The organism is Rossellomorea sp. DUT-2 (assembly GCF_052665285.1).
In genome coordinates this window covers 1-56,365 of sequence record NZ_JBQPEO010000011.1, presented here as the reverse complement: position 1 = coordinate 56,365, position 56,365 = coordinate 1, and the positions used below count along the sequence as shown (strand labels likewise).

Here is a 56,365-nt window from a genome sequence, read left to right as displayed (position 1 = left end):
TTTCCTCATGCGAGGAAATGAGTTATCCGGTATTAGCCCCGGTTTCCCGGAGTTATCCCAGTCTTACAGGCAGGTTACCCACGTGTTACTCACCCGTCCGCCGCTGACTGATGGGAGCAAGCTCCCATCAGTCCGCTCGACTTGCATGTATTAGGCACGCCGCCAGCGTTCGTCCTGAGCCAGGATCAAACTCTCCGATAAAAGTTTGAATAGCTCTTTAAAAATAAATCTAGAATTAACGTTGACGTATTGTCTTGTTTTGTTCAGTTTTCAAGGTTCAATGTGTAATGCTTCTGTTTGAAGCGACCTTTTAAATATTACATTATCGACTCATTCAAGTCAATAACTTTATTAAAAAGTTTTTATTAAGTTTGTCGCCTTTTTGCGGCAACAGATAATACTATACCACCTTCCAAATATGGGCGCAAGAGTTTTTTTAAATCTTTTTTACCACATAATAATTATAAGACAAAAGACATCCTTTTCATTCTTTTTACCGTAATCCTATAGTTTATATAAGATGACTATAGACCTAAACTGAGTTTTTGCATCATTATATTCTCTAAATTATTATCTACCCATCATTCATAAAACTAAAAAGAACAGCAGGGGCGTGAAGCCCCTGCTGTTCTTTGACACACGATTAATCACGATGACGCATTAATGGGAAAAGTAAAACGTCTCGAATAGATGGAGAGTTGGTTAACAGCATAACAAGTCTGTCGATACCGATACCAAGACCACCTGTTGGCGGCATACCGTATTCAAGAGCCTCGATGAAATCATTATCCATCATGTGGGCTTCGTCGTTTCCTTCTTCTCTTTCTTTCAATTGCGCCTCAAAACGTTCTCTTTGATCGATTGGGTCATTAAGCTCCGTGAAGGCATTCGCATGTTCACGGCCTACGATGAATAACTCAAAGCGATCTGTGAATCGCGGATCTTCATCATTTTTCTTGGCAAGTGGAGAAATTTCCACCGGGTGACCATAGATGAATGTAGGCTGGATAAGTTTGTCTTCCACTTTTTGTTCGAAGAATTCATTTAACACATGGCCATATTGCATATTGTCTTTGATTTCGATGCCGTGTTCTTTCGCAAGGGCACGTGCTTCTTCATCGGACATTTCTTTCCAGAAATCCACACCAGTCTGTTCTTTAACCGCGTCCACCATATGAAGACGAGTCCACTGTGGCTCCAGATTTATTTCATAGTCTGCATACTGAACCGTAGTAGAGCCGAATACTTCTTTCGCAATATGAGCTACAAGATTTTCAGTAAGTGCCATGATATCTCGGTAATCTGCGTATGCTTCATAAAGCTCGATCATCGTGAATTCCGGGTTATGTCTTGTAGACACACCTTCGTTACGGAATACACGGCCGATTTCGTATACTTTCTCAAGTCCACCGACAATCAGGCGCTTTAAGTGTAGCTCGATTGCAATACGCATGAATAACGGCATATCGAGAGCGTTATGATGTGTATTGAATGGACGGGCAGATGCTCCCCCTGCGATGGCATGCATCATCGGTGTTTCTACTTCTAAGTAACCGTTGTTGTCCAGGTATCTTCTCATCGATTGGATGATACGACTGCGGGCGATGAACGTCTCTTTGCTCTCCTGGCTCGAAATCAGATCCAAGTAACGCTGACGGTAGCGCTGTTCAACGTCTTTTAAACCATGGAACTTTTCAGGAAGCGGGCGCAGCGCTTTCGTTAGAAGGTGGAATTCTTTCGCTTTTACTGAAAGCTCTCCTACCTTTGTTTTGAATATTGTACCTGTAACCCCTACGATATCTCCAAGGTCTGCTGTATTGAATAGTTCGTATGCTTCTTCACCAATGGCATCTTTACGCACATAGATTTGGACTTGTCCGGCTAAGTCCTGCAGGTGGGCGAATCCCGCTTTCCCTTTTCCACGCTTTGTCATGATACGACCTGCGATGGTTACTGCAATGTCTTTCTCTTCTAGTTCTTCTTTAGAAAATTCATCGAATTGAGATTTGATCTCGGATGAATTGTGGGTACGATCATAGCGTTTACCGAATGGATCCATTCCTTTATCACGGATCGATTCCATTTTTTCGCGTCTGACTCGAAGCTGGTCATTGATTTCTTCGTGACTCATGTGTTTCACTCCTATTCTATCTACTTGCTTTACTAGACTAATACGATTATATACCATACTATTTTACACAATATCTATGTTTGTAACACCCCTAAAGTATGAGTTATTTCAGAAACGTACTTTAGTGCGTGAAAACATATTGAAAAAAATCTAAAAAAGGCCGCTCCAACTTTGTGACAATGTCACGGATTGGTTCCAGCCTTTTCTAGGATAACATAAAAGGATATACAGGTGAATCAACCGGCATTCTCTTGGCCATACTGCCTCAAGTAAAGCCCTTACCCCTTAATTCGTTTCCTATCTATATATTACTCGACTATATTGACATTCACTCACTACGTTCATAATCATCCTGCGGCATCAGATCGTGCAGCGGGATGTTCAGCACTTCTGCAACGTTCACTAAGAAATCTTCTTTTGGTATTCGACTGCCTCTTTCAACTTCTCCAAGGACGGAAACGGAGATGGCTAATTCCTTAGCTAACCCTTCCTGTGTATATCCTTTTAGTTTTCTGAATGCACGAATGCGTCTTCCCCATTTATCTGTTTCCATAACCGAACTCCTTCTTTGTCAGGTATTTCGTCCAGAAATTCAACGAACGGGGCATTAAAAGATGGATGCTCTAAACGTGGAGCAACCTCTAATAATGGGATTAACACAAATGCTCTTTCTTGCATCCTTGGGTGAGGAATGAGAAGGTTCTCTGACTCAATCGTTTCGTGATTATAGAGTAAAATATCAAGGTCTATTATTCGCGGACCCCATCTGAACTCCCTTTCTCTTCCAAGGTCGATTTCCACCTGCAAGCACTGATGTAATAGAGTTTCTGGACTTAAACTGGTACGAATTTCGATGACCATATTCAAAAATTTACCTTGTTCTGTAAATCCTACCGGGTCTGTTTCATACATAGAGGATCGTTTCGTTACCTCTATCTTACCATGACTACCTAAGATGTTTATGGCTTTTTCTAAATAACCCGCCCTGTCTCCCATATTGGAACCAAGGGAAATATATGCAGTATTCATCCTATCGACTCCTATTAATCTCCACCGCCACCGATTGGTAATGTCCAGGAATAGGTGGGTCAGGCTTGATTAGTGTAATTTTACAGCTCTCTACGACTTGGAATGTTTCTAAGATCCGGGAAGAGATGTCTTCAGCGACCGCTTCCACTAAATTCTTCGGTTCTCCCTCAACTACAGTTTTCGTGATGGAATAGATCTCCGCATAGTTAACGGAGTCCTCAAGCTGATCACTTTGACCGGACTTCCTTAAATCTAAATGCAACTCTACACTAACACGAAAACGTTGTCCAAGTTTGTTCTCTTCCTGAAATACACCGTGATAGCCGTAAAACTCCATTTCATTCAATAGAATCTTATCCATACATTTTCTCCTTTCCAACGAGGGCATCCATCATTTTAGCCATGCGGGCCATTTCCTTTACGTCATGAACACGTACGATGTGACACCCTTTTTGAATCCCGTAGCAAACCGTCGCTCCCGTGCCTTCCATCCGTTCCTCTACGGGTAGATCCAGGACATGTCCGATTATAGACTTTCGAGACGTCCCCAGGAGCACAGGATATCCTAGTGAAACAAGAACATCCAAATGTCTCATCATCTCTATGTTTAATTGTACTGTTTTGGCAAACCCGATTCCAGGATCCAGGATGATTTGGTCGTCTTTCACCCCTGCCTCTTTTACTAGGAAGATGCTTTCCTGCAGATCTTGTATCGCATCCCGAACGAAGTGGCTGTACTCCCGGTTATCCCGGTTATGCATGAGAATGATCGGGGCACCCGTTTCCGCTGCTACTTGTGCCATTTCAGGATCTTTTTTCGCACCCCATACATCATTAATGATGCTTGCTCCCGCTTCCAAAGCTGTACGGGCCGTCTCTGCCTTATACGTGTCGATGGAGATCGGTACGTTCACTTCCTGGGAGATTGCCTCTATAATCGGCACGACTCGTGAAATTTCTTCTTCAGCAGCTACGATTTGGTGCCCTGGCCGAGTGGACTCTCCACCTATATCTATAATGTCTGCCCCCATCTCAACCATTCCTTTCGCACGCTCTACAGCCCGGTCCAATTCATTGAACGAACCACCGTCCGAGAATGAATCAGGTGTGATATTTAAAATCCCCATAATAAGAGTTTTCTCTGAAAAATTAAGTTCGTATTTTCCGCACTTCATTGCACGACTCCCCCTGCTATAATTCCTCTATTGAATTCAAGTGGCCTGTGTATTCGCTGTATCGTTCATGTAACAGCCTGGTATACATTCCGTTGCGACCCGGAAAACTCATAGAGGCAATTCTGTTTACCGGTATGATTTCTTGCACAGAGTTTGTGAAAAAAACTTCATCCGCTCCCAGTAATCGCTCTTGCTCGAACAACCCTACCCGAACCCCCATTTGCGTTCGATCTGCCAGGTCAAGGATGAACTGACGTGTTATCCCGTTTAAGAGCCCGGTCTCTACAGATGGTGTATACAATTCTGCGTCTTTTACCCAGAAAAGATTGGACGTTATTCCTTCACAGAGATGGCCTTCCTTTGTAAGAAATATCCCTTCCCGTTGAGGAGATGGTCCAATTTCCCGTTTAGCCGCCATATTGTTGAGGTAATGATGGGATTTCAAACGTTCACCGGTCTCAGGTGTATTTCTTTTTAACTGAAGCAACACACCTTCTTTTTCCGTTAATGGCATAGAAGGAGGCAATTCTTTTTGAAAAAGGATCACCGTCGCATCCTCATACGGAGCCGTTTGTAAACCTATCTCACCTTCCCCACCGGAAACATTGAACCGGCAATAGGCATCTTTCAAGCCATTTTTATCTAGAAGTGTTGTTATTGCGTTCCGGATCTTTTCTTCATCCAGGTCCGTTGCAATATTCAATTCCTTCAATCCATGAGAAAGCCTCTTTAAGTGATCCTTTAGCAAAAACGGATGACCATCATACGTCCGAAAGGTTTCAAACACGCCCAATCCATATAAATATCCGTGATCGAATGGGGAAATGACAGCCTCTGATGCATGAACGATTTCACCGTTAAGATATAGGTACATTTATAAAACCATCTCGATTTTTTTATAAGTCGTTAGAAAGTTGAGGAGAAGCTGTTTCCCTTGTTCCGTCATGATCGATTCAGGATGGAACTGCACCCCTTCGATTGGCAGCTGTTTATGACGGATCGCCATGATTTCCCCTTCTTTCGTTTCGGCTGAAATGTCAAAGCAACCAGGAAGGGTTTCTCTTTTGACAATCAGGGAATGGTATCTTGTTGCCTCGAAAGGATTGGGCATGTCTTTAAAAATGGTTTTCCCATCATGGAGCATGGGTGAGACCTTTCCGTGCATTAACCGTTCCGCACGAACCACATCGCCTCCGAACACCTGGGCAATCGATTGGTGACCCAGGCAAACGCCGAAAATCGGAATCTTTCCCGCAAAGGTTCTGATCGCCTCCAGACTCACACCCGCTTCGTCCGGACTGCACGGTCCCGGAGAGATCATCAGGTAATCCGGAGACAATGCCTCAATCTCATCTATTGTAATCTCGTCATTTCGTTTCACGATCAGCTCTTCCCCCAGCTCTCCTAAAAATTGCACGAGATTATAGGTGAATGAATCGTAGTTATCAATCATGAGAATCATAGGGTTTCTCCTTCCGCCCTGGCTTTCGCTACCCAAAGGGCTTTCGCTTTCTTCAAGGATTCTTTGTATTCGTACTTAGGATTGGAATCAATCACGACTCCCGCTCCCGCTTGAATATGGGCTTTTCCTTCTTTCACAAGCATCGTCCGGATGACGATATTCAATTCCATATCTCCATTGACGCCAATCCAGCCAATGGACCCTGTGTAAATCCCTCTTCTAACCGGCTCGAGTTCTTCAATGATTTCCATCGTTCTCACCTTAGGGGCTCCCGTAATGGTTCCACCAGGAAAAACAGATCGGATTAGATCCGCTCCCGTTTTAGTTTCATCTAGTGTTCCTCTTACATTTGAAACAATGTGCATGACGTGGGAGTATTTTTCAATGACCATAAACTCATTCACTTCAACTGTCCCGTATTGGCAAACCCTGCCCAGGTCATTTCGTTCCAGGTCCACAAGCATCACGTGCTCTGCTCTTTCTTTTTCATTATTGATCAGCTCAAGAGCAAGTTTCTCATCCTCTTCAGCATCTTTTCCCCGGGAGCGTGTGCCTGCAATCGGCCTTGTACTTACTTCGGTCCCTTTCTTCTTTACCAGCAGTTCCGGTGACCCGGAGACAATTTGAAAGTCCGGGCTTTGAATATAACTCATATAAGGGGAGGGATTTAATTCCCTAAGCTTTTTATAAACCGTGTAAGGCTCAGCCTTTAATTCTTGAGATTGTCGGACAGATAAATTCACCTGAAAGACATCACCCTGGGAGATATAAGTTTGGATCTTCTTCACAGCCTCTGAGAATTCCTCTTCATCCATCGATACTTCGATGCCTGCTGTCTCGTGTTTCACAGGATCCTTCTCATATTCTTTTATTGAAGACAAGGCATTTGTCCAAGAAGAAGTCCATCTTGATAGCTTATTCTCGGCTGATTCCGTTTCCTCATCAGAAAGTATCATCGTCCACAAACTATTTTCCTGATGATCGTAGACCACCCATTCCTTCAGGTAATAGAAATAAAGGTCCGGAAGCTCCAGATCATCTCGCCCCAGAGCGGGAAGTCTTTCAATCTTCCTTGCATAATCATAACTAAGAAACCCGATTACCCCCCCTTGGAAATCAGGGAGATCCTCTCTTCTTTTCGTCCGAAGGGGATTCATCCATTTTTCCATTTGAATCAATGGGTCTCCATTTATCGTTTTAACCCCCGAAGAGTCTTGTATGCGCAACCCTTCCGGAACACTTTGTAAAATGACGTCAGGTTGTAGTCCAGCAACGCTATATCGTCCACCCCGTCCACTTTCTAACAATATATGATGTGATTGATGTTGACTAAGTTGTTCGTATGCTGCAAAAAATTGTTCTTTGGTTGAATGGTTTTTATGAAAATATAGGTGCTGCACTGACCCTTCACACTCCTATTTTTTATCTACTTTCATGATACATGAACTTCGGGAAGGTTTCATCGTTAAAAACTTGAAATTTATGTGGGTGGGGATGGTGGAGAATGGATAGATTTAGATGGGGACTTTTACTTCGAAATGTCCAATAGACCACACAAAAAAACGGACCCTGAAGAGTTAAACCTTCAGGATCCGGCACTTTTAATCATTCTTCATCAAATTGGTAAAGAGGAGTACTTAAATAGCGTTCTCCGTTACTTGGGATGATGGCAAGAACTTTCTTACCTTTCCCTAACTTCTTCGCTACTTCAATAGCTGCATAGATGGCCGCTCCTGAAGAAATCCCACCCAGGATCCCTTCTTCTTTAGCCGCTCTTCTTGCATAGTCGAAGGCCGAATCCTTGTCAACTTGAATGACATGGTTATATACCTCTGTATCTAAAATATCAGGGATGAATCCGGCACCGATTCCCTGGATTTTATGAGGACCAGGCTTTCCTCCTGATAATACCGGTGAATCTGACGGTTCCACGGCGTATAGCTCGATTGATGGGTAATGCTTCTTAAGCACTTCCCCAGCGCCAGTTATCGTACCACCTGTTCCAATCCCTGAAATGAAGGCATCCAGTTGATCGCCCATTTGCTCGACGATCTCAGGTCCGGTTGTTTCTCGATGAACTTTAGGGTTGGCTTCATTCTTAAATTGCTGAGGCATGAAGTGGCCTTTTTCTTTCGCTAACTCTTCAGCTTTGCGAATGGCCCCTCCCATTCCTTCTGCTCCTGGTGTTAATACTAATTCTGCGCCGTACGCACGTAATAGGTTGCGTCTTTCCATACTCATTGTGTCAGGCATGACCAGTAACGCACGGTATCCTTTTGCGGCAGCTACCATCGCTAAACCAATACCGGTATTTCCACTCGTGGGCTCAACAATCGTATCCCCGGGTTTAATCGTACCTTCTTTTTCCCCTGCTTCAATCATCGCTAATGCGATACGATCCTTTACAGAGCTTCCGGGATTCATATATTCTAATTTCAAGTAAACATCTGCACTATTTTCATCTACTAATCGATTCAGTTTTACCACTGGAGTCTGACCTATTAATTCCGAAATTGAATTGGCTACTCTCACCATTCATTCATCACTCCTAATTCCAAGTAAATTTGTTGGTTTTATAAAAATGTAACAATATTCAATAAATTTGTCAATTAAAAAGCCTACACACTGTTCACACCAAAGATTTCTGGTTCGAGGTGTATCATCCATCCATCATGCTCTTTATTCTGGTCTGATGTGACCAATTGCTTCTACCCTAGGTTATATGTATGCATATTTCATTTATCCTATGTTTCGTTAAAAAGTGTCTCTCTATGTAAAAGAAGCTGACCTTTTAAAAGGCCAGCCCCTTCTAATTCTGTTTTCCGTAAAACCAGTCCACTTCAACCTCTTCCCAAAAGGACTCGGGCTGCAGAGGCGTCTCTACTTGCTCTAAAGCAATTTGTCTTCGAATTTGAGATTTTACATCTTTGAACGAAAAATGTCTTTCTTTCAAAACATCGTCTACATAATAAATAACGTACTCTGAATCCTGCTGAATCGGTTTTGTCCATTCGCCTGGTGAGAGAGACTCTATTTCTTCTGACGCTTCTGACGATAGGAAATCCCCATCCAGAGGAACATACCCAATGTCTCCTCCTAAATGAGCACTTTGCTCATCGCTTGAACGCTCCATGGCCAAAGCTTCAAAGTCCGAGCCAGCCTCTAATTCTTCCAGTGCTTGAGCGGCTTCTGATTGATCAGCTACCTTCAACTGCTTCAGCTTATACATTTTAGAAATAGAGTACAGATGCTCGTTTTGATTATAGAAACTCTTCAACTCTTTTTCAGGCACTTGGACATCCTTCGTGAGGAGCTCCTCTAATAACAATTCAGATTTGATTTGAGTCTTTAGTGAATCTTCATCTTCAAGATTTTCTTCATCGTACGCATTATAAACAGATTGTATGAAATAATATTCCTGTTCTACTTCTTTATCTGAAACAGAGATATCATATTTCTTCGCTAAATGGTCGATCACTTGTTGATTGATCAGGGCCTTCAGCTCTTCCTTGCCATGCTTTTGCTCAAGGGAATACAACCAGTCCTCCCGGGTAATTGACTCTCCGCCAACCGTCGCCACGACTTCGGGAGTACCACTTACCCCCGAAGAGCGATTCCACACGAGTGTAATGATATTGGTAACAAGTAGCAGCCCAACCATAACGATGAGTACAGATCGTTTAATTCTCATTTCTCCCATTCTCCCTGAATCTGATTTACTGCTTCGTGTTTGCTTTCAGTTCTTCTAATTCTTCTTTAGAAAATACATACGTTTCATTACAGAAGTGACAGCTTGCTTCTGCACTTCCATCTTCATCGATCATTTCTTGTATTTCCTGCTCCCCTAGGCTGATGATGGCATTTGAAAACCGTTCTTTATTACACTGACACTTAAATGCCACTGGAAGCGTTTCAAGTACTTTGACTTCCCCTTTTCCAAGTACTTCTTCTAATACCTCTTCAGGTGTGAGTCCCTTTTCGATCAATTTAGAGATCGGAGGGATTTTAGCTAAACGTTCCTCAATCTTCGTAATCGTTTCGTCATCCGTTCCCGGCATTAGCTGCAGGATAAATCCGCCTGCTGCAAGAATGGAATTGTCGGGGTTCACTAACACACCTACACCTACAGAAGAAGGTACCTGTTCTGAAGTGACGAAATAATACGTGAAGTCTTCTCCAAGTTCTCCTGAAACAATCGGAACCTGACCGGAGAAATGATCCCTCATTCCGATATCTTTTACAATGGATAACGTTCCGGTTGTACCAACTGCACGACGGACATCAAGCTTTCCTTGTTCGTTTAAATCGAAGTGTACATGCGGGTTGGTCACATATCCCCTGACCTCCCCTTTTGCATTGCTATCTACAAGAATGGCGCCGATCGGGCCTCCACCCTCTACTTTGATCGTTAATTTATTTTCCCCTTTTAACATAGCCCCCATCATCACTCCGGCACTAATGCTTCTACCTAGTGCTGCTGACGCAGTTGGCCATGTTCCATGTCTTCTTTGTGCTTCTCCTACTGTATCCGTGCTTTTTACTGCATAAGCACGTACTTGGCCATTATAGGCTAACGCTTTTACTAAATAGTCGCTCATGGTTGAAGCTCCTTTCACTTTAGTTCATGTTTCTCTTGTAGATTAATTTTAATCCTTTTAATGTCAGGAAAGGATCTACGACGTCAATGCTGTTGGATTCTTTCGAAATCAATGTAGCTAATCCTCCCGTTGCAATGACGGTTGGTTCCTTCTTACTTTGTGCTTTCATTCTTTGAACGATACCTTCTACTTGTCCAACATAACCATAGAGAATACCTGCTTGCATAGCCGTTACGGTATTCTTTCCAATGATATGTTCAGGACGGGCAATTTCAATTCTTGGCAATTTTGCCGCCTTCGAGTACAGGGCTTCTGTTGAAATCCCTATACCAGGGGCGATCGCTCCACCCATATATTGTCTTTCCTCATTGATATAGCAATACGTCGTCGCTGTACCGAAATCGACAATAATGAGAGGACCACCGTATTCGTGAATACCAGCGACAGCATTTACGATTCGATCCGCCCCGACTTCCCTTGGATTTTCATACTTGATATTTAAACCGGTTTTAATACCAGGTCCAACGACGAGCGGAGTAATATTAAAATACTTCTCACACATACGTTCCAAACTAAACATAATTGGAGGGACAACGGAGGAAATGATGATTCCGTCAATCTCGTCAAACGTCAGCTTCACATGCTCGAACAGATTCTTCACAAGCATCCCAAACTCATCTTCCGTTTTATGTCGATTCGTTTCAGCTCTCCAATGATATTTTAAATGGTCATTTTCATACACACCAAACACAATATTGGTATTCCCTACATCCATTACAAAAATCAATATCCTCACCTACTAAGCCAATTGTTTTCACACTGCCAACATCATACCATAATTTATTTAGAATAGGTACAAAAGCGGAACCGGCTTGGTCAGACCCGACAAGCATAAGATGAATGGGCCTGGAAGGCGTTCTTTGCCTTCTTGGTCCATTTAGCTTATGACCTCGAGGGGCTAGCCGGTGGAGCTGGATGAGTATAAAAGCGCAAGGGCTTTGAACAGAGGCGACAAGCATATGACAAAGCTGCCGGAAAGGCGCTCTTTGCCTTTTTGGCAGCTTTGACTTATGACCTCGAGCCTCTAAGCCCTGGAGCTGGATGAAACAAAAGCGGAACCGGCTTGGTCAGACCTGACAAGCAAGCAAAACACGTATTTTGAAGTTGTAAATCGCATTTTTTTGCTGAAACCCATGAAGGACTCAACCGTAGGGTGGTGTTTTGGAATACTTGTTGAGAAAATCCGGCCGTTTCACGCCATAATCCGGCCGAAATACTATTTTATCTGGCCGAAATTGGTAATAATCCAGCCATTTTAATCGAAAATCCGGCCGAAATCGAAAAAAATCCGGCCATTTTACAATCCTTACCAATCGAGAATCGTCCGACAATAGAAGCCAAGGTCCCCACAACAAAAAAGGATGCACCCATCACTGGATGCATCCTCTCTCTATTTACGTGCGATCTGATTTAGAATCGTCTTCTTTTGAAGCCGTGTCTTCTTCGATCACAGTTTCTTCATTTTTCTTTTGGATATTTACTTTCACGTCGCTATTTTCCTGGTCGGATTCATAGATACGCTCCGGTAGTTTACCGTGATCCATTAAATGCTTGATTTGTGCCGCATCTAATGTTTCGATGTCTAATAATGTTTTCGCAATAAGTTCAAGCTTGTCACGATTCTCAGTAAGAATTCGCTTCGCTCTCTCATAGCTCTCTTTAATTAGACGCTGCATTTCCAAGTCAATTTCATATGCGATGGCATCTGAATAGTTTTGCTCACTATTGATGTCGCGTCCCAAGAACACTTGACCACCTTGAGATTGACCGAACTGAAGTGGTCCAAGCTTTTCACTCATACCGTATTCAGTGACCATTTTACGGGCGATTCCAGTAGCACGTTGGAAGTCATTGTGAGCACCGGTTGATACATCACCGAAGATGATTTCCTCCGCTACACGACCACCAAGTAAACCGGTAATCTTATCAAGAAGCTCAGGCTTCGTCATAAAGTAACGATCTTCTTTCGGAAGCATAACAGCATAACCGCCTGCTTGCCCACGAGGAACGATGGTCACCTTATGTACCATGTCTGCTTCATCAAGGACTAATCCGATAACGGTGTGACCCGCTTCGTGGAAAGCCACGATTTTACGTTCTTTTTCAGATATGACTTTGCTCTTCTTAGCAGGACCTGCAATGACACGGTCTGTTGCTTCATCAATATCGCGCATATCGATTTTCTTCTTATCCTCACGGGCTGCTACAAGAGCTGCTTCGTTCAGAAGGTTTTCTAAGTCGGCTCCAGAGAAGCCTGGTGTTCTCATCGCAATCGCTTTTAGATCCACTGAATCATCTAGCGGTTTATTATGAGAATGTACTTTAAGAACCGCTTCACGTCCTCTAAGGTCGGGACGATCTACTGTAATTTGACGGTCGAAACGTCCTGGACGTAACAATGCAGGATCCAGAATGTCTGGTCGGTTTGTTGCAGCAACGATGATAATACCTTCGTTAGCGCCAAAGCCGTCCATTTCGACTAGTAACTGGTTAAGGGTTTGTTCACGCTCATCGTGACCTCCACCTAAACCTGCTCCACGTTGACGACCGACTGCATCAATCTCATCAATGAAAATGATACAAGGTGCATTCTTCTTCGCATTTTCGAATAAATCACGTACACGAGATGCACCGACACCGACAAACATTTCAACGAAGTCGGAACCACTGATTGAGAAGAAAGGCACTCCTGCTTCTCCAGCCACCGCTCGTGCAAGTAAGGTTTTACCTGTACCTGGAGGTCCTACTAGAAGGACACCTTTTGGAATACGGGCACCTACTTCAGAGAATTTGCGTGGATCCTTTAAGAATTCCACTACCTCTACAAGTTCTTGCTTCTCTTCATCTGCTCCCGCTACATCTTTAAAGCGAACTTTCTTCTTCTCTTCGCTGTATAGCTTTGCTTTACTTTTCCCAAAGTTCATGACACGGCTTCCGCCGCCTTGAGCTTGGTTAAGTAAGAAGAAGAACAGAATAAAGATAATGACGAATGGAATGATCGTTGTAAAGAAAGATACCCAGCCGCTTGTTTCTTTGGCTTGCAATACTTCCACATCAATTCCTTGCTCTGATGCTGCCGCATTGATCTTCTCCATTAACTTTCCATCTGTAGTAAGGACATAGGTTAAGAAGTACTCTCCTTCTTTAGCCCCTTCCATCTGTCCTTTTACTTCATAAACGCCCCTGCCAGGCTGAATTGAAAAAGAAGAAACGTCTCCGTCTTCAAGGTTATTAATAAACGTACTGTACTCGATATTTTTGGTTGGCTCGTTGTTGTTACTGAAATAACTCACCACACCTATAATCACTAAAAAGACCAGTAAATAGAATATGGTGTTTCGAAAGATCCGGTTCATCCCTTACCTCCTCCCACGGTAAACAAACTAAGTAAAATAGTATCATAGAAAATCATGGCATTACAACAAATTGCACTTACAAGATTCCTCTTTAGATTATACTTATTCTCCTGTTGTATACACTCTTGGTTTTAAAACTCCGATATACGGCAGATTACGGTATCTTTCAGCATAATCCAGACCATATCCGACCACGAACTCGTCAGGAACAATGAAGCCCACGTAGTCCGCTTTGATATCAGCTTTACGTCCAGTCGGCTTGTCAAGCAAAGTGACAATGCTGATGGTTTTCGCTTTACGATAACGGAACAGCTCGACCAGGTAGCTTAATGTTAGACCACTGTCGATGATATCTTCAATGATCAGGATATCCCGACCTTCCACTTTCGTATCTAAATCTTTCACAATCTTTACTTCTCCTGAAGAGACAGTAGAGTTCCCGTAGCTGGATACATCCATGAAATCCATCTCCATATGCGTATCCATACGTTTACAAAGGTCAGCCATGAATGGCATTGCACCTTTTAAAACTCCAATTGCCAAAGGAAAACGATCTTGATATTCCTCTGTTAATTGTGCACCTAATGCTTTAATCTTTTCTTGAAGTTCTTCTTCTGAAATTAACACTTTTTCAATATCTTGGTTTAACAATGTTCAACTGCCTCCTAGAAGATGATTGCTCTTAAATTGTAGTACCAAACTATTTTCTTGCTCTTCTCCCAAATCGTAAGTAGACTTTTTCATTCCCGGAACCCAAAGTATGTGGTTATTTGCGTCCACTACAATCGGCCACTCGTCACGGAGGTGAACAGGAACTTTTTCGTCAATAAAGAGTGTCTTCAGCTTCTTTGAGCCTTCCAACCCCTTCACTTTCATTCGATCTCCGTTCTTTCTCGTACGCACATATAAAGGCAGGGTAACCTTGTCCGGATCAATGTAGATCCTATCACCGGTACGATCCTCTGCTAACGAGGAAGAAAAATAAAGAAGGAACTGATATCCACCTTGAAGTTCAAGCGTTTCATTAACCTGTATCTCGTGACAATAAGGAGCTTCGGTTAACGCCATTTCTCCAAAATGAAAATAACATGTATGATACGCCCTTGTTACTTTAAGCCCTTTTGGTAAATCCAAGCTCGCATTAGGCGTTTTTCCTTTTAATATACCCAATACATCGTAAATATGTATAGACGATAAGGAAGATGGTCTAAGTTTGTAAAGATAGTTTAATATTAGATTAATCCCTCTTCTTTGTAAAGGCTGAGGCATTGCAAGAAAACCATCGATATGTAAAGATGAGAAATCGCCAGTGTCATTCCATACCTTATTCAACTTATCCCTTGTTAATTCCTCTAAATATGCCTCATCTTCTGCCAATTCTTCACTAAATCGTTGAAATTGGAGATGAACATGAGGATTCTCATTTTTCAAAAAAGGAAGAACCTTTTTTCTGAACCGGTTCCTGGTATAATATTCCTTCGTGTTACTAGGGTCTCTCCTCGGGTTTAGATCGTGCCTTTCACAATACGCCTCTATTTCCTCTTTTGTAACAGGGAGAAATGGCCGTATGATCAAACCTGCAGCAATGGATCGTTTGAAGGGAATCCCGGCTCTGCTAGCCCCGGCTGCCCCTCTTGTCAACTTCATCAGGATGGTCTCTACTTGATCATCCCCATGATGGCCAAGAGCTAATGTCGCAGCAGATGCCTCTTCCATGGCCTCCATTAAAAATTCATAACGAATTTGACGGGCAGTTTCTTGCAAACTTCCATTCGTCCGCTCGATCTCCATTGATACATCCACTCTGTCACCGTAAAAAGGGATGTTTCGCTTTTTGCAGTATTCTTTGACGAACAAAAGTTCCTGATAAGATTCGTCTCCTCTGAACATATGATCAAGATGAGCCGCCATGACTTCTACTTCCCACTCAGCTTTGTTCGAATCAAGAAAATGGAGCAGCGCTAAGGAATCAGGGCCTCCCGACACTGCCACCATAATACGATCTCCTTTATTAATCAACCTATGGTCTTGAATAAACCTTTTAATCGTTTTCTCTAACATAACGCTTCCTCTTCCTGAAACCATTTCCCTCATTGTATCAATACCTGCTGAATTCTTACACTCTTACGCTACATCAATTCTCCATAGATATACAAAACATATAATAACGAAACAATCATCACCACGAGCACAGTCTCCAAAAAGTGACTGGATTTTTTATTTCGTTGATTTTGATATCTGCTATGCGTAACGGATGAACTTGCATGAGCGCTCGTTGAAACAGGTTTACTGACTTTAGGCTTCAATTTGGGCTGCTGCTGTACTGGCTGAGAGTGAGAAAGTCCATTCAGGAGGCTGACCCTCATATCACTGGCAGATTGAAAATTCCCTTCCAGGGCATCAAGGATCGATCCTTCAAACTTCTTCAATTGGTCTTTGGAACCGATGGCCTGCCTTAATTGTTGCATATTCCCGTTTCCTGCCTTAGTGAAACGCCCTGGATAGGCTAAATTAATGAGGATCATCCCCACAGAGAAAAGGTCATAAGAAGGTTCGGCTCTTCGCGACCCTCCCACCCAGTATCCTCTATCAAAAAACTCCGTAAACTCTTTAATTGCCCGCCCATTGATGGTCGTTCCCCCAACATCAATACAGCGAATTCGGTAAGGAGGTCCGGTGACGATCAAGTTTTCAGGTTTTAAATCCCCAAATACCCATCCTTCCTTATGAATTCGCTCCAGGTCTGTCAGGAGCTGAGCAATGAGTACACCTGTCCACGAAAATCCTTTTGATTGAACAAATGACAGCAAGTCAGCACCTTGAATATATTCCATCACATAAAAATGTATTTTCTGTCCCCGATACTCCCAATCATCCACATCAAGAAGCTTTGGCCCCAGGGGAGCACCTTGGACCTTGGAGAAAGATTTTAATACATTCACTTCCGAGGTAATGGATACATTGCTTTCACTCATCTTTAACGCCTGGTATCCAGACGAACCTTGCACCAGATAGACGATCCCGTTCGCACCATACCCTAACTCTTTCACAATGGTGTAGATCTGCTTATACCATTTTCCTCTTATAACTGTTCCAGGTGGGAAATTAAATGGTTTCTTCGAAGTATTGTTCATCATCGCCACGAGAGAGCAATCCCCTTAATGAACGCTTTTTCTTAAAGTGGGTGATAGCTTCTGAGATCGCTGGACCTGTTGGAGTAATTCCACCTGGAGACAATTTAGAGAATATACTCGTCAATGTTTCGAGTTTTGGTGTCCAATCCAGCAATTTTTCGACATCTTGTCGTTTCCCGGGAAATACAAAGACGGAAAATTTATTATCACCCATTCTTGCATTCAGGCTCAATGACAGGTCTAATAAGGCTTCCTTAACCGTGGGAAGCTTATGCTTCATACTCGCAGACGTATCGACAAGAATCAACACTTCCATATCAACGGATTCTCCCAGTTCATCGACAACCTCCATGACCTCCCCGCGTTGTTCGGGAGGAAGTTCCTCCATGGATGCGGATTTCCCTAGAATTTGCTTCAGCTCTTTATTTACAACCCCCTGCAAGGTTTGTGTCATCGCTTTGCGCGTGACCATTTGTACGGTTTGAGAAAGCTGTTGTGCATATACAATCTGGCTTACTCCACCCCCCGATAGAGCAATTCCTTCAATTTCCTGCATTCCATTATCGTCTATCACATCATTATCCATGACCCCAATGACGTTCACTGAGATCCCCTGCTCCTTCGCAAGAGCCGCCATCGCAATCGGGTCTTCACCTTGATTTGAGCAACCATCTGTAATTAATAGAATTTGACGAAGTGTACCTGGCTTCATCAGACTCCCCTCCTCATTCTAAAGTTGTTACCATCTTCGCCGAATAAGGAGGGATTTATACTCTAGTTAACTATTTTTACAGGGTAAATATACGTCCTAGGAAATTCTCTTTTTATCCTTTGGTTTCGGTTTTTGCACAGGGATAGAGGACCATTTCGGTATATTATGTTTGATTTTTGAAACCACAATCGTCATATCATCTTCTATTAAGCCGGAACTCGACCTGATCACTTCCTCCATTAGAATATCGGCCACTTCTTGTGGTTCCTCCGTTTCCAGCTCCTTTATCTTCCTCTTCATCCAGAGATCATAATTTTCCACATGTTTCGGGCCTTCAAAGGCACCATCACTCATCATGATGAGAAGATCTCCTGCTTTTAACTGCTCAGACACGACATCCACATCGAAATCCTGCTGAAGCATCCCCATGGGTAAATTACTTGCCTCTACCTTGATGATTTTATCCCCCCGCTTAATGAAGCTCGGGGTTGAACCAATTTTCAAGAACCTCGATGACGCATTCTGCAGGTCGATCATGGCTAAATCCAATGTGGAGAAAATTTCATCATTCGTTCTGAGAGATAGAATCGAGTTGATGGATTTGATCGCTACCTGTTCTTCAATCCCGGATTCAAGTATTTTTTTCAAAAGCCTCAGCGTTTCATTGCTTTCATAGTGAGCCCGTTCTCCGTTCCCCATCCCGTCACTAATCGCAACTGCATATTTTCCCCTTCCTAATTCAATCATCGAGTAGCTGTCTCCTGATACCAGTCCTCCCCCTTTCGCTGCATGAGAAGCCCCGGTATCCACTATAAATTTCTTGGCAGATTGGAAAGTCACATGACATTGACCGTTCGGGAATTGAGCGCACTCCTCCTTTTGAACAATGATATTTTCACCTAATATATCCGATAGCATCGGGGCAATCAGTTTTTCACCCTGTCCATGTCCCCCGCAATAAGGCATGGTCATGTCTATATCGACATTTCCTTGTTCCAGGTTATAGATTTCAATGTTTTCAATCTCGATTCCAAACTCTCCGATACTCGATAAGATTTGTTCTTCCTGAATATGATGATTCTCCCTTTCTCTTTGAATTTCTTTCGCGAAGTTCCCCATCACCTCTGATACCCCAAGTAATTGGTCGGCGACCAGCTTCCTGCTTTCCTGGACCTGTTTCTTTAATTTCAGATTCGCTTGATAGAAGGTCAGCTCCTGATATATGGTTTCTTTCAGTTTTTTCTCTCTCGTACAATGCTTCTCTACTTCTCTAGCAAGTTTTGAAGACAGGGGGACACGGCCCTGATCATACTCGGTCATCACATCTTTCATGAGATTATAGGTTTTATCAAAATTCCGGGCCCAGCACTGATCTTTCTTAAAACAGGTTTGACACGTTTTCTCAGTCACATTGCTTAAGAAATAATCGAACTCCTTATCTTCCTCCTCTTCAAATCGGTCTTCTATTTGTTGAAAACTATTGGACAAAGCTTGAAACACCGAGGAAAACTGCGTGACCCTATTAGCGGTAACATCTCTCACCCTTCGCATGTATCCCTGTTGTTCCTGCTGATATTCTGCTGTTCCCGGAATATGCTTGGCGATTTTAGACGTTAAACTTTGAGGGGTTAAAAATAAGAGTAAAATCGCTACCCCCGATTCATATAAGGTTTTCGTTATGACCGTATCTGTCTCTCCGTACATTCCCATTAATAAAGTAGCGATTAACAAACCGATTGCTGCTCCGAATTTCTTTCCTTCTTTCATAAGTCCGCCCAGAAGCCCCGAGAAAGCAAGCAAGCTCATTTGATAAAAGCTGGATACGTTGGCTAAACTGAAAACAAGCCCAGTGACAACCCCCACTGTGGAGCCCACTGTAGCCCCTGCTATAAAGGAAAACAGCAGCACTAAGTATCTTGATAACACATGTTCCACAGATAGATTGTATACAGACCATCCGATTGTACCTGTCATGATAGATGCCAATAGAATGATCAGACTGACCACTTCTTCTGTTTTCAGCGATTTCCTTCTACGCTGAACGGTTACAAGGGGCACACTTTGAATGAAAATATACGTTAAGAGAAAGGCAAGACTCGCTTCTATTAACGCCATTACTCCGTTGTACACCGTCAGTGCTTGTCCTTGCTGGATAAAATCGAATGAAAGCTTTGCTACCATGACTGTGAAGAAGACATAAAAAGCGACGACTCTCAAATTATTCTTGTGATATTTCTGAGACAATCGAAACGCTAATAGGAATATTACCGCACTGACAAACGTATAACTGATACTAGGAAGAGATAAGGTGAGAGCTCCTGCAAGCAATCCGATTAGGGCAATGGGAGACTTCTCTCTTCGAATAATGTAGACAGAGGCAAAGAACGGCAGTGCAAACGGCGTTAAATGTGAAAGGATCAACGCTCTTCCCAATAAAAATCCGATAACGAATAAGGCAATCCCCTTTTCTACGAACAGCCACTCCAGTTTCGAATAAATAGACTTGATTCTTTTGGATAGTTCCACCCTAGTGTGTTCAATGTCCACGTTCTGAACAGGTTCTATGATCGACTGATCGGCTTTCCCCATGTATGAAACACTCCCCATTTCTTTTTTGTTAAGTATAAATGGTACAAGCTTAAAACTTTGTCAAAATGAGGGAATGCATACCAAGAAAGTTTCGACGACTTTCTATAGATTCCGGTAAAATATTCAGAATATTCTCTTGTCATTCATTCTTCTTTTCTACTTTTTTCGTCCTAAACGCTTATGCGAGTATGCTTGAAGGAATTTTGACAAATTCTTTACTAGATTATATTGACAAGATAATTCTTTCTATGTATCATAGATTTTGTGCCTAAAATGTGCATAAATTTGGCGGTGTAGCTCAGCTGGCTAGAGCGTACGGTTCATACCCGTGAGGTCGGGGGTTCGATCCCCTCCGCCGCTACCATATTTCATGGCCCGTTGGTCAAGCGGTTAAGACACCGCCCTTTCACGGCGGTAACACGGGTTCGAATCCCGTACGGGTCATAGTAAAAAAAGACTATCATTTATGATAGTCTTTTTTTGTTCAGCTCTTTTCGTATGAAGAGGCACATCAGGTTTTTTCTGCAGAAACCACTGCTTCAATTTGCTCCTGGTGATGTTTATCATGACCGATAAAGTCTTCAAAAAACTCTTCAAGTGTAAAGCTTTGATCTCCTACTGAGAACGAATGTTGAAGATCATCATCAGATAAGCAATTTACATATGCTATAATCGATTCGCGTGTTTTGATACCCTCTTCAATCAAAGCTTCCTTAGTTACCACGTCATGCGCATACCTTTTAGCTTCTCCATTAAAACGTTGAAAATCCGGAAAAGGAGGCAGCTGCACTCCTTCTGAAACCCTTGGGAGAATCTCTTCTAATGAATATTGGTCCCATTTGATCATGTGAGAAACATTTGCAGCAATCGACCATCTGCTTTCCTCCATGGGCTGAAACCACTCTTTGTCATTGATCCTTTTCAATTCATTAAGCCACAGCTTAAACGATTCATGATGATCGATTATCTGTTCTTTTTTCATAATGGCTGCCTCCATAAAATTAGTTAAGACTATTTTATTCGATGAGGGCAGGTCGTTTTCCTTTCTACACATAATAAAAAAACAGGCACACTCATCCTTATGAGTATGCCTGTTTTCCGTTCACAACCTGCTATATGAGTTAATAGACAGCAAGTTAACCTTTTTTCGCCCCTTTTCCACCACGACGAGACTCAGTATTTTTCTTTAAAGATGATAAACGATCCTCACTGTCTTTCAAGAAACGTGCCATCTTTTGTTCGAAACTCTCTTTAGTACGTGTGTCGTTCTGTTTGTTATTGTTACTACGCGGGCGTTGAGGACGCTGAGGGCGCTGCGGGCGTTGTGGTTGCTCTTTCGCTTTTCGGATGGACAAACCGATCTTTCCATCTTTCTCAACATTAATAACCTTAACTGTTACTTCGTCGCCAACTTTAAGGTGTTCGTTAATATCCTTAACATAGTTGTCTGCAACCTCACTAATGTGAACTAATCCTGTTGAACCTTCCGATAATTCCACGAACGCTCCGAAATTTGTAATACCTGTTACCTTACCCTGTAACTTGCTGCCTACTTCGATTGACATAAAAGAAATGCTCCTCCTTAAAATGATAAAAGATAAACCTTACTATATATTATAGCCAATTTAAAAAAAGAGTGTCAATAAGACACCTCTTCTTCTTTCTCTTTATCTGGTTCAGGTATGTTGAAAATAATTTCACCTTCATCTGATAAAAAGTAATCCCGGCGCGCCAGTTTGGCTATATATTCATCGTCGTTAAGCTTCACAATCTCTTCTTCCAACGCGGTTTGCTTATCTTTTAGATGTTCTAACTTTTTTTCTAATTGTGCTTTTTCAGTACGTTTATCTTCTAAAACCTGGGCTCTGGAAATGAGAGTCGAAATTAAAAATCCACTAATTGCCAATACTAAAATTAAAAAGACTGCTAATCGACGGACCAAACGCTTTTTTCTCTTAGAAGACGAATGATGCATATGCTCTTGATGACGAACATATTCATTTTCCATTGGTGTCACGTTTTTTCTCATTCCCAAACCTCCTTTACAATATGGAGTGGCAAAGCCTTAAGCCCTATTCTTTGTCTTTAGGTTTCTTTTTGAACTTTTCTACCACTCTATATACTTTTTTGATATATGCTTTAAAAATTCCTGCCATTTTATTATATAACTTCTCGACTCTTTTTGTAAGATTTTTCGGCAATAAATTCCAAATACCCTTCAATATCCACCATATTGGAGCCGTTACGAGCTTAATCGCCCATTGTAACACCTTCCAGATCACCTTTAACACGAATATTATGACGGATAAGAGCCCTTTTCCTATAGATAAAACCATGGTAATGAGAAGCACAATGATCCATTTTATCGGTGAATATATTAATTTTTTTACCATTTTCACACCAAAATTATAAAGGGAGATAAAAAATAAGATCACCCGTTCCAAAAAGGCGAGATAAAGCTGCTTGATGAGGGCCTGATAACCAGCGAATCCACACAGTAAAGCAATGAAAATATAAAAACGGATTTCACCAAAATTGACGACAAATAAAATATAAAAAATCGATAGGGCTTGTAATACCCAAAACATAATATCGTTTATGAATACAAGCCACCGTTTTCTTTCAGACCGGTTTAAGAACCGATTGTACGTGTCTAATGTCGCACCAAATAAAGCTCCCATTCCGATCATGGAGAGCATGGTGTAGAACTGGGTTGAGAGTGTCATCGAAACAGCTTGCTAAAGAAGCCTTTAGCCTTCTCCCCATTTTGTTCATCCAGGTAAACGAGATCAAACACCTTTCCTTTGATGGAGACGATTCCTTTGTCCACGTCCAGATTTTTCATTTGTAGATTTTGACCTCTGACAGACAAAAATCCCATTACGGTTTCGAGGAGAAACTCTTCATTATCGAAGCTTTCCACCTGTTTGACACCCGTGATATCAAGAAGCTTGCGGCCCCTCATCATGACGTCATGTTCTTGAAAAGTCGTTTTATCTTTGTTTCCATCATAATATTGATTCATATCCATCCCTCACATTCCCATAGTACAAGCTTTGTAACTATGTTTATGATTTCAGGAGAAAAATAGAACCAAAATAGAGTCTCTTACTATGTAATCCTTATTCGGTTTCTTCTCGAACTCTTTCTTCTGAAAGGACGGAATATAGTCCGCTCGCTTCTTCTTTTTTGGTTGTTTCAAGAAGCCTTTCTATCTTTACCCTCATAATCTTTTGACCAAACCTCACGCTTAATTCGTCTCCAACCTTCACGTTAGAGCTCGCTTTTGCTTGGAGCCCATTCACTGTTATACGGCCCTGGTCGGCAATTTCTTTAGCCATCGTTCTTCTTTTAATCAGCCTTGATACCTTTAAAAATTTATCTAATCTCATGGATACCATTATTCATTTCCCCTTATTCGATATTCATCTTTTTGGCTTCGTTCCAAAATTGGTCTAATTCTTCTAGAGTGAAATCCTCAAAGCTCTTCCCCGTTTTCAAAACCTGTTCCTCCACATAAGAAAAGCGGCGGTAAAATTTTGTATTGGTCATAGACAGGGCTTCCTCTGGAAAGATCTTATAGAATCTGGCCACATTGATAAGTGCGAATAAAATATCTCCAAATTCTTTTTTGATATCTTTTTCACTATTATTCTCGACCTCGTTTTCAAATTCCTTTAATTCTTCCCATACTTTTTCCCAGGCACCTACTGGGTCTGGCCAATCAAAGCCTACTTTTGCGGCTTTCTTCTGGTATTCGTATGCCTTCATAAGAGCCGGCATCCCTTTGGCAACGTTCTTTAGCATCGGTTCATGTTCATCCTGCTTTTCCTGCTTCTTGATTTCATCCCAGTTCGCTTTCACTTGTTCCGTATTTTCTACTTGAACCGAACCGAATACATGAGGATGTCTCCGGACCATTTTGGAAGCAAGGCTTTCAATCACTTCCTCCATGGTGAACATTCCTTCATCCTCACCTATTTGGGCATGAAGCATGACCTGGAGCAGGACATCCCCCAGCTCTTCAATCATATGATCAATATCATCTTCCTCGATGGCTTCCAGTAACTCGTACGTTTCCTCGAGTAAGTATTTCTTGAGGGAATGATGCGTTTGCTCTTTATCCCAAGGACACCCATTCGGACCCCTTAGTGTCGAGATGATCTCTCTTAATGTTGCATATTGTTTATACGTGGATGCCCTTTCTTTCACAGCCGGAACGTACAGGCTTGTTAAATTACTGAGGTGGGCCACACGATCAAGTTCAACCAGCGGGATTCTATCCACCTTCTCTTCCTTGCTGCCAGCCGCTGTGACAAGCATGACTTCATAATCATATGGATAGAGCTCCATCAGAGTAATCTTCACCTCAGAAGCGATAAAGGCATCATACACCTGTCCGATGATGAGCTGTTGATTCATATGAATATCGTGAAGCTTTAAATTCGTACCATCCAATAGCTGAAAGCCATCGATCGGATCCGCTCCGACAGAAGCGAAAAGAGCATCAATGAAGCTTTGCCCCCCGCCGATGGACACTTGAATCTTTCCTTCCTTCTGAAGGTCCAGAAGCATTTGAACAGCCTTTTCAGCCACTAATGGATGACCTGGAACCGCATAGACGATTGAATGTTTTTCAGATTTCGAAACCAGCTCACATACAATTTCTTCATACACGTGGTCGAACTGATCATGCTTTTCATATACAGCATCGAAGGATTGAAACTCGACTCCTTCAGACATTAAATCCTTTACGACTGGATGCTCCTTCGTACGTAAGTATAGATGTGAGCTATTCTTTAGTAATCGGTACACTCCTAATGGGAGCTGTTCGATGTCCCCTGCACCTAAACCTACAATTGTTATTGTATGCATATTGATCTCCTCGCTACTTTTTATACTTTGGTTGCATCATATTCATCAGTCTTACCCATTTACTACCAAACGGCAAGAAGCCCATTTCTTCTCTCGAGAGGACATTTCCTCTTAAAAAAACAATCAGAAAGATGATGGCACCGAGGCATGCCCCTCCTAAAGAAAAAAGGACAGAAAGCTCTCGTTCAGGCATTCCTTTATCTAAAAGTGTATCATAAATCTGCAGGAAAACCTGTAACACGATCGTCATGGCTGCACCGCTCAGCAATAAGGTTTTATAGAAAGAAAAGGGGAAAAACCGAATAGGGAATAATCTCCTTAGCTGCAAGATCATCATACCGGTAATAACGGTTAAAGACACGACGGTCGCCACGGACGCTCCCATAATACCCATGACAGGAATGAGATAGGCATTGCCGAAATATTTTAAGAGAATGCCTATCAAAATACATAATGCCGGGTAATAAATCTTACCGATTCCTTGGAAAATGCCTGCAAACGTAAGAATCAGACAGCTGAAGAAAATGGAAAGACAGAAAACGGCGATCACCTTTGAGCCCGATGCATTTTCGAATAACATCGTATTGGTAGGAACCATAATATTGATGATTCCCAATGTAGCTGCAAATCCGATGGTAATACTGATTTTAAGGGATAACTGACTGTACTCCCTTATCAAATTTTCTTTCTTTTTCAAGTAGGCACTTGTCACCAATGGTACGATGGTGAGGGAAATGGAGGTGGCCACTACTGTCCCGAGCTGGACAAAGGGCTGACCCCGGTCATATATTCCTTTCCACGTTTTCCCTGACTCCGTATCCATACCTGAAGAGGTCAGGAGAGAATATACATTCAAGGAATCCACAAACTGAAGAAGGACCAGCAGCATGGCACTTACACAAATGGCTGTTCCGTTCATTAATAACCTTGACCAAATGTGTAGATACTCAGGGGACAATCTCAGGGACTTGCGTGAAAACAGTCTTTCCCTTCGTGCAGTCACTATGAAAAGTAAAACTAACAAGCCTCCCAGTCCACCGGTTATAGAACCGAATAGCGCTCCGTTCCCCGCCATATACAGGGAATATCCTTGAGAAACCAAAATGGTTGAAAATACAAGAATCGTCGCCACTCTTATCGTTTGCTCTGTCACCTGTGAAACAGCGGTGGGCACCATATCTTCCTTTCCTTGATAGTAACCTCTCAGAACAGAAAGGGGAGCTAACAACAGGAAGGATAAAGAAATGACTTGAATCAACGGTTTCAGGAGTGGATCCCCCATCCAGCGGGCAATCACCTCTGCTCCAAAGTACACGATTAGAAACCAGCTTAATCCAACTATACATAGAAACATGAAGGAGGTAACGGCTACTTTCTTCGCTCCTTCTTCATCATCATTTTCTAATTTCTCGGCTACTAACTTCGAGATGATCACAGGGAATCCATAGGTGGATAATGCAATGGCAATTCCGTAAAAAGGATATACCTGCTGATAGATATAAAAACCAATATCCCCAACAATATTTTGAAACGGCACCCGATATACTGCACTTAATATCTTCGTCACTAGTGCGGCAACCGTTAATACCATTGCCCCTTTCAAAAATTGGTTGGAAGAGTACTTCTTACTCAACCAGTTTTCCTGCCTTTCTGTACCACTTTTTTCAATGCTTTTTGAGTCTGATCAGGCAGAGAAAAAATTCGTTTATGTATGGTCATTTTACCATAAATAGCTGCCTGTTTTCGTTGAACAGCTTCGTTTATCAGACCAAAAACAAAAAAGAAGAGCGGCTAAGTGCCGCTCCTTTAGGTTATGACTCCATTTGTCTTGCTAAAAAACCAGCTGCCGTTTCTACTGCCTTTTGTTCCACTTCGCCTACTGTACGTTCCTTCGAGAAGATCGCAACGGCACCAATCGGGTCACCATTTGCGACTATCGGGGCTACCGTATAGGAAGCCAGATCTTCACCGTGTCCATCGACAAGCTCAGCTTGTCCTTGTTGAGTGTGTAATAGAGACGTACGGTCATCCATTACTTTCTCAAGCAGTTCACTGATGTTCTTATTTAAATATTCTTTCTTTGAAGCGCCGGAGATGGCGATTACAGCATCTCGATCACAAATTAACACAGCGCTTCCCAGGCTGTCGTATAATGCTTCGCCGTATTCCTTAGCAAAGTCACCAAGTTCACTTATTGGGGAGTATTTCTTTAAGATGACTTCCCCGTCACGATCGACGAAGATTTCCAGGGGATCTCCCTCGCGAATCCTCAATGTTCTACGAATTTCCTTCGGAATGACGACACGCCCTAAATCATCAATACGACGAACAATACCAGTTGCTTTCATCTATAGTTGCCTCACTTTCATCAGATGATTTTTATTTGGCAATGTACCAACTTGTTATTGAATACTTTACCATTGTTGAGTTTAGTATCTTACAACTTAGAAGTTCTATACACATTCAGTTATTTTTTCTGTAATTTCACTAAAATTCTAATGCAGGTATCTTTTTCCATTGTTGGCAGCTGCATAAATACTAATACCCTTATCATAGTAAAGTAAAACAATCAGCGCGTTTACATTTTGGTTACATTATTATAACGAAGGTAAGAATTTCCGTATTTCATGCCGGAATGATCGGCAGTATTCACAGTCTTTTTCATTTTTGAAAAAGCGAGTGCTGGTTGATTTCCACTCCAGGTGCTCGCTTTTTGCAGGGCGTGAGTTGAGCCTCCTCACACACAAGATTATCGAGACAGAAAGCAATGATAAAAATAACAATGTTTCCAAAAGAACCTAAAGATTGTTTACGCGTTTTCTTCTACTTTTAACGCTTCATCTAAGTGCTTGATGATGTCATAAGCCATATTAAACCACTTGGATGCTTCCAAGCGTGAGGTATTGATGGATATTTTAAGCTTAGAGCCTTCCATTCCAAGGCCCACAGCCCGGCCGTGTTTGTTGCATAAGTTAAAGACCTTGGATCCATCGATCTGTGCCGTTCCTTCCGGCGACATGAATATGTTCACTGATTTCTTATCCTGCTTTATGGACTCAAGCTTTGTATTTTTGGCGTATATTTTCATTTCAGAGATTAAGAATAGATAGCCGACTTCCTCTGGATACTCTCCAAAACGGTCAAGGATCTCTTCTTCCAGCTCTTCGGTTTCAGGAAGCGATGAGAGGGAGCGGAATCGTTTATACATTTCGATCTTTTGATGTCCATCTTTAATATACTCATCAGGAATATAGGCATCGATTTGGATATCCACTTCAAAGCTCGACTCCGGCTGCTTAGGCAGATCTCCTTTCCGCTCTTCGATGGCCTCTTTCAGCATTTGAGAGTACAAGTCAAATCCGACAGAATCAATAAAGCCGTGCTGCTGTGCTCCTAGGAGATTCCCTGCTCCACGGATCGTCAGGTCACGCATGGCAATCTTGAATCCTGAACCGAGCTCGGTAAATTCTTTTATCGCTTGCAATCGTTTTTCTGCGACTTCCGTCAGCACCTTATCTTTACGGTAGGTGAAATAGGCATAGGCCACCCTGTTAGAACGTCCTACCCTTCCTCTTAATTGATAGAGCTGAGATAAGCCCATCCGATCGGCATCAAAGACAATCAATGTGTTCACATTCGGGATATCCACACCTGTTTCAATGATCGTGGTAGTGACCAGTACATCATACTCACCAGCAAGGAAGCTTAAGATTACAGCTTCCAGCTCGTTTTCACTCATTTGGCCGTGGGCGTAGGCTATTCTCGCATCTGGCACAAGCATGGAAATTTCATCCGCTTTTCTTTCAATATCCTCCACTCGGTTATAAAGGAAATACACCTGGCCGTTCCTGGCCATTTCTCTTTCAATGGCCTCTTTGATCAGAGCACCGTTGTATTCCATTACATATGTCTGAACCGGGAATCGATTCTCCGGCGGTGTTTCAATGACAGATAGATCCCGAACACCAAGCATCGACATATGAAGAGTTCGTGGAATCGGAGTAGCCGTTAGGGTCAACACATCAATATTGGTTTTTAATTGTTTGATTTTTTCTTTGTGAGTGACTCCAAATCGCTGTTCTTCATCTATGATCAATAATCCTATGTCCCTGTATTGAATGTCTTTAGATAGTAGGCGATGAGTCCCCACTACGATATCAACGGTTCCGCTCTTAAGACCCTTCATCGTTTCCTGCTGCTGCTTTCGTGTTCTGAAACGACTTAATAATCCGATTTCAACCGGGAAGTCTTGAAAACGTTCCTTGATCGTTTCATAATGCTGCTGAGCAAGGATCGTGGTGGGTACGAGAATAGCGACCTGCTTTCCATCGGCAATGGCTTTGAAGGCTGCCCGTATGGCCACTTCTGTTTTTCCATAACCTACGTCTCCACATAATAAACGGTCCATCGGCCGTTCTCTTTCCATATCGTGCTTAATTTCACTTACAGAACGCAGCTGGTCATCTGTTTCTTCGTATGGAAACACCATTTCAAACTCTCTTTGCATGTCACCATCGGGAGAAAATGCATAGCCTTTTGCCGCTTCCCGTTCTGCATAGAGCTTAATGAGATCATCTGCAATATCCTGAACAGAAGACTGAACCTTCGACTTGACCTTCTTCCATTCACTTCCGCCTAACTTATAAAGCTTTGGATCCTTGTTCTCTGAGGCGACATATTTTTGGACAAGTTCAATTTGATCAACCGGAACATAGAGCTTGTCATTTCCCTGGTATTTCACATGGAGATAATCTTTGTGGACCCCATTTATCTCCAATGTTTCAATCCCAAGGAATTTACCGATCCCGTGATTCACATGAACCACATGGTCCCCTACCTTCAGCTCAGAATAGCTTTTGATTCTCTCAGCATTTGAAAGCTTTTGTCTTCTGGGCTTCTTTTGGGTTTTCTTATTGAAAAGTTCCTCTTCTGTAATGACGGCCAGTTTCTGAAGGGGAAGTTCAAATCCGTTCGCCAGGCTGCCGTTGATCATTTGGATCGTGCCCGGCAGCAGCTTATCTCCATCTTTCACAAAGGCAATTTCAATTTCATAATCGTCCAATACCCTTTGAAGTTTCTTAACCCGTTCTTCATCCGGTCCCAATAAGACAACTGTATATTTCCCTTTTTTCCAGCGGTCCAGTTCAGCCTTTAATACATTCATCTGCCCATGGAAATTCTGCATGGGCTTTGTAGAAACATTAAAGATATTCTGAGGGCTTGTATTTGGAATGTGTCGCAGGAAAAGAGAGAAATACACCTTTGGCAGCTTCGTGTTACTAATCAACTCGGAAAACGCATGGGATACCGGTACTTCGTGGATAATCTGTCCTTCTTGCAACAACGAGGTATACCACTCTGCTTCCTCTTTCTCAAGGGACTCACTCATTTCCTGTACACGACTGAATTCGTCAAAGAAAAGGACCCCGTCTTCAGGTAAATAATCTAGCAAACTACTAGGGTGATCATACGCCAGGGATAAGTACTTAAAAATTTGCTCAGGAACTTGTCCGTTTTCAAGCTGATCCACTTCATGCCCTATGTACTCTGTCATCTTTTCCTTTACAGCTGCCGCTTTCACCTTCTTTAAGCTGGCGGAAAGTCCAGCATTAATTTCTCGGATGAGCCTTTCGATATTCTCATAATTCAATAAGACCTCTGTGGCAGGACCTATTTCCATAGAGTCAAGTTTATCAATCGAACGCTGGTCCTCAACAGAGAAGATACGAATCGAATCAATTTCAGTATCAAATAATTCAATTCGGACAGGATTCTGCGACGTTAACGGGAATACATCAACGATTCCCCCTCGAAGGCTGAATTCACCAGGGGTGCTGACCATTCCCGTCCTCTGATAGCCCATTTGAACCAATTGACTTAATACTTCATCCAAATCGATATCTTCGCCCGTTTTAAAACGGATTTGATTCATTTCCCACATGGATTTCGGAGGAAGGATCTTTCTTAATCCTGCGACAGGAACAATATATACACCCGAGTGATTGTGAGAAAGCTTATTCATCACTTCGATACGTTGAGCTCTCAGTTCCGGACTCGCCACACTTAATTCCGCTGCGATTAACTCATTAGCAGAATATAAATATACTTCATCCTCCGATAGAAACTGAATGAGATCGTCATAGACTTTCTGGGCTTGAAACAAATTATGCGTAACCACTATGGTGGATTTATTCGTTTGTAAATATACATCTGCTATATAAGCTGTTCGGGATGAGCCAGACAATCCTGAGACAAGTTGTTCTGATAATTGCTCCTCCACTCCAGCGATGATGGACTGAATTTCTTCACTTTGGTGAACCTGTTTTAAAATACCTTTCAAGTGTACGCTCCTCCCCTTTGGATCTTTCTATATATCTCAACAGTAAACAGAAAAATGCTTTGGTTCTCCACCAAAGCGTTCTTACTGAATGATATGATCTAATTGATGATAGTCAGGGTATCTCTCCAGACTCTCCTGACAATCTTCACAGATGGTCTTCACCTGAATATCTCCGTTGTCCTGATACTGAACCATGTGTAACCGTTCTTCATCTGACAGCGTATGAATCCCTAGCTGCTCTGAATGGACAGATACGTTTGAAAGTGTTCCAACATTTGTACCGCAATGTCGACACTGATAATTGATCGCCATACCATTTCCCTCCATACACATTTATACATTTAGTATGAACCTGATAGAGGGGAGTTATTCAACTCTCCACAGGAATGATGGAAGGTCGCCGGGATTTTTCAGCCCCTGAAAATGTAGTATATGAATTCGTTAGTTAAATTTATTCATCACTTCGAGGAAAGGTTTATCAAACCATGTTTCACATGCTTCCACACTGGCAGAGATGACTTTATCCAACTCTCCTTGATCTTCCTTACTAAACCTTCCAAGAACATAGTCCGGGACACTCATACCGTTTACAGGTCGATCAATTCCTATTCTAAGGCGATTGAAGTTCTGAGATCCCAAATGAGCGATGGTTGATTTTATGCCATTATGCCCGCCGGCACTTCCCTTTTGCCTCAACCTTATCTTTCCTACAGGTAAATCCAAATCATCATAAATGACCAGCAGATCTTCATCTTCAATATTAAAATAATCCATTAGTGGAACAATGCTTTCCCCAGACAAATTCATATAGGTAAGCGGCTTTAATAAAACGATTTTTTCCCCTTTATAATGGTAGGTCCCGTATACCCCTTTGAACTTTGACTGATTCAATGAAACCCCCAGTCGATCTGCTAAAGCATCTATAATAACAAACCCGATATTATGACGTGTTTTTTCATACTGTGATCCCGGGTTTCCTAATCCAACGATTAACTTCATGTCTAACACCTCTTCTGACCTTATACCTCTAGAATAACGTAAAAAGCGCAACCTGCAAAAGGTTACGCCAAAAAAATTGATTTTTATTCTTCCTTTGATTCACTTTCTTCACTGGCCTCTGATTCTCTTCCTTCTTCATTATCAGGAGTACCAGCTTCCTGCTCTTCACCGCTGTCAATTTCTTCTTCTTGTCGAGGAGCCAGGATGGAAGCAATTGTACGGTCGTCCTCTTCATTAAGAGTGACACTGTATTTATCGCGGATATCACCGATCGTTACCGTTTCTCCAACTTGAAGATCTGCAATATCGACTTCAATTGATTCCGGTATATTATTAGGTTTAGCTGTAACAGAAACCTCATGCAACGGCTGCTGTAGTACGCCACCGTCCTTCACCCCAGCCGCTTCTCCTACAAGGTCGATACGAACATCCGCATCAATTTCCTCCGACATATTCACAGCAAGGAAATCAACGTGGGTAACGGCATCCTTCAAGTGATCCTGCTGATAGTCACTTAAAATGACATTTTGTTTATTGCCATCCACATTTAAGGAAATAATACCGTTTCTTCCTACTTCACGAATCGTTTTGATAAATGTAATAGCATCTACCATAATCGATGTATTATCTGCTTTGTAGCCGTACACGACTCCAGGAATATTCCCCTCGTGTCTCAGCTTTGTTAATGAAGAGCGTTTAAAATCTTTTCTCTTATTTGCTTTTAATTCAGTTGCCATGTCTAATCCAACACCTTCCCTAATCTTTTATGTTAGTTAAAGTTCTATATATAGTAATTACCCTAATGTGATTTGAAATAAACATAGAATAATCATTTTATGACGGGAAGAGTACATATGGAAGGTTGTCAGATAGGCGTTTCCAAGATGAACAAACAGAAGAGCCTGTCCTATATAAGGGACAGGCTCTACTCCATATGCACAAACTACAAATATTAATTCTTAATCAAAAAGCGTGCTGACGGATTTTTGTTCATAGACACGGATGATGGCTTCGCTGATCAGTGGAGCCACTGACAGCGACTTCACTTTACCGATCATTTTCTCTTCACCTAATGGAATAGAGTTCGTCACAACCAGCTCTTTAATATTCGAATTCTCGATTCGCTCAATCGCAGGACCAGAAAGAACAGGATGCGTACAGCACGCGAATACTTCTTTCGCACCGTTTTCTACCAACGCATTGGCAGCCAGCGTGATCGTACCTGCAGTGTCAATGATATCATCGATTAAGATGGCGATTTTACCATCAATATTACCAACGATGTTCATGACCTCTGCAACGTTCGGTTTCGGACGGCGTTTATCAATGATGGCAATCGGTGCTTTCAAGCGTTCCGCAAGCTTACGGGCTCTTGTCACTCCTCCGTGGTCCGGGGATACGATGACAAGGTCCTCGTTATTGAATCCTCTTTCTTCAAAGTAATCCGCTAAGATGGGAACACCCATAAGGTGATCGATCAGGATATCAAAGAAACCTTGAATTTGAGGAGCATGCAGGTCCAGTGTGATTACGCGGGTAGCACCGGCTGTTTCCAACAGGTTTGCCACTAATTTAGCCGTGATAGGCTCACGCGCTCTCGCTTTACGGTCCTGACGGGCATAACCATAGTAAGGCATGACAATGTTAATCGTTTTTGCAGATGCACGTTTCAACGCATCTACCATAATAAGAAGCTCCATCAGGTTTTCGTTTACAGGCTGACAAGTAGACTGAATGACGAATACATCACAACCACGGATACTTTCTTCAATGTTAATCTGGATTTCCCCGTCACTAAAACGCTTAACAGAAGATTTCCCTAATTCAACTCCTACTTCATCCGCGATTTCCTTTGCAAGATGGTAGTTTGAATTAAGGGAGAAAATTTTTAATTTGGAATTAATATAAGAGTTTGGCATTGTGGACCTCCAATTATTTCTTATGATTTAGATTTTGAACGTAGTTTTCTTTATTTACCTGACGAGCTCTTGCAATCGAAAGAGACTCTCCTGGAACATCCTCAGTAATCGTAGAACCAGCAGCAATGTAGGCACCTTTTCCAACTTTAACAGGCGCGACCAGATTTGAATTACAGCCTACAAATACACCATCTTCAATCTTTGTCAGGTGCTTATTCTTTCCATCATAGTTCACCGTGATCGATCCACATCCAATGTTGACGTCACTTCCAACCTCTGCATCTCCAATGTAGCTTAAGTGGGATGCTTTACTCGCTTTACCGAACGAAGCCTTCTTAATTTCAACGAAGTTACCAATCTTCACTTCATCTTCAATAGTAGAAGCCGGACGAATGTGAGCAAATGGACCAATATGAACATCCGAACCGATCGAGCTGTCATGAGTTACTGATTGCTTCACAACTGTTCGGTCACCGATCTGACAATCCTTCACCTCAGAATTTGGTCCGATCATAGCATCTTCACCGATTATAGTGTTACCAGTAAGAACCGTACCCGGAAGGATAACCGTATCTCTGCCAATCGTCACATCGGCATCAATATACGTATTGTTTGGATCCTTTATCGTTACACCATTGCGCATATGGTATTCATTGATGCGCTTTTTCATCGTGATCTCTGCTTGAGAAAGCGCGACACGGTCGTTCACACCCAATGTCTCATCAAAGTCACTTGTTTGGTACGCACCCACGATTTCACCTTCAGACTGAAGAATCTCAATTACATCCGGTAAATAATACTCGCCTTGTACGTTATCATTCGAAACCTTTTTCAGGGCATCGAATAACGCTTTATTATCAAAACAATATGTTCCGGTATTGATTTCTTTCACGCTTAGCTCTTCATCAGTTGCATCCTTATGTTCAACAATGCGTTCCACCAAGCCTTCTTGGTTACGGATGATGCGTCCGTATCCATGAGGAGATTCAGTGTGACCAGTCAAGATCGTCGCTTTCGCACCTTGTCCTTCATGATGCTTCACTAACGCTTCCATCGTTTCCCCTTTAATGAGCGGTGTATCACCACATACCACCAAAGTAGTACCTTCTAAATCACCTAACACATCTTCAGACTGCATAACAGCATGAGCGGTACCTAATTGCTCAGCCTGAAGGGCAAAATCACTCTTGCCTTCTAAATGCGACTTCACAAGTTCAGCACCGTGACCGATGATTGTGACAGTCTTTTCTATATGAAGTGTAGAAATTTGGTCGACCACATGTTCCACCATCGGCTTGCCACACACAGGATGAAGAACTTTGTAAAGCTTCGACTTCATTCTCGTACCTTGCCCGGCAGCTAATATAACGGCATATCGATTTGTCATTTTTGGTCCTCCAATAACCTTTTTATCCATAACGAATATATCCTAAAAACTTTATCATTTCAAGGATTCACACAAAAGTACATATATTTGTCATTAGAAAAGCGGAAGGGGCTTGCCCTGGCCCGACAAGCATAAGATGTATTGACCGGAAAGGCGCCCTCCCGGTTTTCCAGGGTGTTTTCATATATTCAAACTTCTATGTCGAATTTTCTTCCCCCTTAAAATAAAAAAAATAATAATTATAGGTTTCATCTTTCTGAAAATCGGGGTATACAAAAAACGTAAGAATTGCCACTTTTAAATGTCCGGCTCTAAAGACAAAAAAAAGAGCCTTACAAAAGTAGGCTCTTGATGTTATAGAACTAATTAGGAAGCCCCAGCTTCTTCTAACTCAACTTCTTCTAGCTCACCTAGACGGTGATACTCAGCTAAGACGGCATCTTGGATCTTGCCGCGAGTACCTGAATTAATTGGGTGAGCAATATCACGAAATTCCCCATCTGGAGTCCGCTTGCTTGGCATCGCTACAAATAAGCCATTGTTCCCATCAATAACGCGAATGTCATGAACAACAAATTCATTATCCAGCGTAATAGATGCGATAGCTCTCATGCGACCATCGGTGTTTACTCGGCGTAATCTTACGTCTGTTACTTCCATTCTGTTCACCACCTTTTTCCCTAGATGAAATCTACTCTATGTATTCAACGAATTATTTACATATTCCTTCTTAAATTGTAAAATTTTTTGAAAAGTTTTATTTTTTATATCCTTCCATCTATTTCATTTGAACTACACTTCTTTTTTGACACAAAAAAACACCCGCGAATTTTACTTCACGAGTGCGATTACTTCGATCTCAACTAAGGCATCTTTAGGTAAGCGGGCTACCTCTACACAAGAACGAGCCGGCTTATGGTTACTAAAATATTCCCCATACACTTCATTAATCGTACCAAAGTCATTCATATCCTTAATGAATACAGTTGCTTTCACGACTGTTTCCAATGACGCTCCGGCTTCCGATAGTACAGCTTGAAGATTACGGAACACCTGATGCGTCTGTTCCGCCACATCACCTTCTACCATAGTACCTTCTGCCGTCAGAGGGATTTGACCTGAACTGTAAAATAAATTATTTACGACAATCCCCTGAGAGTATGGACCAATTGCTGCTGGTGCTTGCTTTGTAGAAACTACACGCATATTAAATGCCTCCCCTTATGGTAGAAATCTTAAATTTGATTGAAAATAATTTCCTTCCGTCAATGAAATCTGTTTATCTTTTTCATTCACATCAGACAATCTTAACAATGAAACATAATCATCCACTAGTCGACCATCGATACTATTGGATTCAACCAAAACGCCTATTCCGGATAAAGTAGCCGAGAACTCTTCCAGTAAATTCTTCATACCGTTGATGGTTCCCCCTGCCTTCATGAAATCATCGACAACCAATACTTTAGACCCTTCCTTCAAACTTCTCTTGGAAAGAACCATGGATTGGATTCTCTTCGATGAGCCGGAGACATAATTAATGCTCACAGTCGACCCCTCTGTTACACGACTATCCCGTCTAACGATGACCACTGGAACATTTAAGTATGAGGCAATGGCATTGGCAATCGGTATCCCTTTTGTCGCTACAGTCATAATGACATCAATATCTTTTTCAGCAAAAGCAGACGCCAGTAATTTCCCGACACTTTTCATAAGCTGAGGGTTACCAAGCAGGTCGGTCATGTAAAGGTATCCGCCTGGTAATAAACGATCTGAGCTTTCCAGATGAACACAAAGCTCATCTATCATTTCTTTCGCTTCCTGACTGTTTACCTTTGGAACATATTTCACTCCACCGGCTGCGCCGGGAACTGTTTGAACTGTCCCCACGCCCCTTCCTTCAAATGTTTCCTTTACTATCGTCAAGTCCTCACTGATGGAAGACTTTGCAGAACCATAGCGTTCAGAGAAAAAAGTTAAAGGAACAAGTTGGTGGGGGCGTTCTAATAAATAATGCGTCATATCAATTAATCGTTCACTACGCTTAAACTTCACCAAAGAAACCTCCTAAATCCGAATATTATAATGTAAATATATCACTAATATACGGATTTCGGCAAGAGCTCTTAATCTCCCAGCATGCGCACAGCGAACACTTGATCACAAAAACCTCTTAAACCATTATAGATTCGATGAAGTCTTGATTCATATTGCACTAATCCATATACCGTCGGCCCACTTCCGCTCATTAGAACAGCATCGGCACCAAAACGCTCCATTTGGTCCTTGATTTGAGCCACTTCAGGGTGCATATCCAATGTGACCGATTCAAGCACGTTCCCAAGATTGGAGCATATATCATGATAATTTCCATGTTCTAAAGCTGAAACCATGCCGTTTGTATTCGGATGTGTAATGTTTTTCAAATCCAAATTTTTATAAACATCAGCTGTCGAAACCCCTATTGTTGGTTTTGCTAATATGACCCAACAATTAGGTGGGGCGGGAAGATGTTTGATTTTCTCGCCTCTCCCTGATGCTAAAGCTGTACCCCCGTAAACACAGAAAGATACATCTGAACCAATTTCGGAACCAAGCTCTGCCAGCTCATCCATACTGAGACCTAAATCCCATAATCGATTTAACCCTTTTAAGGTTGCTGCTGCGTCACTGCTCCCGCCTGCTAATCCTGCTGCTACAGGTATCACTTTATCAATGGATATGGCTACCCCTTTTTTGATATTCAACCTGGTCTTTAAAAGCTGTGCAGCCTGATAGGCAAGATTTCTTCCATCGTCCGGTACAAATCGATTATGCGAAAGAATCTTAATCGTATCATCAGAAAGATTCGTAAGCTCAATTCTATCTGCTAAATCAATTGTAGTCATAACCATCTCAACTTCATGGTAACCATCTGAACGTTTATGTAAAACATCAAGTGATAGGTTAATTTTTGCCGGCGCCTTCACTAATAACCTCATATCATCACCTTCTTACCAATACTCTTTGTTATATTGTATCATACACTTATTATCGAGAGTGTTAACTTCTAAACATACTCATACAAGTATGTTATTTTATCACGTTAAGTACTGATAGGAAAGATTGTCTTGTCCCTATTAAAACAAGGGCCACCTGAAAAGCACTACACTTTTTAGGCGACCCTGTATATGGTACTGATAAAAGATGTAATCCTGTATGCGTGAAAAGAGTTAGTGAGGACGATTATCAGATAATTGCTGACTTGCGCGCTCAACTGCCCGCTTCACCATATTACCTGCATCTCGTGACGTGATTCCACCCCAACCATCCTTCTGAACAACATCATAGAATCCCAATTCCTGAGCGATTTCTTCTTTTAATTGATCAGACATGATTCCTCTTCTTCTGCTCATCGTCTACCTCCTTTAGATGTACCACACGTTTAGTATGTGTACAAAAGGACAGGACAAAACATAACAAAAGCGGAATCCTCTAACTATGTACTTCCTGAAAATTGGACAAATAAAAAAGCAGCAAACGATTGTCTACTGCTGGCTAAAGATGATATTTCCTGTTGCTTCATCATAAAATGTTAATTGAACTGTCTCAGTGAGAACATCTGCATAGCTGTAAGAAACTCGTTCGAACGCATTCTCTTCTTGATCCAGTTGAACCACGAATACAGAAGGATACGTTTCGGCTAGAACACCTGAACGCTCAATTGTTTTTCGACGTCCACCGTTTGCTTTAAGCATTAAACGTTTCCCAAGATTAGAATCAAGGGATCTTTTAATGTCGGCTAATGTTTTTGGCATTTCGCTTCCACCTCACTATAATCAAATATAACACATTATGTAATTTTAGTCAAATAAATTTATTATTTTAACAAGAACATGGAACACCTGTCAATATATTTTATTCAACAAAAAGTACGTTTTTTCTACACACCTAACATTCCCCATACATTGAGAAATTATGTAAACAATAAAAGCGGAGGCGGCTCGATCAGGTCCGACAAGCATAAGGCGAGTGCATCGGAAAGGCGCTTTTTGCCTTTTTGATGCACTTGACTTATGACCTCGAGGGACTAGCCGCCGGAGCTGGACAACAATAAAAGCGGAGGGGCTTTGCCCAGAGGCGACAAGCATAATAACCACTAAAAGACCCACCTTACTAATCTATACATCTAAACACCAAATAGACCTTACAATTCACGCAGTAATTTGTAAGGTCTATTTGATTTTTGTCGAACATTCCCTATTCTTCTTCTGAAATTTTATATGGCATCCCAGTACGAAGGACACCCTTCGTCTCAATTCCCCCAAGCCCTTTGTCCCCTGTTAACGTATTGCGGATGACGTCCCACACATTAACCGAGTCCTTAAACCCCGTAAAACAAATCTTAGCCACGATATAAACGGGGTCCAATGCATGAATATTTACTCTGGACGGGGAGCTGGCAAAATTGGCTCCAGCATGGATCAGGGATTCAAAGTGGGATTGACAAGCACCTGCAAAAATCACTAACTGATCCAGGTGTGGTGATTTGCTGCGTGCTTCCCGCACTGCCTGAACAAAATATTTAGAATGTCGATAGGCGTTAATATCAGCTTTGGTCCCTTTCGCCTTCGAATAGGCATCGTGACCCGTCAAAACAATAATATTCGGTCTATATTTATCGATAAGGGCCCCAATCTGTTCAGGCATCTCTGTCTCGCTGCAGTGAACACCTTTTACCGGGACACCAATTTTTTCATAAAGATCTAGACACTTTCTTAAATAGCTGGGATCTCCATCAAGATGAAGCACTTTCCCTGGAACCTGGAAATAGTTATAATCGTCTCGATAAGCATTCGTCACTCTATATTCCTGCTTATACTTCAGAAGCTCTATATCCTGACGAAATAGGTCAAGAGATTGTTCCTCTTTTGAACGAAACTCCTGTGTAATACGTTCCTGATCTCTAGGGTCCATCTTCTTCAAATCATGAAAAGGAGCATCCGCTATTAATCGAAAATCTTCACCATACAGTACTGCCGTTTTTTGGCCATCTATCATGCGGATATCTATTACCCTGAATAAAATATCACATTGATATGAAAGGCGACCTACGACATCATTGATTTCGATAATCACATCAGTCACTCCCGTGGGCTAAACATTCGTTAAATCAAAAAAGGAAAGCCGAGGAGGATCAACGTTTGTCATATCCTTCTCAACACGTTCCTTATCCTTAATTAAGTAAATATTCCCTGTGATAACCTATGCAACCCTCTACTATTCGGTGTCAATAAAATGGGAGTCCCCTGCGGAGTACACGGTAACAAAAAAATGGCTAAACGCACTTTCACGTTTAGCCATCTATCCAAGCTTTAATTGAAGTTCGGGTATAGCGCATCACTCAACCGGCCGAATTCTTGTATCGACAGTGTCTCTCCACGGCGTGTGGGTTCAATCCCTGCTGCAGATAAGGCCTCAAGGATCATGTCTTTCTTTTCCTTTCCTTGAGGAAGCTGACTGCTTAAATTGTTCAGGATGGTCTTCCTTCTTTGAGCAAAAGACGAGCGAGTAATGATAAAGAAGAATTCTTCACTGATCACCTCGACAGGAGGCTTCTCACGCTTCGTTAGACGGATGACGGCTGAGTCCACATTCGGCTGCGGCATAAAGACCGTTTTCGGGACAGTCATGACCATCTCGGCCTCTGTATAGTACTGGATGGCAATCGAAAGAGATCCGTACGCTTTTGTTCCAGGCTTAGCTGAAATACGGTCCCCTACTTCTTTTTGAAGCATGACACAGATTCCCCTGATTGGAAGATCCTCCATCAACAGCTTAAGAATGATTGGTGTTGTGACGTAATAAGGGAGATTGGCCACTACCATAATATCTTCGAACCCTTCAAACTCATTATTAATAATGGCTTCTACATCCGCCTCTAATATATCTTCATTGATGATTTTAACGTTCTTGTAAGGGGATAATGTATCATCCAGAATAGGAATGAGTCTCTGATCGATTTCAAATGCGACGACCTTTCCTGAGGTACGCGCAAGATGCTCTGTTAACGCACCGATTCCCGGTCCAATCTCAATGGCTGCGGTTTTCTCCGATAACCCTGCGTATTCCGTTATATTCCTGAGGATATTGGGATCAATCAAAAAGTTTTGACCAAGGCTCTTTTTAAACGAGAAACCATACTTACTTAATATCTCTTTCGTGCGTATCGGGGTGGCAATATCTTTATGCATTTTCTTCCTCCTGAATAATTTCCATTAAAGCTTTCTTAAACTCTTCTTTTTGAATATTGAACATCCTTAATCGTTTGTGCAGCTGTTTTCCATTAGTGTATCCGATTCTAAGCTTCTCACCAAGAGCAATTCTTCGATCTTTCGCCTGGGAACTGCCAATTAAACCAGCATCAATTAGATCCTCTTTCGAAATGACCTCTTCCTGCTCAACATCCAGCACAAGAGCCTCTCTTAAAGACTCTCTTATGATATCTGGTGAAGCATGTTCTACACCTATCCCTCTACCTGACTTTGGCAGCGCATCCTTCTTATGTACAAAGGCGTGCTTACAACCCGGTACCGCATCACTTACAATCTTCCGGATACGTTCACCCGGGTAGTCCGGATCGGTAAAGATGATTACGCCTCTTTTTTCCTGGGCGTGTTTTATTTTTTCTATAGTAGCCGGAGACACAGCAGAACCATTCGTTTCAATCGTATCTGCATTGACAGCACGTTGAATGGCTACCGTATCATCCTTTCCTTCCACTACGATGATTTCTTTAATTTTCATAATTCCTCCAAAAAAGTTGAAACATTTCTGCTTTCATTTTCGTCTAATCATTGAAGACCTAAAGCTATTATAACGGTTTTCACCGATAAATAAAAAAAAGCAGGAGAACACACCCCTGCTCTTAGTTTAATATTTTTACTTTTATTGTTTTTCTTCCCCAACGATAGGCATCTGATTTAGACGGGAAGAATACATCAATTTTGTTCCCCTTGATTGCTCCACCCGTATCTGCAGCTACGGCATAGCCATAGCCTTCTACATATACCTTTGTTCCTAATGGAATGACAGAAGGGTCTACTGCGATCACTTTAACATTCGGATTTGATTTCAGGTTGAGTCCTGTAGCTGTATAGCCTGAGCATCCGTTACATGATGCAGTGTAAGCTGTAGAGCTCACATAAAACTCTCTTCCTCCACTTGGAGCTGCTGAGGCTGTTGCAGATGAATTAGATGATGAACTTCCACGTGAAACTTGAGCCACTAAAACCTTTGTTCCGACATTAATGATTTTATCCTGGCTTTCTTTCACTACTTTTTCACTAACTAATTTTCTGGAAACCTCTTTGCCGTTTTCTTTCACAACTTCAAATTTCTTTTCAACCAAGCCGTTTTTACCTTCTTGAACGACCTTCTCTTTTCCTTTTGAAAGATCGGAATCCTTCTTGGAAATAACGGTGAAATCCTTTGTCTCTTCCACTACATCGGTGACTTTTTCAACTCGAACGACATTTACGACATCATTTGCTTTAACAACTTTGTCTAAACTTGGTTCAACACGGTCTGCATCTTTAAGTGTAATTCCTTGTTGCTTTAAAAAGTCAGCGACCGTAGTCGAAGTAGACCATACCTTTTGTTCTTTTCCGCCGTTCACAAGCTTAAGTGAAAATGCGGGATCAATCTTTACGTCCATGTCCCCTGTTACTTTTTCTGATAAGCCGGGTTTGACCTTATCATGTTCTCCTACTTTAATTTCATTTTCAGAGAGTAACTCTTTTACTGTATCAGCAGTCGTCCAGACCTTTTTCGTCTGATCCCCTACTACTACTTCTACCTGTTTTGCCGGTTCCCAAACAATGTTCATGTTATTTGAGACCTTCGTATTCCCCGAAGGGTACAAATAGTCTTGTGAGCGGGTTGAAATCTCTAATTCTTTTAATATATCTTGAATTGTATTCGCATGCGTCCTAATCTCTTTTTGCTCGCCGTCTAAGGTCAATGCCACAGTGTTTTTAGATCCTTCATAAAAAAGAATTCCAAATACAGCTGCGGATGTTACCAATGTTCCGATTGTAACAATCCATTTCCTTCGACTCAAAGACTTGGAAAACAGGCTTTTCATGGTTTTAAACTTCATGAAAAACGCCCCCTTTTCTCGGAGTGATTATATAGAGTAATCCAGTGACTGTCAACCCTTACTTCTTTTAACTTAATCTAGCAAAATATTGAAACCCAGGGAACACAAACCATATTATGCATAAAAGAAGAGAAAAAGAAAAGAGAGAGTTATCGACATGATTATCCTATGAAAGCAGAAACCTATGTAGAACTTTTTGTTTTCACTTGCTATTAGGACAAGCTCTCTCAATTCTCGACAATATCTGATGTCAGTTTATGTTGAATAACTTTTTTGCATTTTCGGTTGTTATGTTCTCTACTTCTTCTAATGATACTTCCTTAAGCTCCGCAATCTGTTCTGCTACCAGCTTCACATATGCAGGTTCATTTCGCTTCCCTCTGTTCGGGTGAGGTGCTAGATAAGGACAGTCTGTTTCGATCAGAAGCTTTTCCAACGGAATTTCTCTTGCTACTTCCTTTGGCTTTTTCGCATTTTTAAAGGTTACGGGACCTCCCAGAGAAATGTAGAAATTCATATCCACACATTCTTGAGCAATTTCAGGACTTCCGCTGAAGCAATGCATGATCCCTCCAACTTCCTCTGCTCCTTCTTCTCTTAAGATATCCACTATATCTTGTGTGGCATCACGGTTGTGTATAATAATTGGGAGTTTTACCTTCTTAGCTAAATGAATTTGTTTTCGAAACACTTCTTTTTGAACATCTTTCGGTGATTTATCCCAGTGATAATCGAGTCCCATTTCCCCTATGGCAACTACTTTAGGGTGATTTGAGAGCTCTTCTATCCAAGCTAAATCTTCATCCTTCAAATCAATTGCATCCACTGGGTGCCAACCGATGCTGGCATATAAAAATTCATATTGCTCAATGAGCTCCATCGCCCGATTAATCGTTGGACGATCAAAGCCGACGACCACCATCTTTTCAACTCCAGCTTCTCTTGCTCTTGAAATTACCTCCTCCAGATCTTCGTCAAATTGTTCAGCATTCAAATGAACATGTGTATCAAATAGCATGTAAGACACTCCTTGTAATAAAGATAAGTTTAATATAAAAAAGCATGACAAGCATCACATTCATGTAACATTCATATTACATATTATGGTTTCTTTGGATATTTTTTATTAATACTGTTCCATTCGCAGTTACTCTTCATTCTATCTATTTTAGCCACAGAACCATAACAATCTGTTTCTTTTTATATTATTGTTTTCTCAATATAGTAATGGGATGAAAAAATAACTAACATAACAATGATCTTCCCGAATATTCTTTATCTCAATATACTAAAGGGATGTTCCACGTGGAACATCCCTTTAAAGACAAAAGAATAAAAACCTTACTTATTTTACTTTTGTTCCATTTGGTAAAGACTGGTCGATGGAAGCAAGAGACAGCGTTCCATTCTCTTCACCAGCAAGAATCATTCCTTGTGAAAGTTCTCCACGCAATTTTACCGGCTTCAAGTTTGTCACACAAATCACTTTTCTCCCAACCAGGTCTTCCGGCTGATAGAATTTAGCAATTCCTGACACAACTTGACGTTTTTCAAAGCCAAGATCCAATTGCAGCTTCAGAAGCTTATCCGCTTTTTTAACCGGCTCAGCTCCAATGACCTCCGCTACTCGAAGCTCAACTTTCATGAAATCATCGATTCCGATTTCCTCAGATTCTTCTTTCGCAGGCTCTTTCTTTTCTTCAACAGCAGGAGCCGACCCTTGCATTTTCTCTTTGATGAAGTTTACCTCTTCCTGAAGTTCAAGTCTAGGGAAGATCGGTTCTCCTTTTTTCACCACTTCAGTTCCTGCCGGAATAGCTCCGAAACTCTCCAGGCTTTCCCATGTGTGCATCTTTTCATCATGAAGGTTCAATTGTTCAAAAATCTTCTTAGGAGTTCTTGTTAAGAACGGTTGTAAAAGAACAGCGACTCTTCGTAATGATTCAGCTAAATGACTCATCACACTGCCAAGCTCTTCTTTTTTGCTTTCGTCTTTAGCAAGGGCCCAAGGCTGAGTTTCATCAATGTATTTATTCGTGCGGCTGATCAATTGCCATAGACTGGACAAAGCTACAGAAAACTCCATGTTTTCCATTGCTTCTTCATATTTATTCACTGTTTCTTTGTTCACGTCCAGGAGAGCCTGATCGAATTCACCGTTAGAATCAACATATGTTGGAATGACCCCATCAAAATATTTATTGATCATGGCCACTGTACGATTTAACAGGTTACCTAAGTCATTGGCTAAGTCGAAGTTGATGCGTTCAACAAATCCTTCAGGCGTAAAGACTCCATCAGAACCGAATGGCACTTCTCTTAACAGGTAGTAACGAAGAGAATCAAGACCGTAACGATCAATAAGGGTGACAGGATCGACTACATTCCCTTTTGATTTTGACATTTTTCCGTCTTTCATCAGAAGCCATCCATGAGCGAAAACCTTCTTAGGAAGCGGAAGATCTAAAGCCATTAACATGATGGGCCAATAAATCGTATGGAAACGAACAATTTCCTTTCCGACCAAGTGAACATCCGCTGGCCAGTACTTTAAGTAATTTGTATCTTTTTCACTGCCGTAGCCCAGAGCTGTAATATAGTTGGAAAGGGCATCGATCCACACGTAAATGACATGCTTGGGATCTCCCGGTACTTTCACTCCCCAGTCGAAGGTTGTTCTTGAAACGGCCAAGTCTTCTAAACCAGGCTTAATGAAGTTATTCACCATCTCATTCTTCCGTGACTCAGGCTGAATGAATTCAGGGTTTTCTTCATAGTAAGCAAGAAGGCGGTCAGCGTATTTGCTCATTTTAAAGAAGTACGATTCTTCCTTCACTTTTTCAACGGTTCTGCCACAATCAGGACAGTTTCCGTTTTCTAATTGACGCTCAGTAAAGAAGGATTCACACGGTGTACAATACCAGCCTTCATACTGGTCCAAGTAAATATCTCCTTGTTCCACAAGCTGATGAAAGATTTTTTCCACGATATCCTTATGACGCTTCTCTGTCGTACGGATAAAATCATCATATGAAATATCCAATTTCCCCCAAAGATCTTTAATTCCACTAACGATTCCGTCTACATATGCTTGAGGAGTAATACCTTCTTCCTGAGCTTTACGTTGAATTTTCTGTCCATGCTCGTCCGTTCCCGTCAGGTACATGACGTCGAATCCACGCATTCTCTTATAACGGGCCATCGCATCACCAGCAACCGTGGTGTAAGCATGTCCAATATGTAAATTTCCACTTGGATAATAAATCGGTGTTGTAATATAGAAGGTGTTTAACTTTTCTTCCACTTTCTGTTCCTCCTCTTTTTTTATCTACCCCCATAAAGCCATAGGAGCCTCCGTATGGTTTATAGTGGCATAATTGTTACGTACATCCATTACCTGCGCCTTACCTATCATCTTAACCTCTTATCTCATCAAAATATACCTAAAATACAGGGTTTCTGCAACTAAACAATGTTGAATCTTAATATTGTCGAAACCAGTGAAGATTTTTGTCTAATTTTGTCGAATGAATAGGTTAAATAAAGATAATTCGACATTTCTCTCACTTATTACTTTCATTACAATAATATTTAATTGGTAATACAATTTTTTACAACAAACCGTAAACCTTATTAAAACAACATTTTTTTATCCATTTTTTCTTAATAATTTACAGATATAATTATTGACGATACTTCTAATCGTTGGTATGATAGAAACAACAAAAGAAATTTGTCGAATATTGACGAACTAGAGAGATATAAATAATATTTATTTGGAGGAGATTTTCAAATGAAGTCTACAGGTATTGTAAGAAAAGTTGATGAATTAGGCCGTGTCGTTATTCCTATCGAATTACGTCGTACATTAGGTATTGCTGAGAAAGATGCTTTAGAAATCTATGTGGATGACGAAAGAATCATCCTAAAGAAGTATAAGCCAAGCATGACTTGCCAAATCACTGGTGAAGTTTCTGATGATAACATCAAGCTTGCTAACGGTAAATTGGTTCTTAGCCGTGAAGGTGCAGATCAATTACTAAAAGAAATCCAGGATTCACTACAAACAAAATAATTTGTTGTTCATATATCAAAGGACCGAGTCGATTTAGACTCGGTCCTTTTTTTGATTTCACATCTCTGCACTTTTCTATTCAACATGATAAGCTTGATAAACTTCCCGTTTTGGAAGGGAGCGGTCTTTTGATACTTGTTTGATGGCTTCTTTGGAGGTCATGCTTTTTTCGTTCATGTAATGCTGCACATGATCAAGAAGGGAGTAGGGGCTCCACCAGGCCTCTTCCTCTTCTTTTTCCAACGGACCCGCTCCTTCAATTAATAAGCAGAATTCGCCTCGTACTTCCCCATCATTTGCCCATTCCATTACTTCTTCCAGGGATCCACGGATGAATTCCTCGAACTTCTTCGTGAGCTCACGACAAACAACGATTTGTCTATTCCCTAAAGCCGCATGTAATTCTTTTAATGTTTCTTTTAATCTGTGTGGTGATTCATACAGGATAAATGTATCTTCCACCGATTTTAATGTTTCAAGCTCGGCTCTTTTGTCTTTTTTCCCTCTATGTAAAAACCCATAGAAGTAAAATGGCTGGGGTGCCAATCCTGAAGCGATTAAAGAGGTAAGAGCTGCATTCGCTCCCGGTAATGGAATGACAGCAATTTCGTGATCGATTGCTTCTTTCACCAGTTCGTAACCCGGATCTGAAATGGATGGCATTCCTGCATCACTTACAAGGGCAACGAGCTCGCCTCTTTCCATACGTTCAATCAGCTTCTGTCCGCTCGTTTCTTTATTGTGCTCATGATAGCTGATGATCGGCGTATCAATTTCAAAGTAGTTACATAATTTTTTTGTATTTCTTGTATCTTCAGCCGCAATCACTGCCGCTTCCTTCATCATGCGGATGGCCCGAAACGTCATATCCTCTAAATTCCCGATCGGTGTAGGGACAAGATACAAACTTCCTTTTTCACTATCTTGAAAGCTTTTCTGTTGGTTCATTGAATAGCTCACCTCCTCATTTCTTTAGTCCTTATCTTCATTCTTTCCAAACAGCATATCATATACTTCCGTTGAATATTTGTTCTCTTCATCGTACACATAAAGGGGTGGCAGGATTTTCAGGTCCGGTTTCCCATCTTTTATTCCTTCTATTAAGATGGTGTTAGCTTCTCTTCCCGGCTTCGGATATACGAAGCGCAATCGTTTCGGCTCGAGACGATGCTTCCTCATCAACGAGAGGATGTCCATCAAGCGACCTGGACGATGGACGAAGGAAGCCTTTCCTCCTTGCTTCAGAAGATAGCTTGAAGCTTGAATGGTATCCTCAAGGGAACAAAGGATTTCATGACGGGCGATCGCATAGTGTTCGTTTACGTTTCTTTTATCACCGGGTGGAGTATTAAAGTATGGAGGATTACATGTTACGACATCATAGTGTGAATGATGAAGGAGCTGAGCGATCTCCTTTACATCCCCCAGCTTCATGGTTATTTGATTTTGACGGCCATTATACTCGACACTTCTCTGTGCCATATCAAATAATCTTTCTTGAATCTCCACCCCCGTAATGTCAACGTTGGTTCTCGCACTTAGCAATAAGGGGATGATGCCGTTACCTGAACATAGATCCACCACTTTCCCTTTGTGAATCGGTAAATAGCTGAAATGGGCCAATAGTACAGCATCTGTTGAAAAGGAGAAAACAGATGAACTTTGAATGATCCTCATATTTTCAGCCAATAAATAATCTAAACGTTCATCTTCTTTTAACTCGACCATGCCTTTCCTCCACTTTTTCTTCTATTATATGTAGTTTCTAAAGTTTTAAATAGGAGGGCAAATCCCCTCCGCTTTTCGATTTGTCCAGCTCCGGGGCTTAGGGGCTCGAGGTCATAAGCCCATTCTGCCAAAAAGGACAAGTACGCCTTTCCGGCAGACTCGTCTTATGCTTGTCGCCCCTGGGCAAAGCCCCTCCGCTTTTCGATTAAAAAGGACCAATCCCATATATATGGATCAGTCCTTTTTCATCTGTATTTTATTCAGAAGGATGAAGGTTTCCTCACTTCTTGTTTAAGAATGAGAGGCAGAATAAACAATCTTCATCCTTCCGTGGACTTCCGAAATGTATATTACAAATATGAAATCCTTCCTGGTATAATCGAGCAAGGTTGTCATACCCTTCTCCTATATCCAGTGCTTTATCTTCTAAGTCTGACTCACTCGTTGTACCCGCATCGCTGTTTGTTTGTACCTTTTTTGGTGAGTTCTCTGTTTGTTCCAGTCTACGGCGCAAATGCTCATTTTCAAGCTTCAATGAATTATTCTCTTCCAACATTTCAGCTAGACATTGCTTGAGCTCACCTAATTGATGATATAAATGACCAATTTGTTGTTCCATGTTACTGACTGAATCAAAGAACTCTTTTTTATCCACGACACTACACCCCGTTACTCTGTGGCTTGGAATGATACGGCACCCACGTTCATGATTTCATCTAATGTGAATTCCAGAACCCGCTCTTCTTCTTTAATATCCACTTGAAGAATACGTTCCAGAATATTAAGACCTACCACTTTACCTTTTCCATGAGGTGTCTTAATCACTTCTCCGATATCTGGTAATTCCGCTTTCGCTGCTTCATACTCGTCGTTCTCGTATTTCAGACAGCACATTAAACGTCCGCATAAACCTGAAATCTTCGTTGGATTAAGGGATAGATTTTGATCCTTCGCCATCTTGATGGATACCGGCTCAAAATCACCTAAAAAGGTAGAACAACATAGCATGCGGCCACAAGGACCAATACCACCCAGCATTTTTGCTTCGTCTCGAACGCCAATCTGACGAAGTTCTATGCGCGTACGGAAAATGGAAGCTAAATCTTTTACTAGCTCTCGGAAATCAACTCGTCCATCAGCCGTAAAATAGAATATGACTTTGTTACGATCAAATGTATACTCTACATCTACCAGTTTCATATCTAATTGATGCTGATTAATTTTATCACAACATACATTGTAGGCTTCCGTCGCAGATGATTTGTTCTCATCTACGATTAATCGATCTTTTTGATCAGCGATACGAATCACTTTTTTCAATGGAAGCACTACATCATTTTCTCCGACTTGCTTTCTCTCTACGACTACTTTTCCAAATTCGATCCCGCGAACGGTTTCAACGATTACATAAGAATCTTTGTGAATATCCAATTCACCCGGATCGAAATAATAGATTTTACCCGCTTTTTTAAAGCGTACACCTACAACATCGTACAAAGGACCATCACCCCTGCAGTTTTAGCATAAGCTGTTCTACTAGCAGCTGCGAATTCATATTGGCGTTTAACTTGCGTTTTGCTTCAAGTATCGCCGTCATATTAGTAGAAAGACGATTGGTAGATACTTGAAGTGCGTTTGATTTCCAGTTTTCCTTTTGGTCCGGGTACACGAGCTGTTCTTCTTTTCCTAACTGGATATGAAGTAAGTCTTTATATATTAGAAGTAAAAGATCTAATGCTCGATCGACTTGATCTTTTTCTTTGAAGTGCTGTACAAAATCCTCCTGTATTTTGACCATTGCTTGGAAGGGACTTTTCTGGAGGACTTCATATAATTTTAACACTATTATTCTTGCTTGTGCAAACCACTCATTTTGACATATTTCTACAGCTTCCTCATAATGGTTCGTCAAGTTGGCTGCAAGCGTCGCAAAATGGGGTGGGATCCCCTCTTCCAATAACTGTTTTGTCAGCTGTTCTTTCGGTAACGGCTTAAAGGAAATCGTCTGGCACCGTGAAAGAATAGTAGGCAATATGCGATGAATATTTTCTGTGATGAGAATCGCTGTGGTATCAGCTAACGGCTCTTCAAGAAACTTGAGCAGGCTATTAGCCGCATTCGCTGTCATCTTATCTCCATGAACAATAATGTAAATCTTCTTCTTGGATTCTACACCTGTTTTCGAAAATTCTTCTTGCAAACTTTTAATCTGATCCTTCTTGATTGAAAGACCGTCCGGCTCTACCAGATGCAGGTCCGGGTGATTCCCATGATTGATCCTTCTGCAGTTGGAGCAGCTTTCACATGCCTTTCCATCTACACGGTTCACACATAGCAAAGCTTTCGCAAACAGGATGCTCATTTCTTTCTTTCGTGTCCCTTTTTCACCCTCGAATAAATAAGCATGAGCGACACGATCCTTTACAATACTATTCTGAAGCATCTGAAGGACGACGGGCTGAAATGGTTGTATCTCTTCAAACAACATGTCTTAACATCACTCTCTTACATATAAAGATTAATAAGCAATCCCTTTATTTCTCCAATTTTCCCCAAAATATCAATGGAGTTCTTTTCTTTATCTAAAACATCTTCCGTCAGGTCAACCAGCTGTTGATCGATGGTTTCTACTATATTGAGCTTTCTGCCTTCACCATACTGATTCCACGTATGAGATTGCTTCAAATCCATCCCGAAATCTACGGCCTCACGCACAAATTTTTTGACCAATGTTTTATATTTAGCAAGATCTTTAAATGACCTTGATTTGGCTAAACGACTGCCGGCATCTTCTATTGTGACGAGCAGTTTACTGAGCTGTTCCATCTGCATTTTCTGATCGTGCTTATGAACAAGCTGCCCGAATTTAACTTGACCTGTTCCTTTAGATTTCTGGTCTTTCGTTACTTTATCTAAAGAAACCCGATGGTCCTGGTTAATTTTCATAGGTTCAACCTCACTTTAAAACTGATGGAATTGCTCTACAGGAAGAACGAATACGGTCGCTCCCCCAACGGCTACTTCAACAGGGTAAGGCACGTATGAATCTGCATTCCCACCCATTGGAGAAACAGGAGCCACCATCTGATCCCGTGACTGACAGTTTTCTTTAATAACCTGTAACGCTTTATCTACACGAATATCTTCTGTACCAATAATGAACGTGGTATTCCCTGACTTCAAAAACCCGCCGGTACTTGCTAATTTCGTCGAACGAAAATTATGTTCCATCAGGGCATTAGACAAACGATTGCTATCTTTATCCTGTACAACTGCCATAATTACCTTCATTAATCAATTCCTCCGTTTTAAAGCCATATACTTCCTTCTATTATATCATTGAACAGGATCCCAATACATGTTTCATCCAAAAAAGAGGCGGACTTCTTAGCACCAATTTTCGCTTAGAAGTCCGCCTTTTTATTTTAACCAAACTTACTTGTTTAAGTAATCGGTCACGATACCATATGCATCACCAAATACAGCTTCTTTGCTCTGGCTGGCATCGATGACTTGAATACGATCAGGATATTGTTTTATTAACTTCTGATACCCTTCCCTGACGCGCGTATGGAAATCAACCGATTCCAGATCCAACCGGTTCACTTCTCTCCCATTATGTTTCGCAATTCTCTTTAACCCTTCTTCGGGATCGATATCAAAATATAACGTTAGATCCGGCATCTTATCCTCAATGGCAAATTGATTGATATCCATGACCTCTTCCATACCGATTCCACGGGCATTCCCCTGATAAGCAAGGGAACTATCAATAAAACGATCACAAATCACAATCTTCCCTTCTTCAAGTGCGGGAATCACTTTTTCCACCAAATGCTGTCGTCTCGCTGCAGCATATAAAAGAGCTTCCGTCCGTTTATCCATTTCCGTGTTGCCTGTATTTAAAATGACCTCTCTAATCTGTTCAGCAATGGAAATGCCTCCAGGCTCCCTCGTCTGAATGACATTGAAGCCTTCCTGTAATAATCGGTTATATAGTTCCGTCAGTATCGTTGATTTACCGGCTCCCTCAGGACCTTCAACTGTAATAAACAATCCTTTTGACATGTCTTTCCCTCCACTTGCTTATCGGTACACAAACAAACGATTTTCACCTAAGCGGTGATGACCTTGAATGTTTGCCTTATTCTTTACATACTCTGTTAAGCGCTCAATGGCTTGAGAGGTGATTCGTTCTCCTGGAATCAACAGAGGAATTCCCGGTGGATAAGGAGTGACCATTCCCGCTGAAATTTCTCCTTCTGCTACGCGAAGGGGAATGAGTGCTTCCTCCTTCTCTTCCATATCCTCAAAGCTTAATGCCAATGTAGTAAAAAACTCTTGGTTATTTGAACGATTTGTTTCATGAATCTTTATCTTTTCTATTATCGGTTCATTCCCTAATGCCCTGCGTATTCGATTGATCGCTTCTTGATAAGGAAAAGATCGATCTTTCTTCAGTAATGGAAGAATCAGCAGTACATAATCGGGGTCAGCAAGCTCCGGATAAACTCCCTCTGACTCTAATAACTGTTGTAGAGTGTACCCTGACCTCCCCGCAAGCTTCATGACAACCTTTAGTGGATCATCCGACCCCTTTACAATGAGTTGAGGATGACTCCCCTCTAATGCTTGTACAAACTTATTGATCTCTTTCAGGTTCTGTTCCTTATCTTCTTTTGTAAAAGTCCCGATATAGGACCTAGCATAATCAAGGGATGCCATAATCGGATACGATGGACTACTTGATTGTAGCATAGTTAAATACTCTTTCACTTTACGCTCACTCACTCTGGGGCTTGTGATGTGTAAATACGACCCCATGGTCATGGCCGGGAGCATCTTGTGAGCTGAATGGACGACAATATCCGCTCCACATTCAATTGCAGACACCGGAAAAGGGCTGCCCAATGTAAAATGAGCACCATGTGCCTCATCAACGATACACGTCACATCATGTTTATGTAATTCTTCGATTATCTCATCAATATTGTACGTGAACCCATAATAAGTTGGATACGTAAGGACACACGCCTTCACCCGGGGAAGTGCCTTCAATGCTTCTTTCAGGGCGTCTAGACGGATACCAAGGGCGTTTCCCTCGTCATTCCACTCTGTTTCTATTAATATAGGAACAGCCTTAGCAAGCTTGATTCCATTTAATACCGACTTATGACAATTCCTTTGAACGAATACGCGATCTCCCGGTGAGCATGAAGCAAGAATGGCAGCAATATTTCCAACTGTACTTCCGTTCACTAAAAAATAACTATTCATCGTCCCATATACATCCGTCAGCAAGTCCTCCGCTTCACCTATCGCCTCATGAGGATCATGTAAATCATCCAATCCGCTTAACTCTGTAACATCAGATTGATAAAATGATTGATCATCCATCAATAAACCGCTTTTATGACCCGGCACATGAAAAGAGATAGGCTTGGCAGACCGATGCTTCTCTATCGCCTCAATAAGAGGGGTTCTCCCCTGATCTCGTTTCATAATCTAAATCTCCTCATAAAAAATATTCACTCATATCGTATCACACCCAGGCTGTTCGATGCTCCAGGGAACAAGGAAAACTTTTTACCTACTAAAATCAAAAAAAATCATAACCAAATGTACTTCCTGGTTATGAATAGATTTGAGGAGTATTCACTTTTTTTAACCGTTGAACGAATGTTTTATACAAAGGATCATTTGTTTCTGTCTGAACCATTTCTTTCTCACATTCTGTGCAGATAAACGATGTGTATAGATGGATTCCAATCTTCTTTTCAACGTGACAAACGATACACTCTTCTAAAGCCGCCTTACGCTCTGGATTTAACATAGGGCTCTCCACCTCCATACAACCTATTCTGCCTCAAAACCACCAATTGTATACATTATTCCAAACTTTTAAACTGACAGAATAATCAAGTGTAATTTATCTTATGTTACAATCGCCCTGTCTGTGTATGTCTCTATAAAAAAGATTGCGGAAAAAAAGATATTGGTGGGAAATGGAGATCATTTTTGGGTATTTGGAAAGTTGATCATTATATTTGGTCGGATAATGGATGTGGTATGTCCCGTAGGTGCTGATAGAAAGCTATGAAGCTTGCAAAATCGTATAAGTTACGTTGTTTTTGTGTGAAAATGTGACGCATCATGGACGTGTGTGCCTGTTTTAACGGTGTTAGTACCGTTTGTATAGGTATAACTTTGCCTTGATTTGTGATAATTGCGTCGTTTTGTTATTTTATGCGTCGGTTTAGACCTTTATTGCGTCATTTTTTTATTTTTTGCGTCGTTTTCGGCCATTATTGCGTCAATTTTTCGTTATATGCGTCTTTTATCAAATATCACCTAACCTCTTGTATAATTACCAACTATTCCAAAGCTTAGCTGTATAGAGGATTGATGTTCAATCCAAACATCATTTCCATACATTCAGACCACAAAAAAGAGTAACTCAATGAGCTACTCTTTTACATTTGCCTGGCGACGTCCTACTCTCACAGGGGGAGATCCCCCAACTACCATCGGCGCTGAAGAGCTTAACTTCCGTGTTCGGCATGGGAACGGGTGTGACCTCTTCGCCATTGTCACCAGACGAATATTCAATTGAAGGATTGTTCCTTCAAAACTAGATAAAGAATTGATGTCAA

Annotated in this window: 57 protein-coding genes, 2 tRNA genes and 2 rRNA genes; 3 read left to right on the top strand and 58 right to left on the bottom strand. The window is 41.5% G+C overall.

Annotated features, from left to right (window positions below; genetic code table 11):
• From ACOSV2_RS22335 to spoIIE, 20 genes are all read right to left on the bottom strand, one after another.
• Positions 1–201, bottom strand: a 16S ribosomal RNA gene (locus ACOSV2_RS22335); the annotation flags it as partial.
• A gap of 442 nt (positions 202–643) precedes the next feature.
• Positions 644–2,140, bottom strand: a complete 1,497-nt coding sequence (gene lysS, locus ACOSV2_RS22330; protein ID WP_428976883.1) for a lysine--tRNA ligase — start codon at positions 2,138–2,140, stop codon at positions 644–646.
• Between the two features lie 319 nt (positions 2,141–2,459).
• Complete coding sequence (locus ACOSV2_RS22325) at positions 2,460–2,684, bottom strand: helix-turn-helix domain-containing protein (protein WP_113971070.1); 225 nt, start codon at positions 2,682–2,684, stop codon at positions 2,460–2,462.
• Positions 2,636–3,160, bottom strand: coding sequence for a 2-amino-4-hydroxy-6-hydroxymethyldihydropteridine diphosphokinase (gene folK, locus ACOSV2_RS22320; protein WP_428976882.1), 525 nt, complete (start codon positions 3,158–3,160; stop codon positions 2,636–2,638). The genes ACOSV2_RS22325 and folK overlap by 49 nt, the downstream gene beginning before the upstream one ends.
• A 1-nt stretch (position 3,161) precedes the next feature.
• The gene (gene folB, locus ACOSV2_RS22315) at positions 3,162–3,521 is read right to left on the bottom strand and encodes a dihydroneopterin aldolase (RefSeq protein WP_428976881.1); all 360 of its coding nucleotides are present in this window, start codon (positions 3,519–3,521) and stop codon (positions 3,162–3,164) included.
• Positions 3,514–4,335 carry a dihydropteroate synthase gene (gene folP, locus ACOSV2_RS22310; RefSeq protein ID WP_428976880.1) on the bottom strand — a complete coding sequence of 274 codons (822 nt, stop codon included), beginning with the start codon at positions 4,333–4,335 and terminating at the stop codon, positions 3,514–3,516. Before folP ends, folB begins: the two co-directional genes overlap by 8 nt.
• Before the next feature lie 16 nt (positions 4,336–4,351).
• Complete coding sequence (gene pabC / locus ACOSV2_RS22305; protein ID WP_428976879.1) at positions 4,352–5,209, bottom strand: aminodeoxychorismate lyase; 858 nt, start codon at positions 5,207–5,209, stop codon at positions 4,352–4,354.
• Positions 5,210–5,797: an aminodeoxychorismate/anthranilate synthase component II gene (pabA, locus tag ACOSV2_RS22300; RefSeq protein ID WP_428976878.1), complete on the bottom strand. Its 588-nt coding sequence runs from the start codon at positions 5,795–5,797 to the stop codon at positions 5,210–5,212.
• On the bottom strand, positions 5,794–7,197 hold the full coding sequence (pabB, locus tag ACOSV2_RS22295; protein ID WP_428976877.1) for an aminodeoxychorismate synthase, component I: 1,404 nt from the start codon (positions 7,195–7,197) through the stop codon (positions 5,794–5,796). The genes pabA and pabB overlap by 4 nt, the downstream gene beginning before the upstream one ends.
• Positions 7,198–7,402: 205 nt before the next feature.
• Positions 7,403–8,332, bottom strand: a complete 930-nt coding sequence (cysK, locus tag ACOSV2_RS22290; RefSeq protein WP_428976876.1) for a cysteine synthase A — start codon at positions 8,330–8,332, stop codon at positions 7,403–7,405.
• A gap of 274 nt (positions 8,333–8,606) precedes the next feature.
• Entirely contained in the window at positions 8,607–9,488 is an 882-nt protein-coding gene (locus ACOSV2_RS22285; RefSeq protein WP_428976875.1) for a peptidyl-prolyl cis-trans isomerase, read from the bottom strand.
• 25 nt (positions 9,489–9,513) lie between these two features.
• Positions 9,514–10,395: an Hsp33 family molecular chaperone HslO gene (hslO, locus tag ACOSV2_RS22280; RefSeq protein WP_397554521.1), complete on the bottom strand. Its 882-nt coding sequence runs from the start codon at positions 10,393–10,395 to the stop codon at positions 9,514–9,516.
• 19 nt (positions 10,396–10,414) lie between these two features.
• On the bottom strand, positions 10,415–11,182 hold the full coding sequence (locus ACOSV2_RS22275) for a type III pantothenate kinase (RefSeq protein ID WP_172655809.1): 768 nt from the start codon (positions 11,180–11,182) through the stop codon (positions 10,415–10,417).
• Between the two features lie 494 nt (positions 11,183–11,676).
• Positions 11,677–11,826, bottom strand: a complete 150-nt coding sequence (locus ACOSV2_RS22270; protein WP_428976874.1) for a hypothetical protein — start codon at positions 11,824–11,826, stop codon at positions 11,677–11,679.
• A gap of 23 nt (positions 11,827–11,849) precedes the next feature.
• The gene (gene ftsH, locus ACOSV2_RS22265) at positions 11,850–13,811 is read right to left on the bottom strand and encodes an ATP-dependent zinc metalloprotease FtsH (RefSeq protein ID WP_428976873.1); all 1,962 of its coding nucleotides are present in this window, start codon (positions 13,809–13,811) and stop codon (positions 11,850–11,852) included.
• A 102-nt stretch (positions 13,812–13,913) separates the two neighbouring features.
• Positions 13,914–14,462 (bottom strand): hypoxanthine phosphoribosyltransferase, encoded by a 549-nt coding sequence (gene hpt / locus ACOSV2_RS22260; RefSeq protein WP_113971053.1) that lies wholly within the window; start codon positions 14,460–14,462, stop codon positions 13,914–13,916.
• A 3-nt stretch (positions 14,463–14,465) separates the two neighbouring features.
• Entirely contained in the window at positions 14,466–15,872 is a 1,407-nt protein-coding gene (gene tilS / locus ACOSV2_RS22255) for a tRNA lysidine(34) synthetase TilS (RefSeq protein WP_428976872.1), read from the bottom strand.
• Between the two features lie 68 nt (positions 15,873–15,940).
• Positions 15,941–16,948, bottom strand: a complete 1,008-nt coding sequence (locus ACOSV2_RS22250) for a protein kinase domain-containing protein (RefSeq protein WP_428976884.1) — start codon at positions 16,946–16,948, stop codon at positions 15,941–15,943.
• Positions 16,917–17,657: a VWA domain-containing protein gene (locus ACOSV2_RS22245; RefSeq protein ID WP_044340612.1), complete on the bottom strand. Its 741-nt coding sequence runs from the start codon at positions 17,655–17,657 to the stop codon at positions 16,917–16,919. The genes ACOSV2_RS22250 and ACOSV2_RS22245 overlap by 32 nt, the downstream gene beginning before the upstream one ends.
• 96 nt (positions 17,658–17,753) lie before the next feature.
• Entirely contained in the window at positions 17,754–20,246 is a 2,493-nt protein-coding gene (spoIIE, locus tag ACOSV2_RS22240) for a stage II sporulation protein E (RefSeq protein WP_428976871.1), read from the bottom strand.
• A 287-nt stretch (positions 20,247–20,533) separates the two neighbouring features.
• Here spoIIE and ACOSV2_RS22235 point away from each other — a divergent pair.
• Both ACOSV2_RS22235 and ACOSV2_RS22230 read left to right on the top strand, forming a co-directional pair.
• Positions 20,534–20,610 (top strand) — tRNA-Met (locus tag ACOSV2_RS22235).
• An 8-nt stretch (positions 20,611–20,618) separates the two neighbouring features.
• Positions 20,619–20,690, top strand: a tRNA-Glu gene (locus tag ACOSV2_RS22230).
• Between the two features lie 67 nt (positions 20,691–20,757).
• Here ACOSV2_RS22230 and ACOSV2_RS22225 read toward each other — a convergent pair.
• From ACOSV2_RS22225 to metG, 27 genes are all read right to left on the bottom strand, one after another.
• Positions 20,758–21,228 (bottom strand): DinB family protein, encoded by a 471-nt coding sequence (locus tag ACOSV2_RS22225; protein ID WP_428976870.1) that lies wholly within the window; start codon positions 21,226–21,228, stop codon positions 20,758–20,760.
• A gap of 154 nt (positions 21,229–21,382) precedes the next feature.
• Positions 21,383–21,811: a S1 domain-containing RNA-binding protein gene (locus tag ACOSV2_RS22220; protein WP_113971050.1), complete on the bottom strand. Its 429-nt coding sequence runs from the start codon at positions 21,809–21,811 to the stop codon at positions 21,383–21,385.
• Between the two features lie 74 nt (positions 21,812–21,885).
• Positions 21,886–22,275 (bottom strand): FtsB family cell division protein, encoded by a 390-nt coding sequence (locus ACOSV2_RS22215; RefSeq protein ID WP_113971049.1) that lies wholly within the window; start codon positions 22,273–22,275, stop codon positions 21,886–21,888.
• 43 nt (positions 22,276–22,318) lie between these two features.
• Positions 22,319–22,972, bottom strand: a complete 654-nt coding sequence (gene yabQ / locus ACOSV2_RS22210) for a spore cortex biosynthesis protein YabQ (protein ID WP_428976869.1) — start codon at positions 22,970–22,972, stop codon at positions 22,319–22,321.
• On the bottom strand, positions 22,969–23,271 hold the full coding sequence (yabP, locus tag ACOSV2_RS22205; RefSeq protein WP_044340620.1) for a sporulation protein YabP: 303 nt from the start codon (positions 23,269–23,271) through the stop codon (positions 22,969–22,971). Before yabP ends, yabQ begins: the two co-directional genes overlap by 4 nt.
• Positions 23,272–23,368: 97 nt before the next feature.
• Positions 23,369–23,638: an RNA-binding S4 domain-containing protein gene (locus ACOSV2_RS22200; RefSeq protein WP_113971068.1), complete on the bottom strand. Its 270-nt coding sequence runs from the start codon at positions 23,636–23,638 to the stop codon at positions 23,369–23,371.
• A 22-nt stretch (positions 23,639–23,660) separates the two neighbouring features.
• Positions 23,661–25,121: a nucleoside triphosphate pyrophosphohydrolase gene (mazG, locus tag ACOSV2_RS22195; RefSeq protein ID WP_428976868.1), complete on the bottom strand. Its 1,461-nt coding sequence runs from the start codon at positions 25,119–25,121 to the stop codon at positions 23,661–23,663.
• 13 nt (positions 25,122–25,134) lie between these two features.
• The gene (locus tag ACOSV2_RS22190) at positions 25,135–26,754 is read right to left on the bottom strand and encodes a putative polysaccharide biosynthesis protein (protein WP_428976867.1); all 1,620 of its coding nucleotides are present in this window, start codon (positions 26,752–26,754) and stop codon (positions 25,135–25,137) included.
• Positions 26,755–26,932: 178 nt separating this feature from the next.
• Positions 26,933–27,469, bottom strand: a complete 537-nt coding sequence (gene spoVT, locus ACOSV2_RS22185) for a stage V sporulation protein T (protein WP_428976866.1) — start codon at positions 27,467–27,469, stop codon at positions 26,933–26,935.
• Between the two features lie 461 nt (positions 27,470–27,930).
• Positions 27,931–31,461, bottom strand: coding sequence for a transcription-repair coupling factor (gene mfd / locus ACOSV2_RS22180; protein ID WP_428976865.1), 3,531 nt, complete (start codon positions 31,459–31,461; stop codon positions 27,931–27,933).
• A gap of 81 nt (positions 31,462–31,542) precedes the next feature.
• Positions 31,543–31,773, bottom strand: a complete 231-nt coding sequence (locus tag ACOSV2_RS22175) for an anti-sigma-F factor Fin (RefSeq protein ID WP_428976864.1) — start codon at positions 31,771–31,773, stop codon at positions 31,543–31,545.
• A 129-nt stretch (positions 31,774–31,902) separates the two neighbouring features.
• The gene (gene pth, locus ACOSV2_RS22170) at positions 31,903–32,460 is read right to left on the bottom strand and encodes an aminoacyl-tRNA hydrolase (protein ID WP_148971312.1); all 558 of its coding nucleotides are present in this window, start codon (positions 32,458–32,460) and stop codon (positions 31,903–31,905) included.
• Between the two features lie 83 nt (positions 32,461–32,543).
• Positions 32,544–33,197 carry a 50S ribosomal protein L25/general stress protein Ctc gene (locus ACOSV2_RS22165; RefSeq protein WP_428976863.1) on the bottom strand — a complete coding sequence of 218 codons (654 nt, stop codon included), beginning with the start codon at positions 33,195–33,197 and terminating at the stop codon, positions 32,544–32,546.
• 222 nt (positions 33,198–33,419) lie between these two features.
• The gene (locus tag ACOSV2_RS22160; protein WP_113971041.1) at positions 33,420–34,379 is read right to left on the bottom strand and encodes a ribose-phosphate diphosphokinase; all 960 of its coding nucleotides are present in this window, start codon (positions 34,377–34,379) and stop codon (positions 33,420–33,422) included.
• A 13-nt stretch (positions 34,380–34,392) separates the two neighbouring features.
• A complete protein-coding gene (glmU, locus tag ACOSV2_RS22155; protein ID WP_428976862.1) occupies positions 34,393–35,766 on the bottom strand; it encodes a bifunctional UDP-N-acetylglucosamine diphosphorylase/glucosamine-1-phosphate N-acetyltransferase GlmU in 1,374 nt (457 codons plus the stop codon).
• 366 nt (positions 35,767–36,132) lie between these two features.
• Positions 36,133–36,426: a septation regulator SpoVG gene (spoVG, locus tag ACOSV2_RS22150; RefSeq protein WP_032085215.1), complete on the bottom strand. Its 294-nt coding sequence runs from the start codon at positions 36,424–36,426 to the stop codon at positions 36,133–36,135.
• 171 nt (positions 36,427–36,597) lie between these two features.
• Positions 36,598–36,972 (bottom strand): RidA family protein, encoded by a 375-nt coding sequence (locus ACOSV2_RS22145; protein WP_044340630.1) that lies wholly within the window; start codon positions 36,970–36,972, stop codon positions 36,598–36,600.
• A 15-nt stretch (positions 36,973–36,987) separates the two neighbouring features.
• Positions 36,988–37,824 (bottom strand): pur operon repressor, encoded by an 837-nt coding sequence (purR, locus tag ACOSV2_RS22140; protein WP_397554536.1) that lies wholly within the window; start codon positions 37,822–37,824, stop codon positions 36,988–36,990.
• 71 nt (positions 37,825–37,895) lie between these two features.
• Positions 37,896–38,750, bottom strand: coding sequence for a 4-(cytidine 5'-diphospho)-2-C-methyl-D-erythritol kinase (ispE, locus tag ACOSV2_RS22135; RefSeq protein ID WP_428976861.1), 855 nt, complete (start codon positions 38,748–38,750; stop codon positions 37,896–37,898).
• Between the two features lie 231 nt (positions 38,751–38,981).
• Positions 38,982–39,164: a small, acid-soluble spore protein, alpha/beta type gene (locus tag ACOSV2_RS22130; RefSeq protein WP_397554537.1), complete on the bottom strand. Its 183-nt coding sequence runs from the start codon at positions 39,162–39,164 to the stop codon at positions 38,982–38,984.
• 132 nt (positions 39,165–39,296) lie between these two features.
• On the bottom strand, positions 39,297–39,566 hold the full coding sequence (veg, locus tag ACOSV2_RS22125) for a biofilm formation stimulator Veg (protein WP_032085220.1): 270 nt from the start codon (positions 39,564–39,566) through the stop codon (positions 39,297–39,299).
• A gap of 442 nt (positions 39,567–40,008) precedes the next feature.
• Positions 40,009–40,887 (bottom strand): sporulation peptidase YabG, encoded by an 879-nt coding sequence (gene yabG / locus ACOSV2_RS22120; protein WP_428976860.1) that lies wholly within the window; start codon positions 40,885–40,887, stop codon positions 40,009–40,011.
• 236 nt (positions 40,888–41,123) lie between these two features.
• A complete protein-coding gene (rsmA, locus tag ACOSV2_RS22115) occupies positions 41,124–42,002 on the bottom strand; it encodes a 16S rRNA (adenine(1518)-N(6)/adenine(1519)-N(6))-dimethyltransferase RsmA (RefSeq protein WP_428976859.1) in 879 nt (292 codons plus the stop codon).
• Positions 41,995–42,555: a ribonuclease M5 gene (gene rnmV, locus ACOSV2_RS22110; protein WP_428976858.1), complete on the bottom strand. Its 561-nt coding sequence runs from the start codon at positions 42,553–42,555 to the stop codon at positions 41,995–41,997. The genes rsmA and rnmV overlap by 8 nt, the downstream gene beginning before the upstream one ends.
• A 121-nt stretch (positions 42,556–42,676) precedes the next feature.
• A complete protein-coding gene (locus tag ACOSV2_RS22105) occupies positions 42,677–43,909 on the bottom strand; it encodes a ubiquitin-like domain-containing protein (RefSeq protein ID WP_428976857.1) in 1,233 nt (410 codons plus the stop codon).
• Between the two features lie 250 nt (positions 43,910–44,159).
• Positions 44,160–44,927, bottom strand: a complete 768-nt coding sequence (locus ACOSV2_RS22100; RefSeq protein WP_428976856.1) for a TatD family hydrolase — start codon at positions 44,925–44,927, stop codon at positions 44,160–44,162.
• Positions 44,928–45,254: 327 nt separating this feature from the next.
• The gene (metG, locus tag ACOSV2_RS22095; protein ID WP_428976855.1) at positions 45,255–47,213 is read right to left on the bottom strand and encodes a methionine--tRNA ligase; all 1,959 of its coding nucleotides are present in this window, start codon (positions 47,211–47,213) and stop codon (positions 45,255–45,257) included.
• A 489-nt stretch (positions 47,214–47,702) separates the two neighbouring features.
• On the opposite strand from metG, the gene ACOSV2_RS22090 reads away from it, so the two are divergent.
• Positions 47,703–47,984 carry an AbrB/MazE/SpoVT family DNA-binding domain-containing protein gene (locus tag ACOSV2_RS22090; RefSeq protein ID WP_044340639.1) on the top strand — a complete coding sequence of 94 codons (282 nt, stop codon included), beginning with the start codon at positions 47,703–47,705 and terminating at the stop codon, positions 47,982–47,984.
• A 75-nt stretch (positions 47,985–48,059) separates the two neighbouring features.
• On the opposite strand, the gene rsmI is transcribed toward ACOSV2_RS22090, so the two are convergent.
• The 11 genes from rsmI to rrf all read right to left on the bottom strand — a co-directional run bounded on the left by rsmI (position 48,060) and on the right by rrf (position 56,310).
• A complete protein-coding gene (gene rsmI, locus ACOSV2_RS22085; RefSeq protein WP_428976854.1) occupies positions 48,060–48,932 on the bottom strand; it encodes a 16S rRNA (cytidine(1402)-2'-O)-methyltransferase in 873 nt (290 codons plus the stop codon).
• A 24-nt stretch (positions 48,933–48,956) separates the two neighbouring features.
• Positions 48,957–49,712, bottom strand: coding sequence for a tRNA1(Val) (adenine(37)-N6)-methyltransferase (locus ACOSV2_RS22080; RefSeq protein WP_428976853.1), 756 nt, complete (start codon positions 49,710–49,712; stop codon positions 48,957–48,959).
• A 280-nt stretch (positions 49,713–49,992) separates the two neighbouring features.
• The gene (yabA, locus tag ACOSV2_RS22075; RefSeq protein WP_113971027.1) at positions 49,993–50,367 is read right to left on the bottom strand and encodes a DNA replication initiation control protein YabA; all 375 of its coding nucleotides are present in this window, start codon (positions 50,365–50,367) and stop codon (positions 49,993–49,995) included.
• A 14-nt stretch (positions 50,368–50,381) separates the two neighbouring features.
• A complete protein-coding gene (locus ACOSV2_RS22070; protein ID WP_428976852.1) occupies positions 50,382–51,209 on the bottom strand; it encodes a PSP1 domain-containing protein in 828 nt (275 codons plus the stop codon).
• Between the two features lie 7 nt (positions 51,210–51,216).
• Entirely contained in the window at positions 51,217–52,200 is a 984-nt protein-coding gene (gene holB, locus ACOSV2_RS22065; protein WP_428976851.1) for a DNA polymerase III subunit delta', read from the bottom strand.
• A 17-nt stretch (positions 52,201–52,217) separates the two neighbouring features.
• A complete protein-coding gene (locus ACOSV2_RS22060) occupies positions 52,218–52,658 on the bottom strand; it encodes a YaaR family protein (protein WP_428976850.1) in 441 nt (146 codons plus the stop codon).
• 15 nt (positions 52,659–52,673) lie between these two features.
• Entirely contained in the window at positions 52,674–53,003 is a 330-nt protein-coding gene (locus ACOSV2_RS22055) for a cyclic-di-AMP receptor (protein ID WP_044340646.1), read from the bottom strand.
• A gap of 144 nt (positions 53,004–53,147) precedes the next feature.
• A complete protein-coding gene (gene tmk, locus ACOSV2_RS22050; protein WP_113971023.1) occupies positions 53,148–53,780 on the bottom strand; it encodes a dTMP kinase in 633 nt (210 codons plus the stop codon).
• An 18-nt stretch (positions 53,781–53,798) separates the two neighbouring features.
• On the bottom strand, positions 53,799–55,214 hold the full coding sequence (locus ACOSV2_RS22045) for an aminotransferase class I/II-fold pyridoxal phosphate-dependent enzyme (protein ID WP_428976849.1): 1,416 nt from the start codon (positions 55,212–55,214) through the stop codon (positions 53,799–53,801).
• A gap of 130 nt (positions 55,215–55,344) precedes the next feature.
• Positions 55,345–55,545, bottom strand: coding sequence for a sigma factor G inhibitor Gin (locus tag ACOSV2_RS22040; protein ID WP_428976848.1), 201 nt, complete (start codon positions 55,543–55,545; stop codon positions 55,345–55,347).
• Between the two features lie 648 nt (positions 55,546–56,193).
• A 5S ribosomal RNA gene (gene rrf, locus ACOSV2_RS22035) occupies positions 56,194–56,310 on the bottom strand.
• Positions 56,311–56,365: the final 55 nt, after the last annotated feature.

What these genes read in the sequence shown, in the direction of transcription:
- spoVG (WP_032085215.1), bottom strand. Translation starts at nt 36,426, where the DNA reads ATGGAAGTAACAGACGTAAGATTACGCCGAGTAAACACCGATGGTCGC.
- ACOSV2_RS22200 (WP_113971068.1), bottom strand. Translation starts at nt 23,638, where the DNA reads ATGAGATTAGATAAATTTTTAAAGGTATCAAGGCTGATTAAAAGAAGA.
- folB (WP_428976881.1), bottom strand. Translation starts at nt 3,521, where the DNA reads ATGGATAAGATTCTATTGAATGAAATGGAGTTTTACGGCTATCACGGT.
- spoIIE (WP_428976871.1), bottom strand. Translation starts at nt 20,246, where the DNA reads ATGGGGAAAGCCGATCAGTCGATCATAGAACCTGTTCAGAACGTGGAC.
- ACOSV2_RS22220 (WP_113971050.1), bottom strand. Translation starts at nt 21,811, where the DNA reads ATGTCAATCGAAGTAGGCAGCAAGTTACAGGGTAAGGTAACAGGTATT.
- rsmA (WP_428976859.1), bottom strand. Translation starts at nt 42,002, where the DNA reads ATGCATAAAGATATTGCCACCCCGATACGCACGAAAGAGATATTAAGT.
- ACOSV2_RS22225 (WP_428976870.1), bottom strand. Translation starts at nt 21,228, where the DNA reads ATGAAAAAAGAACAGATAATCGATCATCATGAATCGTTTAAGCTGTGG.
- ispE (WP_428976861.1), bottom strand. Translation starts at nt 38,750, where the DNA reads ATGAGGTTATTAGTGAAGGCGCCGGCAAAAATTAACCTATCACTTGAT.
- folP (WP_428976880.1), bottom strand. Translation starts at nt 4,335, where the DNA reads ATGAAGTGCGGAAAATACGAACTTAATTTTTCAGAGAAAACTCTTATT.
- ACOSV2_RS22270 (WP_428976874.1), bottom strand. Translation starts at nt 11,826, where the DNA reads ATGGGTGCATCCTTTTTTGTTGTGGGGACCTTGGCTTCTATTGTCGGA.
- pabA (WP_428976878.1), bottom strand. Translation starts at nt 5,797, where the DNA reads ATGATTCTCATGATTGATAACTACGATTCATTCACCTATAATCTCGTG.
- ACOSV2_RS22165 (WP_428976863.1), bottom strand. Translation starts at nt 33,197, where the DNA reads ATGGCAACTGAATTAAAAGCAAATAAGAGAAAAGATTTTAAACGCTCT.
- ACOSV2_RS22245 (WP_044340612.1), bottom strand. Translation starts at nt 17,657, where the DNA reads ATGAAGCCAGGTACACTTCGTCAAATTCTATTAATTACAGATGGTTGC.
- ACOSV2_RS22250 (WP_428976884.1), bottom strand. Translation starts at nt 16,948, where the DNA reads ATGATGAACAATACTTCGAAGAAACCATTTAATTTCCCACCTGGAACA.
- veg (WP_032085220.1), bottom strand. Translation starts at nt 39,566, where the DNA reads ATGCCAAAAACATTAGCCGACATTAAAAGATCCCTTGATTCTAATCTT.
- tilS (WP_428976872.1), bottom strand. Translation starts at nt 15,872, where the DNA reads ATGTTAGAGAAAACGATTAAAAGGTTTATTCAAGACCATAGGTTGATT.
- rsmI (WP_428976854.1), bottom strand. Translation starts at nt 48,932, where the DNA reads ATGAACCAACAGAAAAGCTTTCAAGATAGTGAAAAAGGAAGTTTGTAT.
- ACOSV2_RS22160 (WP_113971041.1), bottom strand. Translation starts at nt 34,379, where the DNA reads ATGCCAAACTCTTATATTAATTCCAAATTAAAAATTTTCTCCCTTAAT.
- ACOSV2_RS22325 (WP_113971070.1), bottom strand. Translation starts at nt 2,684, where the DNA reads ATGGAAACAGATAAATGGGGAAGACGCATTCGTGCATTCAGAAAACTA.
- mazG (WP_428976868.1), bottom strand. Translation starts at nt 25,121, where the DNA reads ATGCATACAATAACAATTGTAGGTTTAGGTGCAGGGGACATCGAACAG.
- spoVT (WP_428976866.1), bottom strand. Translation starts at nt 27,469, where the DNA reads ATGAAAGCAACTGGTATTGTTCGTCGTATTGATGATTTAGGGCGTGTC.
- yabQ (WP_428976869.1), bottom strand. Translation starts at nt 22,972, where the DNA reads ATGACACTCTCAACCCAGTTCTACACCATGCTCTCCATGATCGGAATG.
- ACOSV2_RS22215 (WP_113971049.1), bottom strand. Translation starts at nt 22,275, where the DNA reads ATGAGAAAAAACGTGACACCAATGGAAAATGAATATGTTCGTCATCAA.
- ACOSV2_RS22080 (WP_428976853.1), bottom strand. Translation starts at nt 49,712, where the DNA reads ATGGTCGAGTTAAAAGAAGATGAACGTTTAGATTATTTATTGGCTGAA.
- hslO (WP_397554521.1), bottom strand. Translation starts at nt 10,395, where the DNA reads ATGAGCGACTATTTAGTAAAAGCGTTAGCCTATAATGGCCAAGTACGT.
- glmU (WP_428976862.1), bottom strand. Translation starts at nt 35,766, where the DNA reads ATGACAAATCGATATGCCGTTATATTAGCTGCCGGGCAAGGTACGAGA.
- rnmV (WP_428976858.1), bottom strand. Translation starts at nt 42,555, where the DNA reads ATGAAAATTAAAGAAATCATCGTAGTGGAAGGAAAGGATGATACGGTA.
- ACOSV2_RS22100 (WP_428976856.1), bottom strand. Translation starts at nt 44,927, where the DNA reads ATGCTATTTGATACACATGTTCATTTGAATGCTGAACAATTTGACGAA.
- yabP (WP_044340620.1), bottom strand. Translation starts at nt 23,271, where the DNA reads ATGAATCAATATTATGATGGAAACAAAGATAAAACGACTTTTCAAGAA.
- folK (WP_428976882.1), bottom strand. Translation starts at nt 3,160, where the DNA reads ATGAATACTGCATATATTTCCCTTGGTTCCAATATGGGAGACAGGGCG.
- ACOSV2_RS22040 (WP_428976848.1), bottom strand. Translation starts at nt 55,545, where the DNA reads ATGTTAAATCCAGAGCGTAAGGCGGCTTTAGAAGAGTGTATCGTTTGT.
- tmk (WP_113971023.1), bottom strand. Translation starts at nt 53,780, where the DNA reads ATGTCAAAAGGATTGTTTATTACAGTTGAAGGTCCTGAGGGAGCCGGT.
- pth (WP_148971312.1), bottom strand. Translation starts at nt 32,460, where the DNA reads ATGAAGTTAATCGTTGGATTAGGAAACCCGGGATCACAGTATGAAAAA.
- pabC (WP_428976879.1), bottom strand. Translation starts at nt 5,209, where the DNA reads ATGTACCTATATCTTAACGGTGAAATCGTTCATGCATCAGAGGCTGTC.
- ACOSV2_RS22285 (WP_428976875.1), bottom strand. Translation starts at nt 9,488, where the DNA reads ATGAGAATTAAACGATCTGTACTCATCGTTATGGTTGGGCTGCTACTT.
- ACOSV2_RS22175 (WP_428976864.1), bottom strand. Translation starts at nt 31,773, where the DNA reads ATGGCGATCAATTATCAGTGTCGACATTGCGGTACAAATGTTGGAACA.
- ftsH (WP_428976873.1), bottom strand. Translation starts at nt 13,811, where the DNA reads ATGAACCGGATCTTTCGAAACACCATATTCTATTTACTGGTCTTTTTA.
- ACOSV2_RS22045 (WP_428976849.1), bottom strand. Translation starts at nt 55,214, where the DNA reads ATGAAACGAGATCAGGGGAGAACCCCTCTTATTGAGGCGATAGAGAAG.
- ACOSV2_RS22055 (WP_044340646.1), bottom strand. Translation starts at nt 53,003, where the DNA reads ATGAAGGTAATTATGGCAGTTGTACAGGATAAAGATAGCAATCGTTTG.
- ACOSV2_RS22105 (WP_428976857.1), bottom strand. Translation starts at nt 43,909, where the DNA reads ATGAAGTTTAAAACCATGAAAAGCCTGTTTTCCAAGTCTTTGAGTCGA.
- ACOSV2_RS22090 (WP_044340639.1), top strand. Translation starts at nt 47,703, where the DNA reads ATGAAGTCTACAGGTATTGTAAGAAAAGTTGATGAATTAGGCCGTGTC.
- ACOSV2_RS22060 (WP_428976850.1), bottom strand. Translation starts at nt 52,658, where the DNA reads ATGAAAATTAACCAGGACCATCGGGTTTCTTTAGATAAAGTAACGAAA.
- ACOSV2_RS22130 (WP_397554537.1), bottom strand. Translation starts at nt 39,164, where the DNA reads ATGAGCAGAAGAAGAGGAATCATGTCTGATCAATTAAAAGAAGAAATC.
- cysK (WP_428976876.1), bottom strand. Translation starts at nt 8,332, where the DNA reads ATGGTGAGAGTAGCCAATTCAATTTCGGAATTAATAGGTCAGACTCCA.
- ACOSV2_RS22145 (WP_044340630.1), bottom strand. Translation starts at nt 36,972, where the DNA reads ATGCGTGTAGTTTCTACAAAGCAAGCACCAGCAGCAATTGGTCCATAC.
- holB (WP_428976851.1), bottom strand. Translation starts at nt 52,200, where the DNA reads ATGTTGTTTGAAGAGATACAACCATTTCAGCCCGTCGTCCTTCAGATG.